Here is a 56,604-nt window from a genome sequence, read left to right on the forward strand (position 1 = left end):
ATTGCCGCCTGCGCTCATCGCGACGCCCGCGCGCACCTTGAGGTTTTCGCTGATGCGCGCGGTGCCGCCGAGCGCGACGGCGCGATGGCCCTTGTAGACCGCGCCGCCGACGCCGATCGACAGGGTCTTGTCGCGGTCGACATCGGGAATCATCGTCAGCGCGGTTGCCGCGGCGACGCCGGAATACGCGTCGCGCGCGGTGTCGGAGATGCTCTGCTGAAGGTCGCCGATGCGCTGGTTCGTGTAGGCGTTCGCATTCGACATCGCGAGGTTCAACTGACCGACATTCACGGCATCGGTGGCTTGCGTGCCGGCTGCGACGTGCACGATTTGTCGTTCGTCACCGTGACGACCGACGGATACCGTGTTGTTACGATCCGCTATGGAGCCAGCGCCGAGCGCGACAGCATTTTGACCGGACGCATTTGCTTCGGCGCCGATCGCGGTTGACCGGCTACCGCTCGCTTGAGCGAGCCATCCGCTCGCAGGCGAATCGCTGTCCTTAGCGCGTGCAGGGAGGTCAAGAGCAATAGAGTTCGTGCCCATTGCTGAGGCACCGGCCGAATTGAAGTTGATGGTGACGTTTGTTGCGGGTCCTGAAGTTGGTGTCGCGTTAGGAATCGACGGCAGTTGTGTCGGCTGCGTCGGCTGCGTCGGCTGCGTCGGCTGTGTCGGCTGTGTCGGCTGTGTCGGCTGCATCGGCTGCATCGGCTGCATCGGCGGTGTCGGCGGTGTCGGCGGTGTCGGCGGCGGCGGCGGCGGCGGCGGCGGCGGCGGCGGCGGCGGCGGCGGCGGCGGCGGGACTTTGTCTGGTAGCGTGCGGTTCCCAACTGGTTTCAATTTAATGCCACCTTTTTTTATCTGCTCGATCACCGCGTTAAACGCCGTACTTTCAGCCTGTTCGATAGCGAGCGCATCCGTGGAAAAGCCGAGGGCCAGCGGAGCGATGGACGAACATAGCAGATGCGCGAAGCGCTGAAATTGAACGGTCGATGCGGCTCGCCCGGTGTCTTGTTGAGCATGAGAGCGGGGAAGACGGTGATATTTCATACGGTGAGGATGTATAGAACCAATGAGGCGGATTGTCGGGTGGGGGAATCAACTGGCGATAGCAGGAATCGATCGAATCGTGTGCTTGATTTGCTCGACGCTCACGAGCCGCGCACATTCGAACTGCCGCAACGTCCCCGCATGACGCGGGCACGCCGACGCATCGGCATCGTCGAAGTTCGCGCTTGCGTCGTTCCAGCAGCTATTGCACGCATGGAAATTGATCACGCGATACGGCGTGTCGAATTCGCTGACGGGATGCGTGAATCCGCTGATGAGCACGACGGGCGCGCCGGCCGCCCATGCGAGCCACGCGAGATCGCCGGGCACGCCGATCAGGCACGCCGCATGCCGCAGCCACCGCGCGCGCTCGGTCCACGGCGTGTCGGGTGGAAGAACGTGCGCGGCCTGCGCGAGCGCGCTGCTTTCGTCGACGACGTCCGGCGAAGGCGAATCGACGCAGACGATCCGATAGCCGGCCGCCGTCAGAAACCGCTGCAAATCCCGCCAGCCGCCGGGCCGCTCCCAGCGCGCGCAGCGCAGCGCGCTTTGCGCGGCGATGCAGACATAGCGGCCCGCGAGCGGCCGGCTGTCGTCGGCTAGCTCGATGCGCGGCGGCGCCTCGCGCGGATCGACGCCGAGCATGTACGCGGCGCTGCGGTGCGCGCCGACGAGTTGCGGCGCGCTTGGCTGGTACGCGCGCGCTTCGTCGCCGGAAAAGCGCCCGAGCCGGTACGTCGCGTAGTAGCACTCGGGCTTGACGAGCTCGGGCGTCACGAAATCGATGTCCGGGTGGCCCGGTTTGAGCAGTGAGATCAGCGGCGCCGGCATCGAGCACGTCAGCCTGCAGCGATGTTGCCGCTGGAATTTCACGGCATAGCCGAACCAGCCGAGCGCCTCGCCAAGCCGCCCCGCTTCGAACTGAATCAGCACGGGCTTGCCGTGCGCGTCGAACTGATGCTTGAAGACGCGCTTGCCGCCCGCGTCGATCTCGATCAGGAACGGCACGAAGTGCTTCCGCGTGCTCGTCACGACGCCCGCGCCGATCTGCGTGTCGAACAGCGGCATGTCGGTGTGCGCGTCGCGCAGGCGGACCGTCCAGTCTCCGTCCGGCAGCAGCACGCGGCAGCCGTCGTTGAAGTCGAAGCGCACGCCTTCGGTGCCGGACCACGTCGGCATGTCGGCGGGCGGCGTGAAGCCGCGCGCGTGCGTTCCGTTCGGCGCGGCTATCGGCTGCGGTGCGCACGGATGCGATCCTGAGAACGTGACCTTCGGCACGTCGTACGCGCTTCGTCTGGCGTTCGCATCGGAATACGAAAGAGAGGAGTGCATGATGACAATCGTTGTTCGGTGGCGCGCCGCAATGCGGGCGAAAAAGGCGCGTGCGTCTTGGTGCGGAACCGCGCGCGCGGCGATGGCCGTTGCACGGCGACGCTTTTCCGCTTGCGACGCAACGCGCAGGGAGGTCGTTACGTTCGACTAAGCGAGCGGATTCGCATCGGCGAAGCCCAATGCCGGCGCCTGATCGTTTTTTTCAGGCGTGGAGGCTTTCTCGTCGCGCAACGGCTGCTCGTCGCGCGCGATGTACTTGTCCAGCAGCGCATCGAGTATCGCGACGGTTTCGACGTCGGGCACGCCGTCGTATCGTGCTGGGCGGAAATGCATCTGGAATGCCGCGATCGCGTCCGTCGTCCGCAAATCGAGCGCGCCGGTTTGCGGCGTGTCGTAGCCGTATGCGAGGAGTTTCGCCTGGAGTTCGGCGACCTCTCCGCGAAACGGCCGGCAGGCGCGGTAGTACGCGACGGCGATCGCGTCCGGCCACGCGCCGACGCCGTATTGCTCGTACAGCGTCCGCCACGGAAAGAGCGGGCCGGGATCGAGCTTGCGGCCGGGCGCGATGTCGGAATGCCCGACGACCTTCTGCGGCGGGATCGCGTGACGCGCGACGATGTCGGCCGCGAGTCGGCCGACGGCCGCCATCTGCTCGTCCGGGAACGGCGACCATCGGCGCTGCATCAGCGGCGCGTCTTCGTCCGCATCGGGAAAGCCGGCGTTGACGATCTCGATGCCGATCGAGCCCGCGTTGAGCAGGCGCTCGCCTTGCCAGTAGCTGACGCCCGCGTGCCACGCGCGCCTCGATTCCGGCACGAGCGCGAACACGCGAAAGCGCTTGCCTTCGTCGGCCGCATCGGGCACGAGATAGTGCGCGCTGACGGGCCGCGTCGGATCGGTCAGCAGTGCGACGGAGCGCGCGAGCGGTTGCGCGGTGTAGTGCAGCACGAGCGTGCGCACGCGCGAGTCCTGGTTCGGCGACGAGATCGACGGGGCGATCGCCAAGTCATGCGCACGGCGTGCGTCGCTTGCGCTGCGCGAGTTGCCGCCGGCGGCATGCGCGGCGTACGGCGATGCGAGCACGCCTGCGGTGCATAGCGAGGCGCGCGCAATGAATCGGCGGCGTTTCGCGTTCACGATGTCGTCGCGTCGCGTTTGACGTGGTTGGCTCATTCAGTGGTTCCTCTTGGGCGAGCGTCCGGCGCGATCCCGGTAGCGGGACGATCGCGATCCGCATCGCGATGCATGCGCCGACAGAACGGCTTCGGCAGCGGCAGCGCCGATCGTTCGGCCGATCATTCAGCAGCGCGATTATTTCAAGCAGCGGGCGTTCGGGCGTCGGGGAAACAACCGATATCGGGCGATTCGGTCACGTCGATTTTTGAAGCGCTCGAAGCGGCGCCGTTCCGGACGCCGCCGTCTTTTCATTGCGCGGCGAGCTGCTTGCGCATCGCGTCGACGAACGCGGGGTCCGTCTCGCCGAGCGTGTTCGTATGCGCAACGATGCGGCCGTCGGCATCGAGCAGCACGATCGTGCTCGAATGGTTGAATTCGCCGCTCGCGAGCTTGCGGTACTGAACGCCAAGCAGCGCGGCGACGGTCCGCGTGCTGGCGCGGTCGGTGCGCGCGAGCCGCCAGCGCGCGTCGAGGCCGTGCGCGTTCGCGGTCTTGCGCAGCACCGCAACCGAATCGCGATCGGGATCGATCGTCACCGCGACGACCTTGATACGCTTGCGTGCGGGCTCGCCGCCCGCGTCGAGCGTGAGGCCGATCGTCTCGAACAGCATCGGGCATACCATCTTGCACGACGTGTAGAACATGCTGACGAGCGTCGGCGTGCCGCGCAGATCGGCAAGGCAAAATGTTTTGCCATCCTGATCGGTCAGCGTTGCGTTCGCCTGATACAGCGAATCGCTTGCCGACGCGGCGGCCGCGGTGGTTGCGGCGGCGGCAAGGCCCGCGCCGTGAGCCGCCGTCGCGACGCACGCGGCGGCGATCAGCGCGAGCGCGCCGCGCGGCCCGAGAGAGTCGAGCTTCATGGTTGGTCTCCTGAAATCGAACGGGCGCAGCGAAAGCCGAGGCTTCCGGTCGAATCCGCGCCGGTGAGGGAAGACAGCAGCGCGACGCGCATCAGCACCGCGTAGCTGTCGCGGCGCACGATGCTGATCGCGCCTGCGCCGCAGAAGCGCTGCTGGTCCGGGTCGCCTTGCGTGCGGCTGTCGCCGCTGATGAAAAGGGCGTTGAAGTCGTCGACCCATTCCCAGATCAGCCCGTGCAGGTCGCGCACGCCATAGACGTTCGGCGCGCTGCCGACGCTCGGCGGCACGCGCGCCGCCGGCTGTTCGTACCACGACAGGATCTGCCGGCGCCACCGCGGATCGTTGCGCGCGTCGGTGCGCGTCGCGTCGGCGGCCGCCGCGTACTCCCATTCGAGCCACGTCGGCAGCCGCGCGCCTTCGCTCGCGCAATACGCGCGCGCGGCGAACCAGCTCACGCCCGTGACGGGCGCGTCGGGCGGCGTCGCGGAAGCCGGCTGCAGCGGTTCGGCCCAGTCGACGAGATACGCGGGGCCGGCGAACACGCGCGCGACGCGGTCGCGCCGCCATTCGGGATGCGTGCTGACGAACGCGGCGAACGCGCGAACCGTCACCGGCGTATCCTGCAGCTCGAACGCGTCGATGTGAACGGGCGTCGAGCGGCCCGGCACATCCTGCGGCAGCGCGCTCTCGAAATCGCCGCCCGGCAGCCGCACGAAGCGCGCGGCGTGCGCGGCGTGCGCGATCGTCACGCCGAACGCGAGCGTCAGCGCGACGATCGCGAGGCCGGCGAGCCGCGCGGCGCTCGCCGCACGGCCGGCATGGCGTGGTGTCGACGCGCGCATGGCGGTTCTCCGTGACGCCGGCGCTCAGTGCGCCGCCTCGGCGACGGCCGGCGCTTTCGCGCGGGCCTTCGCGACTTCGTCCGCGCTGATTCGGCCGCCCGGATTGTTCCAGTTGTTCAGCACGTAGGTCAGCACGTTCGCGACTTCGTCGTCGGTCAGTTGCGCCATCGGCGGCATCGCCGAATCGTAGTCGCGGCCGTTGACCGTCACCTTGCCGTTCAGGCCGTGCAGCAGGATGCCGACCGCGCGCTTCGGATTCGCGGCGAGGAAGTCGGAGCCGGCGAGCGGCGGGAACACGCCCGGCAAGCCGCTGCCGGCGCTTTGATGGCACACCGCGCAGGTGCTCGCGAACACCGCGCCGCCCGCTTTCACCTGCGCCGGCAGCGACCGCGGCGCGGCGCTCGCGGCGGCGCCCGTCTTCACGAGCGAGGCGCCGCCCTTTGCGTCGGCCTTCGCGTCGGCCTTCGCGCCGGCCGCGGCGACGGGCGATCCGGTCGGGCCCGATCCCGCCGCGGCGGTGACGCTGTCGCCGCTATACGGCGCGTCGAGCTCCTTGCCCGAATAGATCGCCTTGTCGTCCGGGCCGTCGACCTTCAGGATCGCGAGCGCGCCCTTGTTGAACGCGCGGAAGATCGAGTGATCGACGAACGTGTAGTTGCCCGGCACGCGCGTGTGGAATTCGATCGTCGCCGCGCCGCCCGCCGGAATCAGCGTCGTCTGCACGTCGTTCTGCGTGACGCTCGAGCCGTCCGCGCGCACCTTGTCGAACACCGCGCCGATCACGTGAAAGCTCGACACGAGATTCGGCCCGCCGTTGCCGACGAACAGGCGCACCGTCTCGTCGGTGCGCGCGCGCATCGCCTTGTCGCCCGTCAGCGCGCCTTCGGCGCCGTTGAAGACGACGTAGGTCGGGCGCTCGTCGATCGCCTTGTCCATGTCGAACGACTGCAGCCCCTTCTCGCGATACTTGCCGTTCGTGTAGAAATCGCCCTGCATCACGTAATACTCGTGGTCGACCTTCGCCAGTCCTTCGGGCGGCTCGACGAGAATCAGGCCGTACATCCCGTTCGCGACGTGCATGCCGACGGGCGCGGTCGCGCAGTGATAGACGAAGAGTCCTTCGTTGAGCGCCTTGAAGGTGAAGCGCGATTCGTGGCCAGGCGCGGTGAAGCTCGACGTCGCGCCGCCGCCCGGGCCCGTCACCGCGTGCAGGTCGATGTTGTGCGGCATTTTGCTGTCCGGACGATTCTTGAGATGGAACTCGACCGTGTCGCCTTGCCGCACCCGGATGAAGTTGCCGGGCACCGCGCCGCCGAAGGTCCAGAACGTGTAGTTCACGCCGTCGGCGATCGGCATCACTTTCTCGACCACTTCGAGATCGACGATGACCTTCGCCGGATAGCGGCGCGTGATGGGCGGCGGCACGTTCGGCGGGCTCACGAGCGTCGCGTGAATCGGCTCGCCCTGCGGCGGGCCGAAATCGCCGGGCACCTTGCCCGTGGTGGTGGCCGCCTGCGCGCTCGTCGCGACCATCGCGCCGAGCAGGACGGACAGGAGCGTGGCGCGCAGTTGGCCACGGATCGATTGCAGGTCTTTCATGATCAGCCCCTCGCTGGCTTCGTTTCCTCCAAGCTATCGATCGCGGGGTGGTCGAGTATTGATACGCAGCAAGTGCATCTTTAAGGGTGCGGCTAAGTCGGGAAATTACTTAATCCAGATGAATTCCGGGCGGCGGGGCTGCGCCCGCTTGCCGCAAGTCGTGCGGGGTGCGAACGGTTCGCGCGCTATGCGCGAACCGTTCGCCGTCTGCGTGGGGAGGCGCCGTCATGCGCGGCGCGATTGCGGATAAAAAGTGGCCGACCGGTCACGGTCGGCCAAAAAGGTTCCGGCTTTATCCGAGGGCCATTGCCAGAACCCGAGAAACGGCCGGCGGCGCGAACCGCCGGCAAGCCGCGCGCGATGCCCGCAACGGGCGCCGGCGCGGCGAAACATTGCGGCTGCGGCACGTCAGCGCGCCTGCAGCTTGTCCGCGAGCGAGCGAAAGCCCGCCGCGAACACGTGCTCGCTGATCGACGCGGCAACCGGCTGCAGCTCGACGCCTTCCGTCGTGAAGTTCGCCCACCACTGCGCGAACGTCTTGCCCGAATCGGTGACGGGGACGAGCTGCACGCCCGCGACATAGTTGCGCACCGGCATCGTCGATTCGACGATCGAGTATTCGAGCGCGTGATTCGGCTCGTCGAGCTTCAGCAGCTTCTCGCGCACGTAGCCGTCTGCAAGCGTGAGGTAGCGGATCGCGCCGACCGTGTAGGCGTCCGGGCCCGGCTCGAGGCGGCTCTCGACGATCGCCGGATGAAACGCGGCGAGGCCGTCGAAATCGCGCAAGAACGCCCAGACGCGCTCGATCGGCGCATCGATGACACTGCTGGCGAAGGAGGTGTAGCTCATGTCGTTCGGTTCCTCGTGGAGGCGCGCGCGTCGCGCGCGGGCGTCATGACGCGATGCGCCTGTCGATCTCCTTGAAGCGGCGCGTCATGTCGGTCAACGCGGTTTCGGCCGGCAGCCGCTCCATCGAGCTCGCGCCGTAGAAACCGTGGCACTGCGGACACGCGCGCAGGATGTATGCGGCGTCCTCGGGCGAAGCGATCGGCCCGCCGTGGCAGAGCACGATCACGTCGTCGCGCACCGATCTTGCCGCATCCGCCCAACTGCGCACGAGCGGCGCGCAATCGGCGAGCGTGCGCGCGGTGTTCGCGCCGATCGTGCCGCCCGTCGTGAGGCCCAGATGCGCGACGACGATGTCCGCGCCCGCCTCGGTCATCGCGATCGCGTCGGCCTCGCTGAACACGTACGGCGTCGTCAGCAGGCCCTTGCGGTGCGCGAGTCGGATCATGTCGACTTCGAGCGCGTAGCCCATGCCGGTTTCCTCGAGATTCGCGCGGAAATTGCCGTCGATGAGGCCGACGGTCGGGAAGTTCTGCACGCCTGAAAATCCGAGCCGCGCCAGCTCGTCGAGGAATGCGTCGAAGTTGCAGAACGGATCGGTGCCGTTCACGCCGGCGAGCACGGGCGTCGACTTGACGACGGGCAGCACCTCGCGCGCCATGTCGACGACGATCTCGTTCGCGTTGCCGTACGCGAGCAGCCCCGCGAGCGAGCCGCGCCCGGCCATCCGGTAGCGGCCCGAGTTGTAGATCACGATGAGGTCGATGCCGCCCGCTTCCTCGCATTTCGCGGACAGGCCCGTCCCCGCGCCGCCGCCGACGATCGGCTCGCCGCGCGCGATGGTCGCGCGCAGTTTTTCGAGGATGTCGGCGCGTGAAAGTCTCTTCATCTTCAATTCCGGTGTGCTGCGTAAAGCGACAAGAAGTGTTCGACGGCGATGTCGGCGAACTGCGGATCGTTGATGTGCGCGGGCACGCGCACGAGGCGGCGGTTCTCCGTCTGCACGACGGTGGCTTCGAGCGCGGCGTGGAGCGCCGCGTCGGCTTCCGGGTTCCAGAACGCCTGGCCTGGCGCGTCGAGCGCCGAGACGCCGCCCTCGGGAATCAGGAAATGCACGGGGCCGTCGCACGCGTTGAGCTTCGCGCCGATCCATTCGCCGATCCGGCGATTCTCGTCGGGCGTCGTGCGCATCAGCGTGACCTGCGGGTTGTGCTTGTAAAGCAGCCGCTGCGCGTAGCGGGGCGGCACCGTGTCGATGTGGCCGAAGTTCACCATGTCGAGCGCGCCGCACGAGCCGACGTACGGCACCTTGCTGCGCGCGATCGCGTCGAAACGATCTTCGCCGCACGCGAGCACGCCGCCCATCAGCAGGTCGCAGACTTCGGTGGTGGTGAGATCGAGCACGCCGTCGAGCAGGCCGCTGTCGGCGAGCTTTTCCATCGCGGGGCCGCCTTTGCCGGTCGCATGGAACACGATGCAGTCGAAGCGCGCGTCGAGCCGCGACGTGACCGCCTGGATGCACGGCGTCGTCACGCCGAACATCGTGAGGCCGAGCGCGGGCTTCAGGTCGGCGGGCAGCGGCCGCATGTCGCGCACCGCGCCCGCGATCATGTGCGCGCCGTTCGCGAGCACCTGGCGCGAGATCCGGTTCAGGCCGGCGATGTCCGCCACCGAATAGAGCATCGCGATGTCCGACGAGCCGATGTACGCGGACACGTCGCCCGACGCCATCGTCGAGATCATCAGCTTCGGCACGCCGATCGGCAGCGCCTGCATCGCCGGCGTGACGAGCGCCGTGCCGCCGGAGCCGCCGAGGCCGATCAGCGCGGCGACGTCGTCGCGGCTCCTGATGTAGTGTTCGAACGCAACCGCCATCGCGGCGATCGCGCGGCCGCGGTCGCCGCAGAACACGGCGGCCGCGCCGTCGGGGTGGTGCGCGGCGACGGCGTCCGCGCCGATGTCGGCCGCGAGCCCCGGCGCGCGGGTCGACAGGTCGACCACGACCGCCGAGAGCCCCGCGTCGGCGATCCGGTCCTTGACGAAATGCGCTTCCGCGCCCTTTGTATCAACGGTTGCCGCAACGTAGATCTGTTTACGGTGGGGTACCATTTGGTCTCCTTCGCCGATCGTTCGTTTGTCGCACGATGTACCGCGATTCGATTCCGCGATAACTTTAACACAGATGAGACGGCCGTCTCAGCGGTCGTCCTCACACAACACATGCCAACTCCCGTATCCGCACCGGAAACGCTGTCCGAAACGCGCGCGCAGACCCGCGAGCTGTTGCTGCAGACCGCGCTGTCGATGCTCGAACAAGGCTGGTTTCCGTCGATCACCGAGCTCGCGAACGCATCCGGCGTGTCGCGCGCCACCGCTTACCGCTATTTCCCGTCGCAGGCGGCGCTCGTCAGCACCGTCGTCGACGAGAGCCTCGGGCCGGTGCTGCAATGGCAGCCGACGTCGACGTCGGTCGAGGCGCGCGTGAACGAACTGCTCGACTTCGCGTATCCGCGCATGGAGCAGCATGAGGGCGCGTTGCGCGCCGCACTGCAGGTCGCGCTGCATCAGTGGGCGAACGAGCGTGCGCGGCGCGCGCAGGACGAGCCGAAGTACCGGCGCGGCAATCGCCGGCGGCTGCTCACGCTTGCCGTCGAGCCGATGGTGCAGGCGGGCGTCAATCCGGCGGCGGCCGCGCGGCTCGCGCAGGCACTGTCGTTGCTTTACGGCACCGAGGCGATGGTCGTGCTGAAGGATATCTGGGGGCTCGACTTCCGGCAGTTCATGAACGTTATCAAATGGATGAGCTCGGCGCTCGTGCGGGCGACGCTCGCGCAAGCGAGCGGTGCGGCGGCGGGAGCCGCGGGCGCGGTGGCGGATGCGGTGGCGAGCGGCGCCGGCGCGGCGGCAGGGGCGGGAAGCGCGGAGAGCGCGCAAGCCGCGCGCGATGCCGGCGCGACGGCAGACGCTTCGCCGCAAGGCGGCGGCCGCGCCTCTTCGGGCAGCACATCTTCGGGCAGCACATCTCCGGGGGGAGCCGCCACCGTGCAGGGCGGCACCGGCTCCGCGGGCGGCGCGGATCAGAACCGCGACGCCTCCGGCGCAAACATCGAGGGTCGCACGCTCACATCGCCCGCTTCCGACGATGACAAGCGCGATGCCTGAATAGTCGGCTCGGCCGGCGGCGCATGCGCCGCTGCGAGCTACGCCGCGGCGGTGCGGGGCGCGTGTCCGATCACGCTCCGGAGCGAAGCGACGGGACGGCGCCGAGCCGACGCCGATTCCGTAAGCGCTCACGCCGGGCGGTCCGGCCAGTCGAGCATCGTATAAGGCAGCGCGCGCTTGTGGCGCGTCGCGTCGTAGAACCGAAGCACCGTCTTGGCGACCGCGTCGTCGGCCGGCTTGCCTTCGAGAAAATCGTCGATCTGCTCGCACGTGAGCCCGCACGCGTGCTCGTCAGGTAGTTGCGGACGCAACGTTTCCAGATCGGCGGTCGGCGTCTTCATCACGAGCGGCTCGTCGGCGCCCAGCGTGCGCGCGAGTTCGCGCACGCGGCGCTTCGTCAGGCCCGTGAGCGGCAGCACGTCCGCGCCGCCGTCGCCGAATTTCGTGAAGAAGCCCATCACCGGTTCCGCCGCGTGATCGGTGCCGATCACGACGCCGCGCCGCGCGCCCGCAACCGCGTATTGCGCGATCATCCGCTCGCGCGCCTTGATGTTGCCGAGCACGAAGTCCTGATGTGCGTGGTCGAGATACGCGAGGCCGCCTGCCGCAAGCGTGGCGAGCATCGCGTCGGCGGCCGGTTCGGCCGTCGATCTGGCGGCCGGTCGCGGTTGCCGGTTGTGGGCGCGAGTCGCGGGCGTCAGTTGCGGCCGTCGACTGGGGGCGTCTCAGTTGCGGCGCGCGAGCGTGACGCCAGCGAGCGCGACCGCGAAGCCGGCGATCTGCAGCGGCACGAGCGTTTCGCCGAAGAGCGCGTAGCCCTGCAGCGCGGCGAGGGGCGGCGCGAGGAACAGCAGCGACGTCGCGCGCGCCGCTTCGCCCCGGCGCAGCATCGCCATCAGCAGCATCACCGCGACGCCGGACAGCATCCCGATGCCCCATGCGAGCGAGAGCCACAGCGCGGGCGCGCCGTGCCAGCGGGTTTCGCCGAGCGCGACGGCCGCCGCGCCGGCGACCATCGCCGCGCCGAGATTCTGCAGCGCGACCGCGGTGCGCAAGTCCGCTTGCGCGAGCGAGGTCTTCTGATAGAGCGAGCCGGCCGTGATCGATCCGACCGCGGCGAGCGCGATCGCGACGACGGCCCACGCGGGCGCGCCGCCTGCCGCCGCCGGCGCGGCGCCGAGCTTCGGCGCGAGCACGAGCGCGACGCCCGCGACGCCGAGCGCCATGCCGAGCCAGCCGCGTGCGGTGAGCCGCTCGCCGAAGAGCGGCGCGGCGAGCGCGGCGGTCGCGAGCGGCTGCAGCGCGCCGAGCAGCGCCATCACGCCGGCGTTGAGCCCTTGCGCGACGGCCCAGTAGCTCGCGCTCAGATAGACGCCTTGCAGTAGCGCGCCCGCGAACAGATGGCGGCCCCATTCGCGCCGCGCGGGCCACGGCGCGCGCGTGGCGAGCGCGATGCACGCATAGAGGAGCGCGGTGCCCGAGAAGCGCGCGAGCAGATACAGGCTCGGATCGGCATACGGCTTGATCGCGCGCGCGACGATGAAGCCCGTGGACCACAGCGCGACGAACGCGGCGGCGGTGGCGGCGGAAGCGAAAGCTGGCATGCGAAACGGGCCGGACGACGCCGGCATGACGACGAAGCGGCCGAGTATCGCGCGCCGGCGCGCCGCCGTCTTGTCGAAATCTGCACTGCGGGCGGCTTGGGCCGAACGCGGTTCAGTTCAGTCGAGCGAGAACGTGTCGAGCGGCTGGTTCGCGCTGGGTTCGGTCGCGAAGCGCGCGCTCAATTGCCGGTGCAGCCGGCGCGCCTCTTCGAGCGTGAGATCGATCCAGTACGGGTCTCCTGCCGCGTCGTTGAGCCGCTCCGGAGGAAACTGGATTTCGAGAACAGCGCCTTTGCGATACATCGGTTCACCTCTGTCGGTTGGTTGGGGCGAGCGGCGAGTTTAGCAATGCGCGGCGAAGCCGATTGCCGCACGGGGCGAAACACTGAATTGCTTGCAGGTTGCAGGTTGCAGGCGAAGGCCGGCCGGGCAGGGCAGCCGGCGCGAAGCGCCCGCGCCGTACTACAATAGCCCGCCATTCGCCATCCACGCTCCGACCCGCGGCCCGGCCGCGCCGCGCGCCATGCTTGCAGAACAACGTCATCGCTACATCCTGACCGAACTCGGCCGTGCGGGCGCGTTGTCGGTCGCGCAGCTCGTGAACGCGCTCAACGTGTCGCGCGAGACGATCCGCCGCGATCTGAACGCGCTCGCCGCGCGCGGCCTCGTGATCACGACGCATGGCGGCGCGCTCGCGGCCGACCGGCAGGAGCCGAGCGTGTCCGAGCGCGACGCGTCGCACGCGGAGGCGAAACGCGCGATCGGCCGGCGCGCGGCCGAGTTCGTGCCCGACGGCGCGTCGGTGCTGCTCGACTCGGGCAGCACGGTCCACGCGGTCGCGCTCGCGCTCGTCGACCGCCATCGGCTGACCGTCTACACGAACGACTGGCGGATCGCCGGCGTGCTCGGCCGCCGCAACGGCAACCGCATGACGCTGCTCGGCGGCGAGCTGTCCGACGACGAGGACGCGACGTTCGGCCTCGACACGATCCAGCAGCTCGCGCAATACCACGTCGATTTCGCGTTCGTCGGCGCGGGCGGGATCACGCCGGACGGCACGCTGACCGACTACTCGCGCGTCGTCGCCGAGGTGCGCGGGCGAATGCTCGCGGCGGCGGCCGCGCCGATCGTCGTCGCCGACCACTCGAAGTTCGGACGCGTGACGCCCGTGCGGATCAACGGCTCGGACGCAGCCCGCTTTCTCGTGACCGAGCGCGCGCCGGACAAGACGATGCGGCGGGCGCTGACGTCGCGGGGGCTCGAGCTCGTCGTCTGCGGATGAGCGCCGGTTCGCCGGCCGGGTGCGGCGAGCGTGCGATGCGCAAGATGTTCCGGCGTACCAGGCACTCTATTTTCCTGAAACCGGCAGGGTAGCGCGATGCGGCGCGGCGGGCGGCCGCGCCGAAGCCTGCGCGACACGGAAACTTCATCCGGATGTCACACGCGCGGCAAGCTCGCGTTGAACACTCGACGCTTTCACTTTGGAAGGCGATGAGCCGAGGAGGGCGGCGATGTCCGTCAGCGTGCGCAGCTATCTTTCCCCGACGTTGGTCCTGCTGGCCTTCGACTGGCCCGACGCGCAGCGGCGCGACGATTTTCTCGGCTTCGCGATCAAGCGCACGCCCGGCTTCTGGTCGGCGGACGGCAAGACCCGCGCCGCGACGAGCTGGCTGCCGAACCGGCTGACCTTCGACGGCCCCGCGGCCCACACGCAGGGCGATGCGCCGACCGACCAGGCGCCGATCCAGAAATTCATGTGGTGGGACGCACGGATCGATCCGCCCGATCGCGGTCAGACGTTTCGCTACGACGTCTATCCGGTCGTCGGCACGCCCGCGTCGCTGCAGGTGCTCGAAGCCGACGCGGGCGTGTGCGCGATCACGCTGCCCGCGCACGTCGAGGGCGGTGTCGGCACGTGGTTCAACCGCGCGGTGGTGAGCTCGCAGGCGTTCGCGAAGCAGGCCCGCGCGCTGCATCTGGCCGACGGCGCCGCACCGTCGCCCGACGCGGCGCTGCGCCTGCGCACGTGGCTCGCGAACGATCTGCAGGAGACCTTCGGGCTGATGCTCGGCGCCGACGCGCGGCGTGCGGCATCGGCCGTCTATCACCTGACCGATCCGCTGTGGGCGATTCCCGCATTCGACGCGTTCGGCCGCGCGCACGGCGCGGATGCGCTCGCGATCGTCTACGACGCGCACGAGACGAAGCGCGGCTCGGGCGAGCCGCCGCTGCCGTCGCCGAACCAGCCGGCCGTCGAGCAACTGACGGGCGTCGCGATGCTCGCGCCGCGCGACAAGACGCGGATCATGCACGACAAGTTCATCGTCGCGGGCGACGAGACCGGGCCCGCGCGCGTGCTGACCGGCTCGGCGAACTTCACGACCGAGGGCATCACCGAGCAGGCGAACGTGCTGCACACGTTCGAATCGGCGGCGCTCGCCGAGCTGTACAACGCCCGGGCGCGCGCGCTCGCGTCGAATCCGGGCATCGCCGAGACCGCGCGTCTCGCGCCCGGCTGGACGGAGCCGGTCGAGGTCGGCTCGGCGCGCGTGCGCGTGTCGTTTTCGCCGGAGCCGCGCGGCGTGCGCACGCAGATCGATACGATCGTCGACGCGGTTCGCGGCGCGCAGCATTCGGTCGCGTTTTGCCTGTTCATGCCGACCGACGCCGCGCTGCGCGACGCGTGCTTCGCGGCGGGCGACCGCGGGCTGATGATGTTCGGGCTCGTCAACGCGATCAGCGCGCGCGGCGCGCAGCAGGCGGATGCGGATCAGCGCGACGGCAAGACGCTCGACGCCGCGCGTCTCGCGAACCTGGAGCTGTATCACCGCAGCCGCTCGAATCGCGACGTGATCGACGCCGCCTACTTCTCGCCCGCGACGGTGCCCGACGGCTTCGAGCCGGAGCTGCGGCTCTTTCCGGGCGAGGCGCCGCCGCCGTATCCGCCCGTGGTCGTTCACCACAAGTTCATCGTGATCGATGCGGAAGGCGCGAACCCGATCGTCTACAGCGGCTCGGCGAACATGAGCGCGAACTCCGAGCACTACAACGACGAGAACCTGCTCGAGATTCGCGATGCGCGCGTCGCGGGGATCTATCTCGCGGAATTCCTGCGGCTTTACGAGCACTATCGTGCGCGCGCGCTGGCGATCGCTTCGCGTCGCGGCAACGGCTCGAGCGCCGGGGCGGCGGGTGCGCGCGGCGGCCTCGCGCTGCAGCCCGATTCGCGATGGGCGAAGAAGTATTTCGTCGACGGAAGCCCGGAAGAGAAGGCGCGGATCGCGCTTGCGGCGCCGGTGGCGGCGCGTTGACGGAATCGGGCGCCGGCGTCGGCATTTGCGTGCGCGTCGTGCCGCATCGTCGATGTGCGGCCTGCGGCCCGATTCGCGGTCGCGGTCCGGGAACGAACCGCATGACGATCGCCTCGCTCGGCGGCGCGCCGGCGCCGGCGGACGATCGGCCGGCGATCAGCGGGCAACGTAGCGCAACACGGTATCGGCGATCATCGCGCGATGCCGCGCACGCAGCCGCGGCGACGACGGATCGCGGCCGAACGCGGTGCCGAACGTATAGCGGTTCGCGACGCGATGAAAGCAGAACGAGCTGATGAGCAGATGCAGATCGAACGGGTCGACGTCGTCGCGGAACACGCCGCTTTCGACGCCGCGCGCGAGCAGTTCCTCGAGCGTCTTGATGATGCTGACGTTGCGGTTCTTGAACGACTTCAGTTGCTCGATGTATTTCGCGCCGTGAATGTTCTCGATCGTCACGAGGCGCACGAAATCGCGATGCTTGTCGTGATAGTCGAACGTGAATTCGACGAGCCGGCGCAGCCCTTCGCGCGGCTCCAGCTCGCCGACGTTCAGTTCGAGCTCGAGCGTGCGGATGTCGCCGTAGACCTTCTCCAGCACCGCTTCGTACAGCCCTTCCTTGCTGTCGAAGTAGTAATAGAGCATCCGCTTCGTCGTGTTCGTGCGTTCGGCGATCGCATCGACGCGCGCGCCCGACAGCCCCATCGCCGAGAACTCCTGCGTGGCGACGTCGAGGATGTTGCGCTTCGTCTGCTCGGGGTCGTATTTGCGGCGCGCCTCGTCTCGCCTCGCTTCGGCATCGGGCGCTGCGGCCTTGCTTCCTTGTTTCATTTTGGTGTGATCGGACGGCGGTGATCGGACGGCGGCATGGTCGGCGCATTCTAGCACGCACCCCAAGCGGCTTTCGCCCGACTCCTGGCTCTAAAAGACGGGTTTGCCGGAGCGTGCGCAGCGGCGCGCGGCGAGCGCGTCGCGGGCCTCGCACGCGCTGTACGTGAGCTGCGCAGCGGCGAGCCCCGCGAGGCCGAACGTGCGCACGAGGCCGAACCTCGCGAAGCCGTCGGGCACGGGGCGCCCTTCGGCGAGCGCCGCCGCGAGCACTTCGCCCGCGACTGTCGTCGGCGCCATGCCGTGGCCGCCGAAGCCGACCGCGTGCCAGACGCCGTCCGCGTCCCGGCCGATCTGCGGCATCTTGTGGCGTGCGTAGCTCATGAGCCCGCCCCACGCGAACTGCACGGCGACGTCGCACAATTGCGGATACACGCGCAGCAGATCGCGCCTGAGCAGCCGCGCGATGGCTTGCGGCCCGCGTTCGAGCACGGAGATGCGGCCGCCCCACAGAATCCGGGTGTCGGCGAGCGGCCGGTAGTAGTCGAACGCGAAGCGGGTGTCGTAGACGGCCGATTCGCATGCGATCGCATCGGCGAGCCGCGCGCCGAGCGGCTCGGTCGCGATCACGTAGGTCGCGATCGGCAGCACCGCGCGCTCGATGCGCGGATACACGCCGCGCGCGTAGCCGCCGCCCGCAAACACGACACGACGCGCGCGCACCGCGCCGCCGTCGGTCGCGACGACGAAGCCCGCGCCGTCGCGGCGGATCGCGCGCGCGGCCGAATGCTCGTGAATCCGCGCGCCGCCTCGCGCGGCCGCCGCCGCGATACCGAGCACGTACTTCAGCGGATGGAAGTGGAACGCGTTGCGTTCGAAGAGGCCGCCGTGATAGCGCTCGGTCTTCAGTCGCGTGCGCAGCTCGCGATCGTCGAGCGGTTCCCAGTCGACGCCGAACGCCTCCTTCATCAGCTCGCGCGGCGCGCAAAGACGCGCCGGATCGTCGAACCAGTTCGCGAGGATCACGCCGCCGTCCACTAGCTCGCAGTCGATGCCGTAGTGCGCGGCGCGCGCGCGGATCAGGCCGACCGCGTCGATCGTCAGGCGATAGAGCGCGCGGGCGGACGCGGGGCCGAGCGTGCGCAGCAAGTCCGCGTTGTCGAGGCTGTAGCCGCCGAACACGAAGCCGCCGTTGCGGCCCGATGCGCCGAAGCCGACCGTTTGCGCGTCGAGCACCGCGATGTCGCGCACGCCGCGCTCGACGAGCCCGAGGGCCGTCGACAGGCCCGCCAGGCCGCCGCCGACGATGCACACGTCGACGTCGATGCGTTCGGCGAGCGCGGGGTAGGGCGTGCGCGTCACCGTGGCTTCGTAGTAGTTCTGCATGCGGTTGTCGTTCGGGCCGTTCGTGGCCGGTTAAGAGCGAATGATCCCACTATCGTATCGGTTGTCTTGCGCGCGATGAAGCAGCGTCTGCACGGATGGACGCAGGCGCATCGGACGCCTTCCGCCGCCGAAGCGCGGATCGTCCCTGCGTCAATCGATGCCGGCGCGAGTCACGGCCGGCGGCGGATCGGAGCCGCGGGCATCGGCGGCGGCATCGCCCGTCGCGGGCGCCGCACGTTCGGCCGCGCCGTCGGCGCCGGGAGCGCCGCCATCGCGCATCGGCGCCGCACCGGGCCGCTTCGCCTGCTCGCGCTCGAGCCGGTGATAGTGATCGAGCCGTCTCGCGTCGATCAGCGCGACGTACGCCGCGCCGTTCTTCGTGATGATCTTCTCGCCGCCGCCCCGCGCGTCGTCCGCCAGCTCGGAAAAGCGGGCGCGCGCGATGGACAGCGGCACGATGTCGACGATGCGAATGGTCATGATCGGTCTCGCGTGGCCGGCCTGCCGCCGGCCGATGAACGAATGAGCAGGAGGGTCGCGTCAGCTTATCGGCCGCGCCGGCGCGACGGAACCCAGCCATTCGGCCAACGCGACGAACGGCTCGCTGCCGGCGGCGGCGTCCGGCGCGACGAGGTAGTAGCCGGCGTCGCTCGGCAGCCGCCAGTCGAGCGGCGCGCAAAGGCGCCCCGACGCGAGTTCGTCGGCGACGAGCAGCTCCGGCATCAGCGCGACGCCCATGCCCGCGTGCGCGGCCGCCGTCAGCATCGTGAACAGCTCGTAGCGCGGCCCGCGCACCGCGCGCAGATCGTTGTCGATGCCGTGCGCGCGAAACCAGTCGCGCCACGCGTCCGCACGCGTCGACAGGTGCAGCAGCGGCAAGTCGAGCAGCGCGTCGCGCGTGATCCGCCGCCCGTTCGCGTTCAGCAGCGCCGGACTGCAGACGGGCAGCATGTCGCCTTCGAGGAACAGCAGCCGCCCTTGCGTGCCGGGCCACAGCGCATGGCCGAAGTAGATCGCGGCGTCGAACGTCGAATCGCTGAACAGGAACGGCTCGGTGCGCACCGACAGGTTCACCGTGATGTCGGGCCGCAGCGCGCGGAATTGCGGCAGGCGCGGAATCAGCCATTGGCTCGCGAACGTCGGCACGACCGCGAGCTCGAGCGTCGCGCCGATTCCGCGCTGCGCCATCAGCTCGAGCGTGTCGCGCTCGATGCGCTCGAGGTTGCGCCGCACGAGCGCCGCGTAGTGGCGGCCGTGCGGCGTCAGCACCACCCGCTTCTTGATCCGCAGGAACAACGCAACGCCGAGCCGCGCCTCGAGCGACGTGATCTGGCGGCTGACCGCGCTTTGCGTGAGCGCCAGCTCGTCGGCCGCGCGGGTGAAGCTTTCGTGGCGGGCCGCCGCTTCGAAGACCTGCAGCGCCGCGAGGTTCGGAATGCCTTTTCGCATCGGCTGTCGAGCGACCGGAAAATCGCGAGTTGGTGAATTTCAGGAATGATCTGGTGAGTTTATATCAATTGCCGGGCGGATTTCGCGCACCGAAAATCGACCCCGGACATTTCAGGCGCGCCGCCTCGCCGCTCGATAAGTGCCGCGCCCGCCGCCGCAACGACGCAAACCCACGGAACAACCCGATGAACCCGAATCTCGCCGCCTTGCTCGCCACCGTTTCCGATCAGCCGACCCTCGACGAGTTGATGCGGTTCATGCATGTTCCGACGTGCTTCGAGCGCTGCGAGCCGGGTGTCGTCACGCGCGCCGAGCTCGCGCAGGCGCTGAACATGGCGCTGTTCGCGGATCTGCTCGAACGGGTGCCGACGGGCCGCGCCTATACGCGCGACGTCGCGCTCGGCGGCGGCTGCGTGACCTTCGATCACGGCGCGCTGCGCACCGTGCGCTGGCCGTCGTGCGGCGCGCTGCCGCCCGGCGAGGCGGCGTTCACGCGAATCCTGCGCCCGCTCGGCTATCGGCTGAACGGCACGTATCCGCTCGAGCGCCTCAGGATGACGGGCCGCTCTTACGCGCATCTCGACGCGCCGCACCAGATCGCGCAATTCTTCGTGAGCGAGGTCCATCCTGAGCGCTTCAGCGCTGCGTTCCAGGCGGCCGCGACGAACGTGCTCGGCACCTCGGCCGATCCGCTGACGCCGCAGGCCGCCGCGACGCTCGCCGAGCTCGAGCGCGACGCATCGCTGCCGCTCGCCGACGCATGCGCGCTCCTGCCCGTGCTCGTGCGCTGCTTCGGCCGTCAGCATGCGAGCCCGGCGCTCGCCGACTACGAAACGCTGCTCGCCGAATCGGCGGAGATGGCGTGGATCGCGACCGAAGGCAACGCGTTCAACCACGTGACCGACCGGGTGCCCGACGTCGATGCGCTCGCCGCCGCGCAACGCGCGCTCGGGCGGCCGATCAAGCCGGCCGTCGAGGTGTCGCGCTCGGGCCGCGTGCGGCAGACCGCGTTCCGCGCGGACCCGGTCGTGCGCGCGTTCGTCGACGCGTCGGGCGCGCTCGTCGAGCGCGAGGTGCCGGGCTCGTTCTACGAATTCATCACGCGCGACACGGTCGCCGATGCGGAGACGGGCCGCCGCGCGCTCGATCTGAGCTTCGACGCGGGCAACGCAACCGGCATCTTCAAGATGACGGCCGCCGCCTGATCCGCCCGGCGTCCGATCCGCCTTTCGCCTGACTTCTCCCGCACCGGAGCCGCCATGACGCTCGCCGCCGCCGCTGTCGACTATCCGTTCGCCGCGCCGTTCGCCGATCCGCAGGGCTCGCCGATCCGCGAGCTGTTCAAGCACGTCGGCAAGCCGGGGATGATCTCGTTCGCGGGCGGCTATCCGTCCGCCGAGCTGTTCGACCGCGAAGGCATCGCGGCGGCGTTCGCCGACGCGACCCGCGACGATCCGGTGGCCTGCCTGCAATACGGCGACACCGCGGGCCAGCCCGGCCTGCGCGCCGCGCTCGCCGACTGGATGACGCGCGCGCGCGGCGTGGCGTGCGACGCCGCGCAGGTGCTCGTCACGACGGGCTCGCAGCAGGGCTTCGATTTGCTCGTGCGCGCGCTGATCGAGCCGGGCGACGTCGCGCTCGTCGAGGCGCCCGCGTATCCGGCCGCGCTGCAGGCGCTGCGGCTCGCGGGCGCGAGGCTCGTGCCGGTGCGCACCGATGCCGACGGCGTCGATCCGGACGCGCTCGCCGCGCAGCTCGCCGCGTGGCCCGCGGCCGAGCGCCGCCCGAAGCTGCTGTACACGGTGCCGACGTTCGCGAACCCGACGGGCGCGACGCTGCCGCCGGCGCGCCGCGCGCGGCTCGCGGCGCTCGCGGCCGACGCGCGGTTCGTGCTCGTCGAGGACGATCCTTACGCGGACCTGCGTTTTTCCGGCGAGCCGGTGAAGCCCGTGCTCGCGCACGACGGCGCATCGGACTGGACGGTCTATCTCGGCAGCCTGTCGAAGATCGTCGCGCCGGGCCTGCGGATCGGCTGGGCGGTCGCGCCCGCCGCGATCCTGCGGCGGATGACCGTGGCGAAGCAGACGAGCGATTTGTGCACCGCACCGATCGCGCAGGAGGCGATCCGCCGCTATCTGGAAAGTGGCCGGCTCGCCGCGCATTTGCGCACGATCGCGCAGACTTACGGCAGCCGCTGCCGCGCGCTCGTCGGCGCGCTCGCGCAATTCGTGCCGGACGAGGTCGAATGGCGCGAGCCGTCGGGCGGCATGTTCGTGTGGGCGCGCTTGAGCGGCGGCCGCGACGCGGCCGAGGTGCTCAGGCGCGCGCTCGAGCACAATGTGATGTACGTGCCCGGCGCGGCGTTCTACGCGCGCGACGCGGATGCGGGCAGCCTGCGGCTGTCGTTCGCCGCGCCGGGCGAAGCGGAGATCTTTGAGGGCGTGCGCCGGTTGCGCGCGGCGCTCGCGGCGCGCCGTTAGGACCAGGCCGAATGGCCAGTGCGCTTGCATGCGGCGCGCGAACGCGGTCCAATCGATTCATTCGCGGCGGCGACGCCGCACCGATCAACCCGATTCTGTTCTGAAGAGGAAGCGATGCAATTCAACGACATTCTCGCCGCGCTCGACGTCGATCTGTCCCGCTGGCAAGGCAGTGCGCTGACCGCCCGGTCGCCCGTCGACGGCGCGACGCTCGCGACGCTCGCCGCCGACAGCCCGGCGGACGCCGGGCGCAAGATCGACGCCGCGCATCAAGCGTTCCTCAAGTGGCGCACGGTGCCCGCGCCCGTGCGCGGCGAGCTCGTGCGCGTGTTCGGCAACGTGCTGCGCGAGCACAAGGCGGCGCTCGGCCGGCTCGTCACGCTCGAGGCGGGCAAGATCGCATCCGAGGGCCTGGGCGAAGTGCAGGAGATGATCGACATCTGCGATTTCGCGGTCGGTCTGTCGCGGCAGCTTTATGGCCTGACGATCGCCTCCGAGCGCCCCGGCCACCGGATGATGGAGACCTGGCATCCGCTCGGCGTGTGCGGCGTGATCTCCGCGTTCAACTTCCCGGTTGCCGTATGGTCATGGAATGCGGCGCTCGCGTTCGTGTGCGGCGATCCGGTCGTCTGGAAGCCGTCCGAGAAGACGCCGCTCACCGCGATCGCGTGCCACGCGCTGTTCGCGAAGGCGGTGCGCGAATTCGACAGGACCCATCCGGGCGTCGTGCCGGAGGGGCTGCACCAGCTCGTGCTCGGCGGCCGCGACGTCGGCGAGGCGCTTTGCGCTTCGCCGAAGGTGCCGCTCGTGTCAGCGACGGGCAGCGTGCGGATGGGCATCGAGGTCGCGCAGGTGCTGAGCCGCCGGCTCGCGCGCAGCATTCTCGAGCTCGGCGGCAACAACGGGATGATCGTCGCGCCGAGCGCGGATCTCGATCTCGTCGTGCGCGCGGTCACGTTCGCCGCGGTCGGCACGGCGGGCCAGCGCTGCACGACGCTGCGCCGGCTGATCGTGCATCGCGGCGTCGCCGATCAATTGCTGCCGCGCCTCGAGAAGGCGTTCGCATCGGTGAAGGTCGGCGATCCGCTCGAAGCGGGCACGCTCGTCGGCCCGCTGATCGATCGCGCGTCGTTCGACGCGATGCAAAAGGCGCTCGCCGATGCGCGCGAGCAGGGCGGCGAAGTCAAGGGCGGCGAGCGCGTCGAGGTTGGTCATGCGCACGCGTACTATGTGCGCCCCGCGCTCGTACGGATGCCGAAGCAGACGGCCGTCGTCACGCGCGAGACGTTCGCGCCGATTCTGTACGTGCTCGTCTACGACGATTTCGAAGACGCGCTCGCGATCCACAACGGCGTGCCGCAAGGGCTGTCGTCGGCGATCTTCACGAACGACGTGCGCGAGGCCGAGCAGTTCATGTCGGCGGCGGGCAGCGATTGCGGGATCGTGAACGTGAACATTGGCACGAGCGGCGCGGAGATCGGCGGCGCGTTCGGCGGCGAGAAGGAGACGGGCGGCGGCCGCGAGTCGGGCTCCGACGCGTGGAAGAGCTACATGCGCCGCGCGACGAACACGATCAACTACAGCCGCGAATTGCCGCTTGCGCAGGGCGTGAAGTTCGACGTGTAAGCGGCGCGCCGGCGCGCGGGTCCATCGTGTGCGAGAGGCGCTCGCCGTCGAAGTCGGCCCAATGCCGGTAATCGCCGGACGTTGCGACAGCCGCGTCGACGAGATCGATCGCGCCCATCGCGCCGCGCCGGTCGTAGTCGGGCGCTTCGAGCGCGATCGCCCACGGCGAGCCGTCCGGCTTGCGCCCGCGCGCGCAGCTCGCTGTCGATGCCGACGAGCCACGCGTCGATCGCGCGGCATGGCGACGGCAAAGCGTCGCGGATGTCCGATGCGCGGCGGGCGTCGATCATGTCCGGCGTGTCCGGCATGTTCTCGGCGGGGCCGGGCTCGAGCGTTTGACGAAGCCGTTCGAACGCGGCGCGACGACGGCGAAGGGCAGCGGCCTCGGGCGTGCGATCGTCGACGCGATCGCGAAGGGCGCGGGCGCGTCGTTCGCGCTGCGCTCGCCGGCGCCGTGCGAGGCGGACGGGGTTCAGGCGGTGGTCGAGGGGCTCGCGCTCGGCGACGATCGTGCGACGCGCCCGTGAGCGTGCAACCCGCCTGGCGAGGCGCGCTTCCCGGTTGCCGTTCGCGCTGGGCGCGAAGTTCGGCGGGCAAGCGGCGGGCGCGGCCGGCCGGAAGAGCGCACAGGCGGTTCGCTTGCGCACCGCCCGAAAAAAGCTCGGGAACCATTCCGAGCCCTTTTTCCTGTCGCGATTCCGGCGCCGCGCCCGATCGGATCGTCGGCGTTCGCGGCTGCCCGCGTCAGCTCGCCATGTGCGTTCGGCGAGCGCTTGCCGGGATCGGGGCCCGATGCGGGGCCCGATTCGCGGCGCGATAACGGGCGCCGACGGCGTGCCGCATTTCGTCGAGGCCGGCGCGCGGCGTCAGAACCAGCCGGATATCCATCCCGCGATGCCTTTGAACGTACTCTTGATGCTGTCCCACGCATTGCTGAGCCACGCGACGACATCCTTTACGACGCCCACGATGAAGCTCGTAATCTTGTCGAAAAGTTCGCTGAAGAAATTGCCGATCTTGTCCATCAGGGCGACGATCGGGTGCTGAAGTTCCGGGTGTTCCAGTCCGATTTTGATCGCCGTGTCGAAAATCTTGTCGATTCTCGCGTTGGAATCCTCCTTTGCCTTTTTCCTCTGTTCTTCCATCTTCTTCTTGAATTCTTCGACGGAAGCGGGAGACGCTCCTGAACTCTTCAGCGCCTCGGTTGCGCCGACGATGCCGGTCTCGATTCCGCTCGCTTCCTCCTGTCCGGACGATTGCGCGTCGATTTGCAGCCCTTTCAGCAAGTCGTTGTCCTGCGCTGAAAGCTTCGCGGAAGACGCCTGCGCGGCGGTGAAATAAGAGGCGAGCTGCTGCGAGGCGGCATAGCGGCGGGGCGATGCCTGATCAAGAGACGACTTGTAATGCGTGCGCATTTCCTCCAGAACGTCGGTAAATTGGCTCATTTTGTGGCTCCTCGGAAAAGCACGGATTGAATTTGAAAGCGAGAGCCGTGCCGATTATCTCTCGACTAAAGAGTAGGATTTATTCGTCGGTGAATACCTACCATTTTTGTTAGTTTGAAATTTTCAGGGGCGGGTATTTTGTGAGGCCGGCTGCTTACGCGCCGTTCCGCGCGGCCGTCGACCCCCGCACGATCAACTCCCCCGGCAGCACCAGCGTGCGCGCGGACATCGCCGGATCGGCGAGCCGCTGCGTAAGCAGTTGCATCGCGTTCTTGCCGATCTCGTAGACGGGCTGCGCGATCACCGTCACGCCAGGCGTGACGAGCTCCGTCCATGCGTCGTTGTCGAAGCCCGCGAGCGCGACGTCGTCCGGCACGCGCGCACCGCGCTCGCGCAGCGCACGATACGCGCCGAGCAGCAGCAGGCCGTTGCTCGCGACGATCGCGTCGGGCCGCGCGGCCGCGTCGCCCGACAGCCACGCATGCACGCGCGCGTGCGCCGCCTGCGGATGCGGATCGACGAATTCCGCGTCGACGGGCAGCGCGTGGCGGCGCAGCGCGTCGACGAACGCCGCGTGCCGTTCGCGGCCCGTCGTGCTCGCGTTGCCGAACAGCCCCGCGACGCGCCGGTAGCCGCGCCCGACCAGATGCTCGGCAAGCCGCGCCGCCGCGTCGCGGTTGTCGAGCGTGACCGCGTCGGCCGCGCCCGCCGGCCCCGCGCGGTCGATCATCACGACCGGGAACGCGTGCGCGCGCGCGTCGAATTGCCGCGCGGCGTCGTACGTCGGCGAATAGATGACGCCAGTCACGCGCTCGCTTTCCATCAGCCGCAGGTACATCGCTTCCTTTTCCGGGTTCTCGTCGGTGTTGCAGAGGATCACGCGCATGCCTTGCGCGTATGCGGCGTCCTCGACCGCGCGACTTACCTCGGTGAAGAACGGGTTGCGCACGTCGGACACGATGAGGCCGATCGTCGCGGTTTCGCCCGAGCGCAGCCGGCGCGCGGCCGCGTTCGGCCGGTAGTCGAGCCGCTCGATCACTTCGAGCACGCGGCGGCGCACGGTGTCGCGCACCGGGCCGTTGTTCGACAGCACGCGCGAAACCGTCGTGACCGACACACCCGCCGCTTCCGCGACATCCTTGATTCGTAGCGCCATGACGACTGAAATCGATTTCTTTCCGGGATCGGTATTTACCCTGAATCTGGGCGACGGAAGCAACCCCCGGCGCAAGCGCCGGGGCCGCCCGCAGACAGGCCGTTTGCCTATTCTATCGGCGCTTGCCGCACATTTCACGCGGTTTCCCAAAATCGGGGAACGCTTGACGGTCAAAGTGGTATCGATTCCAATACGCACATTCCAACGACTCATCCCAGGAGACGCGATGCCGCCGTTGCTCACCGCGGAACTCGTCCGGCTCGGCGCGAAGGCCGACTCGAAACACGATGCGATCGGCCAGGCCGGCGCGCTGCTCGTCGCGGCGGGCGTCATCGAGCCCGGCTATGTCGACAGCCTGCACGGCCGCGAGCAGGTGTCGAACACGTACCTCGGCAGCGGCGTCGCGATCCCGCACGGGCTGCAGGAGGATCGCCACCTGATCCGCCGCACGGGCGTCGCGGTGCTGCAACTGCCGGACGGCGTCGAGTGGCAGGGCGGCGAGCGCGCGCGGCTCGTCGTCGCGATCGCCGCGCAGTCCGGCGAGCACATCGCGCTGCTGCAGCGCCTGACCCGGCTGATCGGCGATCCGGCGCAGCTCGAGCGGCTGCTCGCCGCGCGCGATCCGCAGGCAATTGTCGACGCGCTGAACGGCGCGCAGCCGGCGCGCGCGGCAAGCGGTGCAAGCGTAACGGGCGCGGCCGGTGGCGCGTCGGCCGCCGTCGCCGCAGCGACGCCCGCCGACTACGCGCACCAGCGCGAACTGATCCTCGACTATCCGCACGGCCTGCACGCGCGGCCCGCGAGCGCGTGGGTCGCGACCGCGAAGCGCTATCAGGCGGCGCTGCGCGTGCGTTGCGGCGAGTTCGCCGCCGATCCGAAGAACCTCGTCAGCCTGTTGCAGCTCGGCGCGACCGCGCAGGCGCGGCTCGTCGTGTCCGCGCAGGGCGTCGACGCGGCCGACGCGCTCGCCGCGCTCGCGCGCACGATCGAAGCGCTCGCCGCCGAGGAGCATGCGCGCGCGGCGGCCGCGCAGGCGCGCCGGCAGAGCGCGCAGCCGGCGCTGTGGACGCCCGAGGACCCGGCGACCGCGTTCGAGGGCATCGGCGCGGGGCCGGGCCTCGTGACGGGGCCGGTGCGCGTGCTGCGCGCGACGCGCGTCGACGTCGAGGACCGGCCGGGCGACACGCTCGACGCGTCGCATCGGCTCGAGCGCGCGCTCGCCAATACGGCGGCCGAGCTCGACGCGCTCGCGCGCGAGACGGCGTCGCGGCTCGGCGCGGCCGAGGGCGAGATCTTCGTCGCGCAGCGCGAGCTGCTGAACGACGCCGGGCTGCTCGACGAGGTCGTGCGGCTGATCGTCGACGGGCACGGGCTCGCGTGGGCGTGGCATCGCGCGACCGAAGCGCAGGCCGGGCGGCTCGCCGCGCTCTCCGATCCGCTCCTCGCCGCGCGCGCGACCGATTTGCGCGACGTCGCGCGGCGCGTGCTGCGGCATCTCGGCGAGACGGGCGACGGCGCGGCGGCGGGCGGCGCGGGCGCGCCGTCGATCCTGATCGCCGAAGATCTGACGCCGTCCGACACCGCGCAGCTCGACCCGGCCGTGACGCTCGGCTTCTGCACGGTCGCGGGCGGCCCGACGTCGCACACGGCGATCCTCGCGCGCACGCTCGGCGTGCCGGCGGCGGTTGCGTGCGGCGCGACGCTGATGGGCGTCGCCGACGGCGCGTGCGCGGTGCTCGACGGCAACGCGGGGCGGCTTTACGTCGGCGTGTCGGCGCGCGATGCCGAGCGCGCGCGGCAGGTCGAGCAGCGCCTGGCCGACGAGCGGCGGCGCGCGAGCGCGAACCGCGCGCTGCCCGCGGCGACGCTCGACGGCCACGTGATCGAGATCGGCGCGAACATCACGCGGCCCGCGCAGGTTGCCGACGCGCTCGCGCAGGGCGCGGACGGCGTCGGCCTGATGCGCACCGAGTTCCTGTTTCTCGAGCGCCGCGACGCGCCCGACGAGGACGAGCAATACGCGTGCTACAAGCAGATGGTCGACGCGAGCGGCGGCCGGCGGCTCATCATCCGCACGCTCGACATCGGCGGCGACAAGCAGGTGCCGTATCTGAACCTGCCGCACGAAGCGAATCCGTTCCTCGGCGTGCGCGGGCTGCGCTTGTGCCTGCGGCGGCCGGATCTCTTCGTGCCGCAACTGCGCGCGCTGTATCGCGCGGCGAAGGCGGGGCCGCTCTGGATCATGTTCCCGATGGTGTCGACGCTCGACGAGGCGCGCGACGCGCTCGCGCTCGCCGAGACCGTGCGCGCCGAGCTCGACGCGCCGAAGGTGCCGCTCGGCATCATGGTCGAGACGCCGTCGGCCGCCGCGCTCGCCGATCATTTCGCGCAGGTCGTCGACTTCTTCTCGATCGGCACGAACGACTTGACGCAATATGTGCTCGCGATCGACCGCGAGCATCCGGAGCTCGCGCGGCTCGCCGAAAGCCTGCATCCGGCCGTGCTGCGGATGATCAGGCAGACGGTCGACGGCGCGCGCCGTCATCGCAAGTGGGTCGGCGTGTGCGGCGGGCTCGCGGGCGATCCGCTCGGCGCGTCGATTCTCGCGGGCCTCGGCGTCGACGAATTGTCGATGAGCGCGCGCGACGTCGCCGCGGTGAAGACGCGGCTGCGCGGCGCGCGGCTCGACGCGCTCGCGGCGCTCGCCGCGCGCGCGCTCGACTGCGCGGACGTCGACGCGGTGCGCGCGCTCGATTCGGCCGAGATCCGGGCGGCCGCATGACGACCGTCGTGACCGTGACGCCGAATCCGGCGCTCGACCAGACCGTGCGCGTGCGCAACCTCGCGCTCGGCGACGTGAACCGCGCGGAATCGCTCGAATTCAACGCGGGCGGCAAGGGCGTGAACGTCGCCGGGTGCCTCGCCGACTACGGGATCGCGACGATCGCGACCGGGCTGCTCGGCGCGGACGACGGCGCGGCGTTCGACGCGATGTTCGCCGACAAGCAGATCGCGGACCGCTTCGTGCGGATCGCGGGGCGCACGCGGATCAACGTGAAGCTCGTCGACGATGCGCGCGGCGAGACGACCGACATCAATCTCGCGACGTCGCGGCCGACGGCGGCCGATGTCGCCGCGCTCGAGCGCCGGATCGTGGAACTCGCGGCGCCCGGCTGCTGGGTCGTGCTCGCGGGCAGCCTGCCGCCGGGCGTCGATGCGTCGTTCTACCGGCGCGCGACGCGCGCGCTGCACGACGCGGGCGCGCGCGTCGCGCTCGACACGAGCGGCGCGCCGCTCGCCGACGCGCTCGCGGCGGGCGACCCGCGCGAGCTGCCGGACCTCGTGAAGCCGAATCTCGCGGAGCTCGAGGCGGCGCTCGGCCGCGCGCTCGCCAGCGACGACGCGATCGTGCGCGCCGCGTGCGAGCTGGCCGCGCGGGGGATCGCGCACGTCGTCGTGTCGCTCGGCGCGCAGGGCGCGCTCGGCGTGGCGGCGGAATTCGGCGCGGATGTCGATGCGAACGTCGCCGCGCCGCGGCCGACCGCCTACCGGATCTTCCGCGCGACGCCGCCGCGCGTGCCTGTCGCGAGCACGGTCGGCGCGGGCGATGCGTTCGTCGCCGGGCTCGTCGCGAGCCTGACGGAAGCGCGCGCCTGGGGCGACGCGGGCCGCCGCGCGACCGCGTTCGCGGCCGCGAAGCTCGCGCGCGTCGGCCCGCACCTGCCCGGGCGCGCGGCGCTCGACGCGCTCGCCGCGCAGGTCGAAGTCGACACCTTCACGCTGGCCGCCGAAGCGGGCGGCGCCGTTCATTCATAAACCGGGCAGGCCGGAGACAGTCATGGAAAAATTGATCGGACTCGTGGCGGCGCCGGCGCGGACCGCCGCGCCGACCTTCGCCGCGCACACGCTCGGCCGCGCCGCGCAAGCGCGCGGCGTTGCGCTCGCGCTCGAGACGCGCAGCGCGCTCGGCGTGCAGACGCCGTTGTCCGCGGAGCAGATCGGCGAGGCGAGCGCCGTGCTGATCGCGGCGGACGATCCGGCGTCGATCGACGAAGCGCCGTTCGCCGGCAAGACGATTCACCGCGTGTCGGTCGACGATGCGATTCGCGACGCGCACGCCGTGCTCGCGCGCGCGTCGGGGCAGGCCGCCGTCGCTTCGGCCGCGCAGGCTGCCGCTGCCGCGTCGAGCGGCTCGCGCCCGCTGAAGATCGTCGCGATCACGTCGTGCCCGACCGGCATCGCGCACACGTTCATGGCGGCCGAAGGGCTCGCGCAGGGCGCGCAGGCGCTCGGCCATGCGATTCACGTCGAGACGCAGGGCTCGGTCGGCGCGCAGAACCGGCTGACCGACGCGCAGATCGCCGAAGCGGACCTCGTCGTGATCGCCGCCGACACGCAAGTCGACAAAAGCCGCTTCGGCGGCAAGCGGCTCTACGAGACAGGCACGAAGAGCGCGATCGGCAGGGGCGCGGCGCTGATCGAAAGGGCGATCGCCGACGCGCGCGTCGAAGGCGGCGCGGCGGCAGGCGCGGCGGCGCTTGCCGATCAGGTCGCCGCCGCGAAGCAGGCGCGCGCCGCGAAGGCGGGCGGCCCGTACCGGCACCTGATGACGGGCGTGTCGTACATGCTGCCGTTCGTCGTCGCGGGCGGCCTGCTGATCGCGCTGTCGTTCGCGCTCGGCGGCATCTACGCGTTCGACGACGCGCACAAGGGCACGCTCGCGTGGTCGCTGTTCCAGATCGGCGCGAAATCGGCGTTCGCGCTGATCGTGCCGGTGCTGTCCGGCTACATCGCGTACTCGATCGCGGACCGGCCGGGCGTCACGCCCGGCATGGTCGGCGGGATGCTCGCCGCGAGCCTGAACGCGGGCTTTCTCGGCGGCATCGTGTCGGGCTTCCTCGCGGGCTACGCGGCGCTCCTCATCAACCGCCATCTGAAGCTGCACCGCAATCTCGAAGGGCTGAAGCCGGTGCTGATCATTCCGCTCGTGTCGACGCTCGTCGTCGGCCTGTTGATGCTCTACGTCGTCGGCTCGCCCGTCGCGGCCGCGCTGCACGCGCTCGAAGGCTGGCTGCGCTCGATGCAGGCGGGCAGCGCGGTCGTGCTCGGGCTGATCCTCGGCGGGATGATGGCGGTCGACATGGGCGGCCCGGTGAACAAGGCGGCTTACGCGTTCAGCGCGGGGCTGATCGCGAGCCACGTCTATACGCCGATGGCGGCGACGATGGCGGCCGGGATGACGCCGCCCCTCGGCATCGCGCTCGCGACGTGGCTATTCCGGCAGCGCTTCGGGACCGAGGAGCGCGAGGCGGGCAAGGCGGCGGCCGTGCTCGGGATCGCGTTCATCACCGAAGGCGCGATTCCGTTCGCCGCGCGCGATCCGATGCGCGTGATTCCAGCGTGCATCGCCGGCTCGGCGGTGACGGGCGCGATCTCGATGGCGGCGGGCGCCGAGCTGAAAGTGCCGCACGGCGGGATCTTCGTGCTGCCGATTCCGAACGCGGTCACGCATCTGGGCGTGTATGCGCTCGCGATCGTCGCCGGCACGCTCGTGACCGCGCTCGCGGTCGGCATGCTGAAGCGGGCGGCGCAGCCGGCGGCGGCCTGAAGCCGGGGCGGCGCGCGGCCGCGGATGCGGCCGTCGCCCGCTGCACACTTGTGCGCTTGCGCGCGTCGCCATCGGCGACGTGCGATGTTCCGCACCGACGCCATGCGCGCCGCGCCGCGATGCTTCGGAGTCCGGCATCGGGGCGCGGCATTCCGGCAAATGGAACGGCCCGTTGATTGTCCGCACGTCCGCTTCCGTCGTGGACGCACGGACGATACATTGCGTGAACGATCCGCGCGATCCACCGACCGCCGCCCCCGTTCGCGCTCCCCGAAGCGGCGCATCCCGCCGACGTCTCTTACAATCGGATGCGCCGCCGCGATGCCGGGCGGGTCGATCCGGGATCGTCGCGCGGGCTTCGTCGCCGACCGGCGCTCCGTTCATCGTTTCGGGAATCCTTTTCGTGAGTGACAACGCCTATACCAACGAATTCGGCCAGCCGACCGGCACGCCGGTGCCCGGCTGGCAGCCGCGTTCCGCGCCGCCGCGCACGCCGGCGCAGGGCCGGTTCTGCCGCATCGAGCCCGTCGATCCGGGCCGGCACGCGAACGATCTGTATGCGGCGTACGCAACGGCCGCCGACGGCCGCGACTGGACGTACATGGGCGGCGGCCCGTTCGCCGACGCCGCGAGCTATCGCGCGTACCTGGAGAAGGCGGCCGCAAGCGACGATCCGCTGCATCACGCGATCGTCGATCTGGCGACGGGCAAGGCGGTCGGCACTTTCGCGCTGATGCGCGCCGATCGCGCGAACGGCGTGATCGAAGTCGGGTTCGTCGCGTATTCGCCGCTGCTGCAGAAGACCTGCGCGGGCACTGAGGCGCTGTTCCTGCTGATGCGGCGCGTGTTCGACGAGCTCGGCTATCGCCGCCTCGAATGGAAATGCGACAGCCTCAATGCGCCGTCGCGCGTGGCGGCGCTTCGCTATGGCTTCACGTATGAGGGGCTATTCCGGCAGGCCGTCGTCTACAAGGGGCGCTCGCGCGACACCGCATGGTATTCGATCGTCGACGGCGAATGGCCCGTGCTGCGCCCGGCGTTCGAGCAGTGGCTCGCCGCCGGGAATTTCGACGAGCAGGGGCGTCAGCGGCAGTCGCTGTCCACGCTGATCGCGGCGGCGCGCGGCGGCGGCGCGTGACGCACGGGCGGCGAGCGCGAGCGTCGATTCCGCCGTCGAATTCGGGAGACTGCATGGGCGAACTGACGATATGGGGGCGGCGCGATTCGTTCAACGTGCAGAAGGTGCTGTGGCTGCTCGACGAACGCGCGCTGCGCTACGACTGGCGGCCCGCCGGCGGCGGGTATGGCGGCCTCGACGATCCCGAATTCCTGCGGATGAATCCGCACGGCCGCATTCCGGTGCTGCGCGACGGCGCGCACGCGATCTGGGAATCGCACGCGATCGTTCGCTATCTCGCCGCCGCCTACGGCGACGACGCGCTCTGGCCGCCGGACCCGCTCGCGCGCTCGCAGGCCGACCGCTGGATCGACTGGATGCTCGCGACGCTGCAGCCGGATTTCCTGACGGGCGTGTTCTGGGGCTACTACCGCACGCCGGAGCCGCGGCGGCGGTGGGATGCGATCCGCCGCGACGTCGCGCGCTGCGCGCGGCATTTCGGCGTGCTCGACCGGCAGCTCGCGGATCGCCCGTTCCTCGGCGGCGAGCGCCTCGGGCTCGCGGACGTGTGCATCGGCGTATCGCTGTACCGCTACTACGGGCTCGACATCGAGCGCCCGTCGCTGCCGAACGTCGAGCGCTGGTATGCGCGGCTGCAGGCGCGGCCCGCGTATCGGCGCAACGTGATGCTGCCTTTCGGCCATCTGAAGGGGCGTCTGGACTTCTGATCCGCGTGGCGCCTCCGGACTTCCGGCATCGATTGGCCTCGATTTCGACGCCGAGGCGGGCGGCCGGTAAAATGCCCGAACCCCGGCGGCGGCCCGCGGCCGCCGTCAGACGACAACGACATTCGGAGACACTCCCGTCATGGCTTCAACGGAAAGCGCGTCGCGCGCATCGGTGTCGGCATCGGCATCGGCGATCGACGCCGGCGTCATCTCGGCGCGCCTCGACCGCCTGCCGCCCACCCGCAGCGTCTGGAAACTCGTCGCGCTGCTGAGTCTCGGCTTTTTCTTCGAGCTCTACGATCTGCTGTACAGCGGCTACGTCGCGCCCGGCCTCGTGAAGAGCGGCATCCTGAGCGCGACGACGCACGGGCTGTTCGGCACGACGGGCGTCGCGAGCTTCATCGCCGCGCTGTTCGCGGGGCTCTTCATCGGCACGATCGCGTGCGGCTTCCTCGCCGACCGCTTCGGCCGCCGCGCGGTGTTCACGTGGTCGCTCCTGTGGTACACGGCCGCGAACGTCGTGATGGCGTTCCAGGACACCGCCGCGGGCCTCAATTTCTGGCGCTTCGTCGTCGGGCTGGGGCTCGGCGTCGAAATGGTGACGATCGGCACGTACATCTCGGAGCTCGTGCCGAAGCAGATCCGCGGCCGCGCGTTCGCGTGCGAGCAGGCGGTCGGCTTCGCCGCGGTGCCCGTCGTCGCGCTGCTCGCGTACCTGCTCGTGCCGCGCGCGCCGTTCGGCCTCGACGGCTGGCGCTGGGTCGTGCTGATCGGCGCGCACAGCGCGCTCTTCGTCTGGTGGATTCGCCGCCAGTTGCCGGAAAGCCCGCGCTGGCTCGCGCAGCAAGGCCGGCTCGACGAAGCCGAGCGCGTGCTCGCCGCGCTCGAGGCGAAGGTCGAGGCGGAGTACGGCCGGCCGCTGCCGCCGCCCGCGCCCGCCGAGCCCGTCCCGCCGCGCGGCCGGTTCGGCGACATGTGGGCGCCGCCGTACCGCAAGCGCACGGTGATGATGACGATCTTCAACGTGTTCCAGACGGTCGGCTTCTACGGCTTCGCGAACTGGGTGCCGACGCTGCTCATCAAACAGGGGATCACCGTCACGACGAGCCTCATGTATTCGAGCGTGATCGCGCTCGCGGCGCCGATCGGGCCGCTGATCGGCCTCGCGATCGCCGATCGCTTCGAACGCAAGACGGTGATCGTCGCGATGGCGGGCGCGGCGATGATCTCGGGGCTGCTGTTCAGCCAGGCGTCGGCCGCGTGGCTGCTCGTCGCGCTCGGCGTGTGCCTCACGCTCGCGAACAACATCATGTCGTACAGCTTCCATGCGTATCAGGCCGAGCTGTTCCCGACGGCGATCCGCGCGCGCGCGGTCGGCTTCGTCTATTCGTGGAGCCGCTTCTCGGCGATCTTCACGTCGTTCGCGATCGCGGCCGTGCTCAAGGGATTCGGCACGCCCGGCGTGTTCGTGTTCATCGCGGGCGCGATGGCGATCGTGATGGCGTCGATCGGGATGATGGGGCCGCGCACGAAAGGCATCGCGCTCGAAGCGATATCGCATTGACGGCGCGCCGGGCGGACGGCGCGCGCGTTCGATGCGTGCGCCAGCGCCTGGCGACGAAGGGCTGGCCGGCGGCGGGCATGCGGGCGGCGTGCCGCGATGCCGTATTCAGGCGAGCCGCATCAGCGGTCCGCTCCGCGCACGTGGCTTTGCGATGGGCGTGCTCGAACGGCGCGACCCGATGCGCGCGACAGGCATCGGGCGATGCAACGACGTCGGACGCAGCCGACGCGACGCCGCTTCCGTCGGTCGGCTCACGCCTCCAGCGCGAGCACCGCAAACGACGCGAGCCAGTGCTCGCCCATGTAGTCGCCCGCGACGTGCTCGAGCGCGCTCGCGAGATGCGCGTCGGCCGCGCCGGCGAGCGCCGCCCGGCGCGGATCGCCGTCCGGCAGCGCCCGTGCGAGCGAGCGCTGGCACCACGCGCGGCTCAGGTTCAGGCCGTCGAGGTGCGCGATCTTGCCGTCGGTGCGGTCGGTGACGGTGGCGGGCGTGAAGAGCGTCGCCGGCTCGCGCGCGGCGAGCGACGGCAGGAACGCGTCGAACCACGCGAGAAACTCGGCCGCCGGCAGCACGCGCCGCATCAGCTCCGCCTCCATCAGCGCGGGCGACAGGAACTCGTCGCCGCTCGGCTCCCACGCCTGACAGTTCGCGTCGCGCAGATGCCAGCGCCGCGCGGTGTCGACGATCAGCGCCTCGAGCGCCGCGCGCCCCGTCTGCCGTGCGAAATCGAGCGCGAGCGACAGCGCGAACGCGGTGTTGAAGTGCGTGCCGACGCGCAGCGGATAGGTCGCCTTCGGCAGGAATTCGGTGAAGCGCTCGACGAAGATGTCGGTCAGCGGCGCGAGCGTCGCCGACCAGCGGCGGCCCGCGTCCGACGTCATCGACGCGAGCTGCGCGGACAGCGCGAGCAGCCATCCCCAGCCGTATGGCCGCTCGAAGCCATGATTGTGCGGCAGGTTCAGGTACGCCGCTTCGCCCGCGACGTTCTCGGCGGTGAAGTGCGCGTCGACGGTCTCGACGATGCGCCGCGCCTGCGGCAGATCGGCAAAGCGATCGAGCAGCCGCGTGACGAGCCAGTAGCCGTGCACGCACGAATGCCAGTCGTAGCTGCCGTAGAAGATCGGATGCAGCGCACGGGGGCCGCGCACGTCTTGCGGGCCGGCGAGTGAATGCGTGAGCTTGTTCGGATATTCGCGCGTCAGGTGGCCGAGCGCGAGGTTCGCGAATTGCGAGGCGAGGGCGGGCGTCAGTTGTCGGGCGGTCATGGCGAGGGCGTCGAAAGAAGAGCGGCGCGCATCGCGCGCGCCGCGGTCGACGACATGTTACTCGCCGGCGTCTACGGACGGCAGTGCAACTGCTGGTAGCGCGTTTCGAGCTCGATCTGCTGCTCGCTGCGCTCGCGCTGTTCCTTCGCTTCCCGCTCGGTGGCCGGATACGGCTGGTGCGCCGACGAACGGCTCCCGTAGCCGGCCGACAGCGCCGCGAAGTTCGACGGCGCATGGCCGTTCGCGGACGGCAACGGCCGCGACGGCGGCGGTTCGTAGACGGGCGGCGCGGGGACTTTCCACGGCGTCGGGCTGTTGATCGCGCTCGGCGTGAGCAGCGCGGGCGGCGCCGAGCGTGCGGCGGCTTGCGTGTGGCGCGCCAGATTGTCGATCTTCGACGCGAGCTCGTCGCACGCTGCCTGCCGGCCCTGATCCTGCGCGAACGCGAAGTTGCGCTGCAGCGGGGCCGCGTATTGCGGCTTCGCGTCGGATGGCGCGGGCTTCGGCAGCGTTTGGGGGGCGAGGCTGCCGGACGGCAGCGAATGGGCGCGGGCGGTGGCGGGCGGCGTCTTCTGGCGTGGTTGCGGCGGCACCGCGCGGGACGCCGCCGCCGCGCTCGCCGGCGAGCCGGCAAGCGGCTGCGCTTGCGCGCTCGTGCACGCCGCGAGCAGGATCGCGGCCAGCGCCGCGCGCGACATCGGGACATTCATGCGGCGAAGTAGCGACAAAAATCTAACGAGCCGCGGATCGTCTCATGGCGAGCCGTGTCATGTCGATTGGATTCGTGTGGAGATTTGTCTCGGTGAGCGCGATGGCTCGGGATTCTCGTCTGCGCCCCGCCGACGGCGTAGGTTCGGATCGACAGCGCGCATCCGCAAGCCGCATGCCGAACGACACGCGCGTCACTTGACCCAAAGCGGATGATCCGCATAACGGCAGAATCGCGCGATCACGCGCGGCTTCAGAAAATATCTCGCGTTGGCGGCATTGATGAAATTCTCCGACAGCGCGAGGCTCGGCTCCTCGTTTCTGACCGCGTGCCACCAGGTGGCCGGCATGTACACGATCTCGCCGGGCTGCTGCACATGCATGTGCGCCCGTGCGTTCGCGAATAGCGGAAAGCGATCGAGGTCGGGGCGAAACGCGTCGACTGCCCCTCGATACATGCATTGCGCCTGATCCGGCGAATAGACGAGCCACCGCTTGCTGCCGACGAACAGCGCGTTCCACGCGCTCGTCAGCAGGAAATCGACGTGCAGATGCGACGCCGACGAGGCCGGGCCGATGTACAGCCAGCGCCATTTCGGTTGCCACTTGCCCGGAAGGCGCGTCGCCCAGTTCGCGAAGTGGCGCGGAACCCGATACTGCGCGCGCAAGTCCGGAATGTCGTCTTCGAATACCCAGTCTTTCAGATAGAAATGCGCGTCCGGATCGCCGAGGCTGTCGATGTAATCGGCGAGCGGCAGCGTGACGGTGCGGTCGTAGTCGTCGGAACGCCGGGCGACGATCGTCACGTTGCCGTGGCGACGCTTGAAGTAATCGAGATTCCAGAGGCGCGCGGCCTCCCAATCCCGCATGAGGCCCGTGAGCACGACCGGTTTTCCCGGCATCGCATACCGTTCGACGAACTCCTCGCACGACAGCGCGTCGCGTCTGTCGATCGGCAGGAAACCGGTTCGCGCGACGCCGTTCATGTCAGGCCACGTTCGCGGCGGCCGCGATCGGCGATGCGCCGCGCGCGCGCTCCGTGCCCACGCGAAGCACGTCGACGGGTTCGAGCGGCCGTCTGACCGAATCGGGATTCAGGCCCGCGCGCATCGAGGCGATGACGCCCGCGGCTTCCCAGTAGTTGTCGACGATGCGCAATTGTCCCGGCGCCCACGGCAGGCTGCGAAGATCGTTGCGCATGACGTTGCGATTCTCGCGCACGGCGATGACGGGTATGCGTTGCGCCAGTGCGGCGAATACCGGCAATCCGACGCAGCCTTCGGGAATCACGATGCACGACACGTCGGACACGGATACCGTCCCGGCGGCGTCGCTCGCGCGCGCGAGCTCGACGATGCGGGGCGAGCGCTTCAAGCCCTTGAGGATGCACTGCAGGAACGTGAGGGAAACGACTTCCGGCGCGATGCGCGGATCGACTACGCCGTAATCGCGCACGGCGAATCGCGCGTCTTCGTACATCGGCGAGTGTGCCGACGGCACCGAGAACAGTGTCGATATGGTGTGCGTGAGCATGGCTTCGACGCCGCCCCACGGATTGACCATGCCGAGCGTGCCTTCGTAGTAGCCGGTGCGGCATTCGTCCGGGACGTGGATGTGCGAGGCGATCGCGACTGCGTCGAACGTGTCGCGATGCTCGGCGAGCAGCGCCACGAGCGCGTCCAGGTTCTCGACGACGCCGGCCGCGCGGCCGCTCGACGCATAGGTGCTCGTCAGGCGGATGCCGGGGTCCAGGTGCAATACGCGAGGGCAATCGAGGCCGTATGCGGCGCGCGCGGCATTGACCGAGTTGATCGCCGCGTTGACGAAGGTCGGGCATTCGTTCGAGCCGACGACCGCGAGCACGCGGTTTGCCCGCACCGGTTGAAGGCCGATCTGGCCGAGCAGGAGCCGGCAGATGACGCTGCCTTCGACATAGAGGCCGTTCGCCGGCAGCTCGTTGATGTCCGCGGCGTTGACGACGTTCGGATGCGTGATCAGGCGATCGCAGATCGACGACAGCAGCATCGCGACGGGGCCGGCGTCGCCGTCGTGGCCGCCGATTTCCGCGCCGACGCCGGTCGGCACGATCAGCGCGACGTTGAATTCGCCGCCGCCGATGCGCGTTCGCCGCTCGCATTTGAACAATCCGCCTGCCTGGATGGCATCGGGAATCTCGCCGTTCGACAGCACGCCGATTTCGCAATCGAATCCGCGTTCGTCGCTGCGCGTGACGACGAAGCGCACCGGCGTCTCGTCGGGTTCGAGCTGTTGCCGCGTGAGCTCGCGAAGACGATCGAGCGACACGCTCGCCAGCGGGCGGGAAACGGAAAACGCTTTTTCATGGATATGCATGGTCGAGTCCCCCGTTCTGGCGAAGAAAGTCTTCGTAGGAAAACCGCTGGACCACCGCGAGCCTGCCGGTTTCGTCCCTGCGATAGATGGTTGGCATGTTGATGCCGTTGAAGCGATGCGCTTTCACGAGCGTATAGGCGCCGGCGTTCACGAACGCCACGCGGGAGCCCACCTTCAGCGGCGCGTCGAAGCGACAGGTGCCGAACAGGTCCCCTGCGAGGCACGACGCGCCCGCCAGCAGGTACGCATGCTCGTGCGCGGGATGATGGCCGGCGACGTCCGGCCGAAACTGATATTCGAATACCTCGGGGTAGTGATTGACGGTCGTATCGAGCACGGCGACGGACGTGCCGCCGCTGTCGAACAGATCGACGACGGACGCGACGATCGTCCCGGCCGCACGCGCGATCGCCGCGCCCGGCTCGACGAACAGCGTGATGCCGAAGCGCTCGCGCAGGCGTTTTGCGCACGCGTGGAACCGGTCGACGTTTCGCGCGTTGTCCGCGATGTAGCCGCCGCCCAGATTGACCCAGGCGAGACCGTCGAGCGCGCGCGAGAGCCGCTTTTCGATGTGATCGATCGTTTCGGCAAGCTGACCAAAATCGGGGGAGTCGCAGTTCGTGTGGAAATGAATGCCTTGCAGGCCCTGCAGCGCGCGCGGATCGTCGGCGACGGCGCGTTCCATCGCGTCGAGCGGCACGCCGAGCTTCGAATGAGGCCGGCACGGATCGTAGCGCGCGTCGGCCACGACCGAATATTGCGGATTGATCCGCAAGCCGCACGACAGGCGGCCCGCGAACGCGGCATGCAGGCGACCCCATTGCGACAGCGAGTTCAGCGCGACGTAATCGCAGTTGTCGACGATCGCGCCGAGGTCGCGGTCGCTCAACGCCGGCGTCGTGAGATGGATCGAGCCCGCCCGGCCGAGGAGCGCGCGCGAAAACGCGGCCTCGAACGGCGAAGATGCGGCGAAGCCGTCGACATGCGGCGCGATGCATTCGAGCGCTCCCGCGTGCGAGAACGGCTTCAGCGGATACAGCAGGCGGCAGCCGCTGTCGCCGAGCAGCGCGTGCATCGCAGACAATGCATCGCGCAGCGCGCGTTCGTCATAGACGAATGCGGGCGTGTCGAGCGCATCGAGCGCATCGAGGGTTTCGGCTTCGCGTCGCCGGGCGGACGGTGGCGTCGCGGCGGAGGTCGCGGAGGCCGCGCAGGCGCGGCGGGCCGCATCCGCGCCATCGCTCCGAGGCGCGCCGTTTTCGTCGCGCTCGCGCAGCCTGAGCGCTTGATTCACGCGCGCGATCGCGCCGTCGCGCGGACGTCGAACGCAGCGCGTGACGGGCAGGGCGCGCCGCAGCAATTGCTGGAAATCCGCGACGCTCACTTCCATGTCGTTGAATACGCCGCGCCGATCATAACTGCGCGTCGATGCCGCAACCTGGCTTCGATAATTGAGTTGAATGTCTTCCTCGACGAGCTCGATCTGCAATTGCTCGACATTGCATTGCCGGGCGACGTTCAGCGCGCCGTCCGCCGCGTGGCCGTAGCTGCGGATCTTCACGCTGCACGCTCGCGGGCCGACCGGAATGAACGACATCGCCTGGATGTGATCGGGAAAGACCGTGATGCCGAGCATCGTCGCCGTTTGCGCCGTTTCGGGAATCGAGCCGAACACTGTCAGTTGAAGCGGGCGCGAAAGGGCGGCGTTGCCGTCGGCCATCGCGCGTTGCCGCGCTTCCTCGTCGGCGCCGTGTGTCGCGCCGCACTTCAATGCATCGCGATAGCGCGCCTCGACGGGCGACAGTCGCGCCGATTCCGGTTCGCGCAGCGTCAGCAGGTCGGATTGGCTCGACAGCTCGAACAAGCGGATCATCGCCCGGTGCGCCGCCGGGAAGTGATACATCTCGAGAAAGTTTTCCCACAGAATCTTCGCGTCCGCTTCGACGGCGAAGTCGTACCAGCCCTTGCCGATGAGCGGCGCCATCCGCTCGATCCGGTATGGGGCGAGCATTCGCGCATGCTCCCAGATAGCAGCGACGCCGCCTCGGCCAGCCGCGAACCGCACGAATATCAGCCCTTGCCAGAGGTCGACGTCGATCGGCGCGAGCGCGCCGCACGCGCGCAGCCGTGCCGGATCGTCGGTTCGGCGATCGATGTCGATGAGGCGCTCGGCGCGTATCGCGCCGTCCCGGCCGCGAGAAACGTATGCGCGCTCGCCCGATACGTCGAGCGTCAATGCGCGTTCGCCGTCGCCCAGCTCCGCCGCGTGGCCGACGAAATGCCAGGCGGGCAGGACGAGCGCGTCCCTTTCGAGCGCGTGCAGCTCCGCGTCGCCGTATACCCAGGTGGCCATCGTCTCGCGCAGCGGTCCGCTCGCGAGCCGAGGCCCGATGTCGGCGATGTCGGCGCTATCGATCGTCGGCTCGCCGCTTCGTTTCGCGAGCGACGCGTAGTGCGCCGGGATGTCCGGATACGTCAGCAGGTGCTGACGAAGCTCGGCGCGAAGCACCGACAGGATAGACGGATCACGCGCACGGCGAATCTCCGCCGCGAGGAAGCCGATGCGCAGCAGCACGCGGAACCGGTCCGGCACGAACGGCCGCTTGACATCGGGAAACGCGAAATACACGCGCTCGTACAGCGCCGCCATTCGGCGGCTGACGCGCGAGACCGCTTTGCGCACGAGGATGCCGCCGCCGTCGTCGACGACTGCCGGAACGCACGACAGAGAAAAGGCTTGCTGGCGAAAATCCGTGCCGAACTCGCCGTGTCGCGCCCCCGGCGCGTTTGCGCAGCGTCCGTCGACGTCGAAGGTCCAGCCGTGATACGGGCATCGAATGTGGCGATGCGGATCGAATGAGCCGGCAGCCTGAAAGATCTGCGTCTGCCGATGAGGGCAAACATTCAGGAACACGCGCGCCTCGCGCTCGCCCGAGCGGACCGCCGTCATGCTTTCCTGAAACGCATAGCCCGTCACGTAATCGCCGACGTTCGGCATCTCGTCCAATCGACAAAAGAGATGCCAGTCGTCGGTGTCGGCATGGTGTTCGACCGCCCGCAGCATCGTTGCCGCGTAGAATGCGCGCGCATTCTCGAGCGAGACAGGCTCGCCCGTTTGCGCCGCGTATCGAGCGGCTGCGCGATCGAAATGCGAGGCCGTTTCGCCTGCGCCGTCGAGCAGGGCTTCGACTCGCGCGTCCCAGTCGGGCAGCGACGATGCGGCCGCTTGGCGCGCGCGGACGACCCATTCGTATTGTTCAAGACCACAAGCAATCAGTTGTCTTTCGTATTCTCGATCGGCCCCGGGGTGGTCCATTCACGCGTTCCCTCGCAAAAAAACGCGACGACGAAGTTCGGTTCGGATAATGGATGCGTCGTTGTTTTCATCATAGGTAATGAAAATTAAATAGGGTAGCTTGAGATTGCGTTGGCGCGTCGCGATCGGTGCGACGGGCGAAACAATCGGCGGGAATGTCGACGAGAGATTGAATGTGGCTCGGCCGAAGCTGATTTGCATGGGCGAGCCGACGATGGGGCTGTCGCCGCTCTATGTCGACAGGATGTTCGAGCTGATCGACGCGATCAACAGGCAGGGCTTGACGGTGTTCATGGTCGAGCAGTACGCGAGCCTCGCGCTTCGGAGCGCGCACTACGGGTATGCATTGCAGATGGGGGGTGTCGTGCTCGATGGGGCGGCTGAGTTGTCGCTGGCGTGCAGAGAGCGCCCGGCGCACGCGTTGCCGTTACGCCGGCTTCCCCGCCTTGCGGCTCGCCGCCGGCTCGCGCGGCGCACGCGCGCACGCCTCGTCGAGCCGCCGCATCGCGTCCGCGACGTCGCTCCGAAAGCGCACGAGCGCCGCGTTTTCCGGCGCGGGCGGCTGCAGCCCCGTCCACAACAGATCGATCAACTGCTCGGCCGTCGTCTCGGTGTCGAGCTTCCGATGGCCGAGGATCGCGTCCCACAGCACATGCTCGATCGGCCCGAACACCATCGAGCGCAGCAGGCTGAGCGGCATGTCAGCGCGCACCTGTCCCGTCGCCTGTCCGCGCGCGAGCACGTCCATCAGCGGCGCCGTGTAGCGGCGCTGCAAGGCCGCCAGCTCGTCGGCGAGCGCGTGCTGCTTCGCGCGCCCCTCGGAGAGCACGAGCGCGCAGAGGCCCGTGCCGTTCACGAGCATCAGCCGCAGATGCGTGCGGACGATGAACGCGAATTGCTGCCGCACCGATCCGTCGCGCGACATCCCCGTCTCGAACGCATCGATGATTTCGTCGTACCAATCGGCGATCACGCGCGCGCACAGCTCCCGCTTGCCGCGAAAGTAGCTGAACACCGTTGCCTCCGACACGCCGACGCGCTGCGCGATCTCCGCCGCGGTCGCGTGCTCGTAACCTTTTTCCGCGAAGACTTCGCGTCCCGCGCGCAAGATGTCCTGCACGCGCTGCTGCGACTTGCGGCCGGCGGGCGCGCGCGGCGCGTCCGCGCGGTCGGTTTTCTGAGTGGCGGTCATATGGGTTGTCCCGCGGGGGTGTCCTGCGGCTGTCGGCGTCGTTGCGGTGTGCTCGATCATAACTGAGTGGCGCTCAAAAAACTATTGACGCTCGTGCGGATCAAGCGCGAAACTAGCGAAAATTTCCGCAACGTATGGCAATGAACCGGCGGACGTGTCGATTTGAGCAAGACTCAATAATCGATGCGTTCGAGGACTTCCTGGAGACGGAGGAGACATGAGCAACCTGCCCGGCGTGAACTTCATGCTCGGTGAAGACATCGAGATGCTGCGCGATTCGATCGCGCATTTCGCCGCGAAGGAAATCGCGCCGCGCGCGGCCGAGGTCGATCGCACCGACCAGTTCCCGATGGACCTGTGGCGCAAGTTCGGCGAGCTGGGCGTGCTCGGGATGACGGTCGCCGAGGAGTACGGCGGCGCGAGTCTCGGCTACACCGCGCACATGGTCGCGATGGAGGAGATCTCGCGCGCGTCGGCGTCGGTCGGGCTGTCGTATGGCGCGCATTCGAATCTGTGCGTGAACCAGATCCACCGCAACGGCACCGAGGCGCAGAAGCGCAAGTATCTGCCGAAGCTGATCTCCGGCGAGCACATCGGCGCGCTCGCGATGAGCGAGCCGAACGCGGGCTCCGACGTCGTCAGCATGAAGCTGCGCGCGGACCGGCGCGGCGACCGCTACGTGCTGAACGGCACGAAGATGTGGATTACGAACGGTCCGGACTGCGACACGCTCGTCGTCTATGCGAAGACCGAACCGGAGGCCGGTGCGCGCGGCATCACCGCGTTCATCGTCGAGAAGGGGATGAAGGGCTTCTCGGTCGCGCAGAAGCTCGACAAGCTCGGCATGCGCGGCTCGCATACGGGCGAGCTCGTGTTCGAGGACGTCGAGGTGCCCGAAGAGAACATCCTCGGCGAGCTGAACGGCGGCGTGAAGGTGCTGATGAGCGGTCTCGACTACGAGCGCGCGGTGCTCGCGGGCGGCCCGACGGGCATCATGGCCGCGTGTCTCGACGCGGTCGTCCCGTACGTTCACGACCGCAAGCAGTTCGGCCAGCCGATCGGCGAATTCCAACTGATCCAGGGCAAGATCGCCGACATGTACACGACGTTCCAGGCATGCCGCGCGTATCTGTACGCGGTCGGCCGGCATCTCGATGCGGGCGGCAGCGCCCACGTGCGCCAGGTGCGCAAGGATTGCGCGGGCGTGATTCTCTACACCGCGGAAAAAGCGACGTGGATGGCGGGCGAGGCGATCCAGATCCTCGGCGGCAACGGCTACATCAACGAATATCCGGTCGGCCGCCTGTGGCGCGACGCGAAGCTCTACGAGATCGGCGCCGGCACGAGCGAGATCCGCCGGATGCTGATCGGCCGCGAGCTGTTCGCGGAAACGGCCTGACCCTGCGCGCGGAGCCCACGCGATGCCGATCATCGAATCCAAGCTGAACCCGCGTTCCGACGAATTCCGCGCGAACGCCGCGGCCCTCGAGGCGCTCGTCGCCGACCTGCGCGAGAAGATCGACCGGCTCGCGCTCGGCGGCGGGCAGGCCGCGCGCGACAAGCATCTGTCGCGCGGCAAGCTGCTGCCGCGCGAGCGGATCGCGCAACTGCTCGATCCGGGCACGCCGTTCCTCGAGCTGTCGCAACTCGCCGCATACGGGATGTACAACGACGACGCGCCGGGCGCGGGCATCGTCACCGGCATCGGCAGGATCGCCGGCCGCGAGTGCGTGATCGTCTGCAACGACGCGACGGTCAAGGGCGGCACCTACTACCCGGTCACCGTGAAGAAGCACGTGCGCGCGCAGGAGATCGCGGCCGAGAACCGGCTGCCGTGCGTGTACCTCGTCGATTCGGGCGGCGCGAACCTGCCGAATCAGGACGACGTGTTTCCCGACCGCGACCACTTCGGCCGGATCTTCTTCAATCAGGCGAACCTGTCGGCGGCGGGCATCGCGCAGATCGCGGTGGTGATGGGCTCGTGCACCGCGGGCGGCGCGTACGTGCCCGCGATGAGCGACGAGTCGATCATCGTCAGGAACCAGGGCACGATCTTTCTCGGCGGGCCGCCGCTCGTGAAGGCCGCGACGGGCGAGGAAGTGAGCGCCGAGGATCTCGGCGGCGGCGACGTGCACACGCGCCTGTCCGGCGTCGCCGATCATCTCGCGCAGAACGACGCGCACGCGCTCGCGATCGCGCGCACGATCGTCGGCAACCTGGGCGCGCGCCACGGCGCGTCGCTTGCGATGCGCGAGCCGCTGCCGCCGCGCTACGACGCGAAGAGCCTGTACGGCGTGATTCCCGTCGATACGAGGAAGCCGTTCGACGTGCGCGAGGTGATCGCGCGGATCGTCGACGATTCGGCGTTCGACGAATTCAAGGCGCGCTACGGCACGACGCTCGTCACGGGCTTCGCGCACATCTGGGGGCACCCGGTCGGGATCGTCGCGAACAACGGCATTCTGTTCTCCGAATCGGCGACGAAGGGCGCGCACTTCATCGAGCTGTGCTGCCAGCGCAAGACTCCGCTCGTGTTCCTGCAGAACATCACGGGCTTCATGGTCGGCCGCAAGTACGAGAACGAGGGCATCGCGCGCCACGGCGCGAAGATGGTGACGGCCGTGTCGACCGCGAAGGTGCCGAAGTTCACGGTGATCATCGGCGGCTCGTTCGGCGCGGGCAACTACGGGATGTGCGGCCGCGCGTTCGGCCCGCGCTTTTTATGGATGTGGCCGAACGCGCGGATTTCGGTGATGGGCGGCGAGCAGGCGGCGTCGGTGCTCGCGACCGTGCGCCGCGACGGGATCGAGGCGAAGGGCGGCGAATGGTCGGCGCAGGACGAGGAGGCGTTCAAGCAGCCGATTCGCGACCAGTACGAGCGCCAGGGCCATCCGTACTACGCGAGCGCGCGCCTGTGGGACGACGGCGTGATCGACCCCGCGCAGACGCGCGACGTGCTGGGCCTCGGCCTTGCCGCCGCCATGAACGCGCCGATCGAGGACACGCGCTTCGGCGTGTTCCGGATGTGACGCATGCAAAGGAGCCGATGATGCGCTACGAAACGATCGAAGTGACCGACGACGGCCGTGTCGCGACCGTCACGCTCGCGCGCCCCGACGTGCGCAATGCGTTCAACGAGACGATGATCGCCGAGCTGACCACCGCGTTCGACCGGATCGACGCGCATGCGTCGCTGCGCGCGGTCGTGCTCGCCGCGCGCGGCCCCGCGTTCTGCGCGGGCGCGGACCTGAACTGGATGAAGAAGATGGCGGGCTTCTCCGACGACGAGAACCGCGCCGACGCGCGCCGGCTCGCGCGGATGCTCGATGCGGTCTACCGCTGCGCGAAGCCCGTGATCGCGCGCGTGCACGGCGACGCTTACGCGGGCGGCGTCGGGCTCGTCGCCGCGTGCGACATCGCGATCGCCGCCGAGGACGTGAAGTTCTGCCTGTCCGAGGCGCGTCTCGGGCTGATCCCGGCGACGATCGCGCCTTACGTCGTGCGCGCGATGGGCGAGCGCGCCGCGCGCCGCTATTTCGCGACGGCCGAGGCGTTCGACTGCGCGAAGGCCGCGCAGCTCGGCTTCGTGCACGAGCGCGTGCCGGCCGGCGCGCTCGATGCGAGTGTCGCGAAGCTCGCCGAAGCGCTGTGCGCGAACGGCCCGCAGGCGGTGCGTGCGTGCAAGACGCTCGTGCGTGACGTCGCGGGCCGCGCGCTCGACGCCGCGCTGATCGAGCAGACCGCCGGCTGGATCGCGAAGACGCGCGCGGGCGCGGAGGCGCGCGAAGGCGTCGCGTCGTTCCTCGAGAAGCGCACGCCGTCGTGGCGCGCGTGATCCCGGCGTCGGCCGTCGGCCGCCGCGCGTCGCCACGGCGTGCGGCGATGGCCGTGACGCAGCGCGCCGCGCGACCCGCGCGCCGAACCGAATCCGTTACCGATTTCCCGTTTCCCGACTCATCATGTTCGACAAGATCCTGATCGCCAATCGCGGCGAAATCGCCTGCCGGGTCGCCGCGACCTGCCGGCGCCTCGGCATCGCGAGCGTCGCGGTCTATTCGGATGCCGACGCGCACGCGAAGCACGTCGCCGCATGCGACGAGGCCGTGCACATCGGCGGCGCGGCGGCCGCCGACAGCTACCTGCGGATCGAGCGCATCATCGACGCCGCGCGCGCGACGGGTGCGCAGGCGATTCACCCCGGCTACGGCTTCCTGTCCGAGAACGAAGATTTCGCGCGCGCGTGCGAGGACGCGGGGATCGTGTTCGTCGGCCCGCCTGTCGAGGCGATTGCAGCGATGGGCTCGAAGGCGGCCGCGAAGGCGCTGATGCACGCGGCCGCGGTGCCGCTCGTGCCCGGCTATCACGGCGACGATCAGGCTCCCGCGCTGCTGCAACGCGAAGCGGACCGCATCGGTTATCCGGTGCTGCTGAAGGCGAGCGCGGGCGGCGGCGGCAAGGGGATGCGCGTCGTCGAGCGCGCGGCCGATTTCGCGGCGGCGCTCGCGTCGTGCCAGCGCGAGGCCGCGGCGAGCTTCGGCAACGATCGCGTGCTGATCGAGAAATACCTGCAGCGGCCGCGCCACGTCGAAGTGCAGGTGTTCGGCGACGCGCACGGCAACGCGGTCTATCTGTTCGACCGCGACTGCTCGGTGCAGCGCCGCCACCAGAAGGTGCTCGAGGAAGCGCCCGCGCCGGGCCTCGCGCACGAGCTCAGGCAGGCGATGGGCGAGGCGGCCGTCGCGGCCGCGCGCGCGGTCGGCTATGTCGGCGCGGGCACCGTCGAATTCATCATGACGGACGACGCGTTCTACTTCATGGAGATGAACACGCGCCTGCAGGTCGAGCATCCGGTCACGGAGATGGTGACGGGGCTCGATCTCGTCGAATGGCAACTGCGCGTCGCGGCGGGCGAGCCGCTGCCGCTGCGGCAGCCGGAACTGCACGTGCGCGGGCACGCGATCGAGGCGCGCCTGTATGCGGAGAACCCGGCGCGCGGCTTCCTGCCGTCGACGGGGCGCCTGAAGCATCTGCGCTTCCCGGCGGGCGTCGAGTTCGATGTCGGCGCGGCCGTGCGAATCGACAGCGGCGTGCGCGAAGGCGACGCGATCACGCCGTTCTACGACCCGATGATCGCGAAGCTGATCGTCCACGGCGACACGCGCGCGCAGGCGCTCGCGATGCTCGGTCGCGCGCTGCGCGAATGCGAAGTGGTCGGCTTGCACACGAATGCGGAGTTCCTGCAGCGGATCGTCGCGAGCCGGCCGTTCGCCGACGCGGATCTCGACACCGGGCTGATCGAGCGCCACCGCGACGCGCTGTTCGCGCCGCAGCCGGCGCCCGCGGCGGCGCTCGGCCTCGCGTGCGCGGCGCTGCTCGCGCGCGAGCGGGCGGCGGCGGGCGCGGGCGGCGCGGCGTCGCCGTGGGCCGCGCTGCCGAACTGGCGGCTGAACGCCGGCTACCGGCGCACGATCGGATGGCGCGCGCTCGACGACGACGCGATGCTCGAGGTCCGCTACCTGGAGCGCGGCGGCGTGCAGTCGCTTGAAGTCGGCGGCATCGCGAAGCCGTTCGCGTGGTCGCGCGGCGCGGGGCCGCTCGACTTCGACGTGACGTTGGGCGGCGTGCGCGCGAGCGGGCGCGTGCATGTGGACGGCGATACGTTCCACGTGTTCTGCCAGGGCGTCGCGCGCGCGTTCGAGTGGCGCAACCTGCTCGCGCACGCGGCCGATTCGACGGAAGGCGAGGGCCGGCTCACCGCGCCGATGCCGGGCAAGGTGATCGCGGTGCTCGTCGAGCCGGGGCAGAAGGTGGAGCAGGGCGATCCGCTCATCGTGATGGAGGCGATGAAGATGGAGCACACGATCGGCGCGCCGGCGGCGGGCGTCGTCGCCGAGGTGCTGTACGCGGTCGGCGATCAGGTGGCGGACGGCGCGCAATTGCTCGTGATGGGACAGGCTTGAGCGGCGCGGCGCACGTTAACGATATCTGACAGTCCGGTCACGGGATGTCCGCTAGACTCGAATCCTGGTGCGGGCGGCGGCGCCGCGCGTGCGCTACACTGCGTAATTCCCTTCCCTCCGGCATGCAATGACATCCCCTGTCGATTTGAACGGCCTGCGCATCGGTATCACGATCGGTCTGCGCGAGCCGAACGAGAGCCTTTGGATCAACGGCATCAAGCAGAACGCGCTGTTTCTCGCGAAGCTGCTGATGAAATCGTCGCGCGGCTATCGGGTGACGATCGTCAACACGACCGGCGTGCCGATCACCGACGCGCTGCCGTGGGACCGCCGGATCTTCGACACCCGCTCGTTCACCGACATGAAGGATTCGCTCGACGTGCTGATCGAGCTCGGCGGCCAGATCGACGGCGAGCAGACCGCTTACCTGAAGGCGCGCGGCGTGAAGCTCGTCAGCTACTGCTGCGGCTTCGAGTACATCCACGCGACGCAGTCGATCCTGTTCGGCCGCCGGATGTGGGAAACGCTCTTCATCAACCGCGGCTACGACGAGATCTGGGCAATTCCGCAGATCGCGCCGTCGTCGCTGCCGTTCCTGCAATCGCTGCGGCGCGCCCCAGGGCGCGTCGTGCCGTTCGTCTGGGACCCGATGTTCCTCGCCGAGCGCACGCGCCTCATGCACGAGCGCGGTGAGTACCGGCCGAGCGGCAAGCGCGCGAAGCGGCTCACGGTGATGGAGCCGAACCACGACGTCGTCAAGTTCTGCGTGTATCCGATGCTGATCATCGACGAAGCGTATCGGCGCGACCCGGACGCGATCGCGTTCACGCACGTGACGAACGCCGACCGGCTCGCGCGCGACAGCCCGGAATTCGTGATGCTGATGAATTATCTGGAGGTCGTCCGCGCGAGCAAGGCGAGCTTCGTCGGCCGCTTCGATACGCCGACCTTCCTCGCCGAGCATACGGACGTCGTCGTGTCGCACCAGTGGGAGAACCCGCTCAACTACTTCTATTTCGACGTCTGCTGGCAGGGCTATCCGCTCGTCCACAACGCGCATCTCGTGCCGGACATCGGCTACTACTATCCGGACAACGACGTGCAGACGGGCACGGAAGCGCTGATGCGCGTGCTGCGCGAGCACGACGACGACTGGGAAGGCTACGCGGCGCGGCAGCGCAGCCTGCTGCGCCGCTATACGTCGAAGAATCCGACGCTCGTCGCCGAATACGACACGCTGCTCGCGAATCTCGTCAACAACGGGCGCTGACGCGCCTCGCGCCGCCTATTCCACCTATTGCCCCGCGAGGGCCGGCGCCACGCCTTGCTGCTGCCGCGGCGCATACGAGACGAGGCGCCACTGGCCGTCGCTTTCCCGCCGCAAGCTCAGCTTCTCGAACACGACCTTGCCGCCTTGCAGCGTCGTCGTGAAATCGACGTTCGCGTACAGCCCGTCCGGCACGTCCTTCGTGTTCGCGAACTGAATCAGCATGATGTCCGACCAGCCTCGCCGCGCGACCGCGCCGAGCGGCGCGCGCAGCCGGCGCGTGTCGTCGGCGAAGCGCTGCGCGGTGGACTTGCTCCTGACGAAAGCGGCGCAATCTTTCCACATGTCGTCGAAGCGGCCTTCGTCGATCTGCTTCAGCACGTTCTCGGCGCTTTGCAGCACCCCATCGGGGGACGGGCTCGTTTGCGCGTGAGCGAGCGCGCCCGCGGCCAGCAGCGCGCCTGCGGCCGCGCATCGAGCGACGATTTTCTTCAAGGTGACCTCCTGGTTGAAACCGGGCAATGCGGCGGGCGCGGCCGGGCTTACCGGTACAGCGCGGCGATCGCCTCCGTATAGGCGGCGACGTTCTCCGGGCGGTAGATGCTGACCGAATCCAGAACCTGCCGCGACTGCTCGCGATACGCGTCGAGGTTCGCGTCGTGCTCGCGGAACGCCTTCAGCAACTGGCGGCCGCCTTCCTGGCAGTCGAAATCCGGATAGAAATAGCCGGCGCGGCCGAGGTACGGCGAGTTGTGAACGAGCGGATAGCCGCCGTACAGCAGCTCGTAGTACAGGTAGTTCTGCGCGTTTTCCCACGTGTGCGACACGACCGCGTCGCCATAGGCCGCCATGAACTCGTAGACCGCGAAGCGTCCCTCGAACGTCGTGAGCCCGTGGTCGACGATGTCGAGGCTGCGCGCGAAGTGGACGAACGTCGTGTGCTCCTTCATGTGCAGCGTGTTGCACACGCGCACGAATTCGACGAAGCTCGGCTGCGCCCGATACGCTTCTTCGGCGACGAGCATCGGCACGATGCTCGTCTTCACCATGCAGATGTTCGGCTCGAACATCGCCACGCGCCAGCGCGGCTTGCCCGGCTTGTAGCCGAATTCGAGGCCCGGGCCGAGCGTTGCGCGCGCCTTGTCGAACAGGAGCGGATGCCAGATGTGCGGGACGATCGTCACCGGGCTGCGCAGCCCCGATTCGAGATAGTGCCCGCACGAGTGCTCGAACTCGGGAATCGTCCACACGCCATCGTAGCGCGCGCCGGAGAACAGGAAGCCGGACGGCTTGTCGAAGATCGCGCGCTCGATGTCGATCACGTAGTCGTTGCCGACGCGCATCGTCACGACCTTGCCGCCGCGCCGCCGATACTCGGCGATCCAGCCGGCGTTGAACTGCGCGCTCATTTCGATCAGCACGTCGCAGCGCGTCATCGCCTCGTCCATCGAGATGAGCGGCACGTTCCATTCGCCGAGCATCAGTTGCGGATCGGCGTCGCTCGTGCCGCCGTTGACCATCACCGCTTCGGCGACGAGCGGCGACTGGCGCAGCAGCAGCACGAGCAGCAGGCAGTTCTGGAAGATGCCGTTCTCCCACAGCGACTGGCCGGCGCCGCGCACGAACAGCGACACGCCGACGACGACGCGCTTGCCGCCGTTCGGCACGTCATGGGCGGTGGTTTCGGACATGCGTTTTTCTCCGGGAAAGGCTCAGGCGAACAGACGCGCGACGTAAGCGTCGAGGTTGCTGCGATTGTCGATCGACACGCTGTGCAGCAGCGCGTCGGCGTGGCGGCGATAGTCGTCGAGATGCGCGTCGTGATGACGCCACGCGTGCAGCAGCGCGCGGCCGCCCGCGGCGGAATCGAATTCCGGGTAGTAGTAGCCGGCGTCGCCGAGCAGCGGCGAGTTGTGCACGAGCGGGTAGCCGCCGTACAGCACGTCGTAGTACAGATAGTTCTGCGGGTTTTCCCACTGGTGCGAGATCACCGCGTCGCCGTGCTGCGCGAGGAACGACGGCAGATCGATGCGCGGCTCGAAGGTCGCCTTGTGCTCGCGCACGAGATCGAGACTGTTCGCGAAGTGGACGAAGGTCGCGTGCTCCTTCATGTGCAGCGAGTTCACGACGAACAGGTGCTCGACCGCGTCGGGCTGCGCGCGGTGGAACTCGTCGGCGGCGAGCATCGGGTAGTGGCTCGTCTTCACGACCGAGATGTTCGGCTCGAGGATCGACAGCCGCCATTTCGCGCGGCCCGGCGCATAGCCGAAGCGCAGGCCCTCGGCTTCGAGCTGGCGCGCGCGGCGCCCGATGAAGTACGGCGACCAGATGTGCGGCACGACGTGCACCGGCGCGCGCGTGAGCGTGCGCAGCAGCGGCGCGTCGATCTTCTCCGATTTCGGCAGGATCCACACTTCGTCGAACGGCCCGCCGTTGAAGATGTGGCCCGACGGCCGGTTGAACATCGGCGTCTCGCAGAGCCCGCTGTACGTGTGGCCGACGAAGCAGACGACGAGCTTCTTGCCGAGCGCCTTCATGTACTTGAGCCAGTCGACGGGCAGTTGCGCGCCCATCTCGATCACGACGTCGAGCGCGTGCGACACGTCGCGCGGCTGCACGAGCGGCACGTCGAGGCCGCCGAGATCGAGGCCGGCGGGCAACGCCTTCGCGTCGCCGCCGTTCAGGAAGTAGACCGGGCCGATCCGGTCCGACTGCTTGAGCATCATCGCGAGGAACGCAATGTTCTGATGAATGCCGTTTTCCCAGATTGCCTGGCCGTCGCGGGCGAAGAGCGAGATGCCGACGGCGAGGCGCTTGCCGGGCGCGTCGCGCGGCCCGGCTGACGAAGAGTGGATGGAATCGATCACCAGCTATATCCGTATCCTGCACCGAAGGTCTTGTTCTGCCCCGACACGCCGATGCCCAGTTTGAGAATGCCGCAGTTCGTCACGTGCGCGCTCGCGCCGCGCGCGATCCCCGACTGACCCGCGAAGCGGGCGGCGGCGACGTTGATCGTCTTGCCCGGCTCGACCTGCGGCAGCATCGTCGGCGCGGCGGCGGCCGCGATGCCCTGACGCGCCATCGAATCGGTCTGCCGCGGCGCTTGCTGAATTCCGCTCGGCTGCGCGCGCGGAACGTCGATCCGGGGCGGCCGGCCCGGCAGCGATTGTGACATAGAAGCCGGCCGCGCATTCAACTCGTTCGCGTCGAGCGCGCCGTCGGTTTCGCTGCGGGCCGCGACGCCCGTCGAGCGCGGCGCGATGCGCGCGCCCGCCATCGACAAGTCTGCGGCCAGCGGCCCGATCGCGCGATTGAACGTCGACATGCTGCGTAGCCGCCGTTATCCGCGCGCGGCCGCGAGCGCGGCCAACTCGCCGCGCACGCTGTCGAGCACCGGCGTCCAGTCGCGATACCGGGCCTGCCGGCGGAGCCGGATCGAGTCGTACCACAGGCTGTCTTCGCGATCGATCATCCAGACCCAGTGCGGATTGACGTCGAGCAGCAGCCGCGTCGGCCGGCCGAGCGCGCCCGCGAGGTGCGCGACCGACGTGCAGACGGTGACGACGAGGTCGAGGCTCGACAGATACGCGGCCGTGTCGTCGAAGCTTTGCAGCTCGGCCGTGTGGTCGATCACGTCGAGGCCCGCCGCGCGCATCGTCGCGACGTCGCTTGCGCCGTCGATCTGCAGGCTGTGGAACGCGACGCCCGCCACGTCACGCCATGCGCGCGCGCAGGCCGCCGGGTCGATCGCGCGCAGCGGGTTGCGCTGGTGCGTGCGGCTGCCGCTCCAGACGAGACCGACGCGCAGCCGGCCGTTGGCGGGCTGCCGCGCCGCCCATTGCGCGGCGCGCGCCGGGTCCGCGCGCAGATAGCCGCCCGCGGACGGGATCGTGTCCGGCCGCACGCCGAGCATCAGCGGCGCGCTGCCGACGGGCAGGTGATGGTCGAACGTGGGCAGTTGCGGCGCGTCGTGCCGCACGATCCGCATCGGCGTGCCGGCGAAGCTGCGCGCGAAGAGCGGCTCGAGGCCCGCGAAGCACGCGAAGACGACTTGCGCGCCGGCGCGCGTCGCCTGGTCGGCGACGATCGGCGCGAAGCGCGCGAACTGCAGCGCGTCGCCGAAGCCCTGTTCGCCCCACAGCATCAATGTCTTGCCGGCGAGCGGCTCGCCGCGCCACTGCCGCTGCGGCGATGGGCGCGGGCGATCGCCCAGCTCGCGCGAGCCGTTCCACCGCGCTTCGTGGTTCGCCCAACCGTTCTCGTAGTCGCCGTGCAGCAATTGCAGCATCGCGAGCGACCATTGCATGACCGGATCGTCCGGCGCGCTGCGATGCGCGTGTGCCGCAGCGGCGAGCGCGTCCGGCCAGCGCTGCAGCTCTTTCAGCGCGTTCGCGCGCGCGAGTTGCGCGATCGCGTAGCTCTGCCCGAGCGCGCATGCGCGCTCGGCCGCGATCAGCGCGCGCGCCGGCTCGCGCAGCGCGAGCCAGGCATTCGAGCCGTTGCACCACGCCATCTGGCTGTCCGGCTCCGCGCGGATCGCCGCTTCGGCTTGCGTGAGCGCCTCCCGATGCATCCCCGTCTGATAGTGAAGGGCGGCGAGATTGTTGCGCAACATCGGGTACGCGGGATCGAGCGCGCCCGCGCGCCGGTACGCGTCGGCCGCCGCCGCGTATTCGCCCGCGTAGTGGTGCGTGAGGCCGAGCAGGAACCACGACTGCGCGTCGTTCGGCGCGCGCTCGCACAGCGCTTGCGCAACCGGACGGGCGAGCGCGTGGCGATGGGTCTGGTGCAGCAGCTCGATCCATTCGGCGAGCCAGCCCGTCGCGGCCGGATCGGCGCGATGCGCGGCGTCGAATGCGGCATGCGCGCGCTCGGCCTGCCCGGCGAGCCGATCGAGACGCGCGCGCTCGACCCATGCGCTCGCGCACGGCGGCGTCGCGGCGAGCGCCGGCCCGAGCGCGGCGGCCGCTTCGTCGAGGCGGCCGAGCAGGCGCAGCCAGTGCGCGCGACAGGCGAGCGCGCCGGCGGACGCGGGCTCGGCCGTGCACCATGCGTCGATCGCATCGGCGGCGGCGATCAGTTCGCCTCGCTTCAGTTGCGTCTGGATGTCGGCGAAACGATCGGGATTGGCTGGCATGTCGTGCGTTCGGAAGATCGGTGAGGAGCCGCCGGCCGTCGACTCGGGAGACGGTCGAGGCCGGGCGTTTCGAGATTCGAACGATATCGCAGTTTTGTGCCAGATCGAAGCGCAAGCGGAGTCGGATCGAAGCGGCCGGGGCAAAGTCGGTAGGAAGCAGGGGGAGCCGGATCGACAGTGGACCGAGGGCGAACCGAGGCGGAGCCGGGCGATTCGCGCTCGGACGCGCGCCGGC

General features: G+C 69.4%; 46 protein-coding genes and 4 pseudogenes (1 of these 50 running past the window's edge). 19 read left to right on the plus strand and 31 right to left on the minus strand.

Annotated features, from left to right (window positions below):
* The 9 genes from bimA to AQ610_RS23410 all read right to left on the minus strand — a co-directional run.
* Positions 1 to 1,050: the 5' portion of a trimeric autotransporter actin-nucleating factor BimA gene (gene bimA / locus AQ610_RS34645; RefSeq protein WP_080595215.1), read on the minus strand. 33 nt of this gene lie to the left of the window's left edge; 1,050 of the gene's 1,083 nt are visible here — the first part of the coding sequence; the start codon lies at positions 1,048 to 1,050; its stop codon lies beyond the left edge, outside the window.
* 48 nt (positions 1,051 to 1,098) lie between these two features.
* Positions 1,099 to 2,382, minus strand: a complete 1,284-nt coding sequence (locus tag AQ610_RS23375; RefSeq protein WP_006028860.1) for an autotransporter strand-loop-strand O-heptosyltransferase — start codon at positions 2,380 to 2,382, stop codon at positions 1,099 to 1,101.
* A 147-nt stretch (positions 2,383 to 2,529) separates the two neighbouring features.
* Positions 2,530 to 3,555 carry an N-acetylmuramoyl-L-alanine amidase gene (locus AQ610_RS23380; protein WP_009915369.1) on the minus strand — a complete coding sequence of 342 codons (1,026 nt, stop codon included), beginning with the start codon at positions 3,553 to 3,555 and terminating at the stop codon, positions 2,530 to 2,532.
* A gap of 251 nt (positions 3,556 to 3,806) precedes the next feature.
* Positions 3,807 to 4,421, minus strand: coding sequence for an SCO family protein (locus AQ610_RS23385; protein WP_006028858.1), 615 nt, complete (start codon positions 4,419 to 4,421; stop codon positions 3,807 to 3,809).
* Positions 4,418 to 5,263 (minus strand): formylglycine-generating enzyme family protein, encoded by an 846-nt coding sequence (locus AQ610_RS23390; protein WP_006028857.1) that lies wholly within the window; start codon positions 5,261 to 5,263, stop codon positions 4,418 to 4,420. Before AQ610_RS23390 ends, AQ610_RS23385 begins: the two co-directional genes overlap by 4 nt.
* A 24-nt stretch (positions 5,264 to 5,287) precedes the next feature.
* The gene (gene nirK / locus AQ610_RS23395; protein ID WP_006028856.1) at positions 5,288 to 6,862 is read right to left on the minus strand and encodes a copper-containing nitrite reductase; all 1,575 of its coding nucleotides are present in this window, start codon (positions 6,860 to 6,862) and stop codon (positions 5,288 to 5,290) included.
* Positions 6,863 to 7,270: 408 nt separating this feature from the next.
* Entirely contained in the window at positions 7,271 to 7,711 is a 441-nt protein-coding gene (locus AQ610_RS23400; RefSeq protein ID WP_006028855.1) for an SRPBCC family protein, read from the minus strand.
* Positions 7,712 to 7,754: 43 nt separating this feature from the next.
* The gene (locus AQ610_RS23405) at positions 7,755 to 8,597 is read right to left on the minus strand and encodes a phosphoenolpyruvate hydrolase family protein (RefSeq protein ID WP_015603318.1); all 843 of its coding nucleotides are present in this window, start codon (positions 8,595 to 8,597) and stop codon (positions 7,755 to 7,757) included.
* A 2-nt stretch (positions 8,598 to 8,599) separates the two neighbouring features.
* Positions 8,600 to 9,817 carry a Tm-1-like ATP-binding domain-containing protein gene (locus AQ610_RS23410; protein ID WP_006028853.1) on the minus strand — a complete coding sequence of 406 codons (1,218 nt, stop codon included), beginning with the start codon at positions 9,815 to 9,817 and terminating at the stop codon, positions 8,600 to 8,602.
* A gap of 111 nt (positions 9,818 to 9,928) precedes the next feature.
* Between AQ610_RS23410 and AQ610_RS23415 the strand changes: the two genes are divergently transcribed.
* On the plus strand, positions 9,929 to 10,870 hold the full coding sequence (locus tag AQ610_RS23415; RefSeq protein ID WP_006028852.1) for a TetR/AcrR family transcriptional regulator: 942 nt from the start codon (positions 9,929 to 9,931) through the stop codon (positions 10,868 to 10,870).
* 128 nt (positions 10,871 to 10,998) lie between these two features.
* Here AQ610_RS23415 and nadE read toward each other — a convergent pair.
* From nadE to AQ610_RS23430, 3 genes and pseudogenes are all read right to left on the minus strand, one after another.
* Positions 10,999 to 11,511: pseudogene (nadE, locus tag AQ610_RS23420) on the minus strand (NAD(+) synthase); the annotation flags it as partial.
* A gap of 84 nt (positions 11,512 to 11,595) precedes the next feature.
* Positions 11,596 to 12,501, minus strand: a complete 906-nt coding sequence (locus AQ610_RS23425) for a DMT family transporter (protein WP_006028850.1) — start codon at positions 12,499 to 12,501, stop codon at positions 11,596 to 11,598.
* A gap of 90 nt (positions 12,502 to 12,591) precedes the next feature.
* The gene (locus AQ610_RS23430) at positions 12,592 to 12,777 is read right to left on the minus strand and encodes a hypothetical protein (RefSeq protein WP_006028849.1); all 186 of its coding nucleotides are present in this window, start codon (positions 12,775 to 12,777) and stop codon (positions 12,592 to 12,594) included.
* Between the two features lie 220 nt (positions 12,778 to 12,997).
* Here AQ610_RS23430 and AQ610_RS23435 point away from each other — a divergent pair, with 220 nt between their 5' ends.
* A complete protein-coding gene (locus AQ610_RS23435; RefSeq protein ID WP_006028848.1) occupies positions 12,998 to 13,756 on the plus strand; it encodes a DeoR/GlpR family DNA-binding transcription regulator in 759 nt (252 codons plus the stop codon).
* A gap of 229 nt (positions 13,757 to 13,985) precedes the next feature.
* Positions 13,986 to 15,785, plus strand: coding sequence for a phospholipase D-like domain-containing protein (locus tag AQ610_RS23440; RefSeq protein WP_009915356.1), 1,800 nt, complete (start codon positions 13,986 to 13,988; stop codon positions 15,783 to 15,785).
* 156 nt (positions 15,786 to 15,941) lie between these two features.
* Here the strand turns inward: AQ610_RS23440 and AQ610_RS23445 are convergent, their stop codons facing one another.
* From AQ610_RS23445 to AQ610_RS23460, 4 genes are all read right to left on the minus strand, one after another.
* Positions 15,942 to 16,616, minus strand: coding sequence for a TetR/AcrR family transcriptional regulator (locus AQ610_RS23445; RefSeq protein WP_006028846.1), 675 nt, complete (start codon positions 16,614 to 16,616; stop codon positions 15,942 to 15,944).
* Positions 16,617 to 16,706: 90 nt separating this feature from the next.
* The gene (locus tag AQ610_RS23450) at positions 16,707 to 17,999 is read right to left on the minus strand and encodes an NAD(P)/FAD-dependent oxidoreductase (protein WP_006028845.1); all 1,293 of its coding nucleotides are present in this window, start codon (positions 17,997 to 17,999) and stop codon (positions 16,707 to 16,709) included.
* Between the two features lie 150 nt (positions 18,000 to 18,149).
* Positions 18,150 to 18,479: a type II toxin-antitoxin system Phd/YefM family antitoxin gene (locus AQ610_RS23455; RefSeq protein ID WP_006028844.1), complete on the minus strand. Its 330-nt coding sequence runs from the start codon at positions 18,477 to 18,479 to the stop codon at positions 18,150 to 18,152.
* Positions 18,480 to 18,539: 60 nt separating this feature from the next.
* On the minus strand, positions 18,540 to 19,448 hold the full coding sequence (locus AQ610_RS23460) for a LysR substrate-binding domain-containing protein (protein ID WP_006028843.1): 909 nt from the start codon (positions 19,446 to 19,448) through the stop codon (positions 18,540 to 18,542).
* Between the two features lie 185 nt (positions 19,449 to 19,633).
* Here AQ610_RS23460 and AQ610_RS23465 point away from each other — a divergent pair, with 185 nt between their 5' ends.
* The 3 genes from AQ610_RS23465 (at position 19,634) to amaB (ending at position 23,554) form a co-directional block, all read left to right on the plus strand.
* On the plus strand, positions 19,634 to 20,653 hold the full coding sequence (locus tag AQ610_RS23465; RefSeq protein WP_009915355.1) for a DUF1338 domain-containing protein: 1,020 nt from the start codon (positions 19,634 to 19,636) through the stop codon (positions 20,651 to 20,653).
* 54 nt (positions 20,654 to 20,707) lie between these two features.
* Positions 20,708 to 21,928, plus strand: coding sequence for an aminotransferase-like domain-containing protein (locus AQ610_RS23470; protein WP_006028841.1), 1,221 nt, complete (start codon positions 20,708 to 20,710; stop codon positions 21,926 to 21,928).
* Between the two features lie 114 nt (positions 21,929 to 22,042).
* A complete protein-coding gene (gene amaB / locus AQ610_RS23475; RefSeq protein WP_009915351.1) occupies positions 22,043 to 23,554 on the plus strand; it encodes an L-piperidine-6-carboxylate dehydrogenase in 1,512 nt (503 codons plus the stop codon).
* Here the strand turns inward: amaB and AQ610_RS34660 are convergent.
* Positions 23,553 to 23,778 (minus strand): annotated as a pseudogene (locus AQ610_RS34660) (FAD:protein FMN transferase); the annotation flags it as partial. The gene amaB and the pseudogene AQ610_RS34660 sit on opposite strands and share 2 nt — an antisense overlap.
* A gap of 48 nt (positions 23,779 to 23,826) precedes the next feature.
* Here AQ610_RS34660 and AQ610_RS23480 point away from each other — a divergent pair.
* Positions 23,827 to 24,081 (plus strand): annotated as a pseudogene (locus AQ610_RS23480) (two-component sensor histidine kinase); the annotation flags it as partial.
* Positions 24,082 to 24,420: 339 nt separating this feature from the next.
* On the opposite strand, the gene AQ610_RS23485 reads toward AQ610_RS23480, so the two are convergent.
* On the minus strand, positions 24,421 to 24,999 hold the full coding sequence (locus tag AQ610_RS23485) for a hypothetical protein (protein ID WP_009915346.1): 579 nt from the start codon (positions 24,997 to 24,999) through the stop codon (positions 24,421 to 24,423).
* A gap of 154 nt (positions 25,000 to 25,153) precedes the next feature.
* Positions 25,154 to 26,155, minus strand: coding sequence for a LacI family DNA-binding transcriptional regulator (locus AQ610_RS23490; protein WP_006028837.1), 1,002 nt, complete (start codon positions 26,153 to 26,155; stop codon positions 25,154 to 25,156).
* Between the two features lie 226 nt (positions 26,156 to 26,381).
* On the opposite strand from AQ610_RS23490, the gene ptsP reads away from it, so the two are divergent.
* The 6 genes from ptsP to AQ610_RS23520 all read left to right on the plus strand — a co-directional run bounded on the left by ptsP (position 26,382) and on the right by AQ610_RS23520 (position 35,172).
* Positions 26,382 to 28,937 carry a phosphoenolpyruvate--protein phosphotransferase gene (gene ptsP, locus AQ610_RS23495; protein ID WP_043283157.1) on the plus strand — a complete coding sequence of 852 codons (2,556 nt, stop codon included), beginning with the start codon at positions 26,382 to 26,384 and terminating at the stop codon, positions 28,935 to 28,937.
* A complete protein-coding gene (locus AQ610_RS23500; RefSeq protein ID WP_006028835.1) occupies positions 28,934 to 29,971 on the plus strand; it encodes a 1-phosphofructokinase family hexose kinase in 1,038 nt (345 codons plus the stop codon). The genes ptsP and AQ610_RS23500 overlap by 4 nt, the downstream gene beginning before the upstream one ends.
* A gap of 22 nt (positions 29,972 to 29,993) precedes the next feature.
* On the plus strand, positions 29,994 to 31,763 hold the full coding sequence (locus AQ610_RS23505) for a PTS fructose-like transporter subunit IIB (protein ID WP_006028834.1): 1,770 nt from the start codon (positions 29,994 to 29,996) through the stop codon (positions 31,761 to 31,763).
* A 403-nt stretch (positions 31,764 to 32,166) separates the two neighbouring features.
* Positions 32,167 to 32,901: a GNAT family N-acetyltransferase gene (locus tag AQ610_RS23510; RefSeq protein WP_009915343.1), complete on the plus strand. Its 735-nt coding sequence runs from the start codon at positions 32,167 to 32,169 to the stop codon at positions 32,899 to 32,901.
* Between the two features lie 53 nt (positions 32,902 to 32,954).
* Complete coding sequence (locus AQ610_RS23515; RefSeq protein ID WP_006028832.1) at positions 32,955 to 33,608, plus strand: glutathione S-transferase family protein; 654 nt, start codon at positions 32,955 to 32,957, stop codon at positions 33,606 to 33,608.
* Between the two features lie 139 nt (positions 33,609 to 33,747).
* The gene (locus AQ610_RS23520; RefSeq protein WP_006028831.1) at positions 33,748 to 35,172 is read left to right on the plus strand and encodes an MFS transporter; all 1,425 of its coding nucleotides are present in this window, start codon (positions 33,748 to 33,750) and stop codon (positions 35,170 to 35,172) included.
* Between the two features lie 251 nt (positions 35,173 to 35,423).
* On the opposite strand, the gene AQ610_RS23525 is transcribed toward AQ610_RS23520, so the two are convergent.
* The 6 genes from AQ610_RS23525 to AQ610_RS36955 form a co-directional block, all read right to left on the minus strand.
* Positions 35,424 to 36,437, minus strand: coding sequence for a DUF2891 domain-containing protein (locus tag AQ610_RS23525; RefSeq protein ID WP_006028830.1), 1,014 nt, complete (start codon positions 36,435 to 36,437; stop codon positions 35,424 to 35,426).
* Positions 36,438 to 36,508: 71 nt separating this feature from the next.
* On the minus strand, positions 36,509 to 37,147 hold the full coding sequence (locus AQ610_RS23530; protein ID WP_043283156.1) for a hypothetical protein: 639 nt from the start codon (positions 37,145 to 37,147) through the stop codon (positions 36,509 to 36,511).
* A 192-nt stretch (positions 37,148 to 37,339) separates the two neighbouring features.
* Positions 37,340 to 38,131: a cupin-like domain-containing protein gene (locus tag AQ610_RS23535; RefSeq protein WP_006028828.1), complete on the minus strand. Its 792-nt coding sequence runs from the start codon at positions 38,129 to 38,131 to the stop codon at positions 37,340 to 37,342.
* Between the two features lies 1 nt (position 38,132).
* On the minus strand, positions 38,133 to 39,497 hold the full coding sequence (locus AQ610_RS23540) for a DUF3326 domain-containing protein (protein WP_006028827.1): 1,365 nt from the start codon (positions 39,495 to 39,497) through the stop codon (positions 38,133 to 38,135).
* Complete coding sequence (locus AQ610_RS23545; RefSeq protein ID WP_006028826.1) at positions 39,484 to 42,813, minus strand: Rieske 2Fe-2S domain-containing protein; 3,330 nt, start codon at positions 42,811 to 42,813, stop codon at positions 39,484 to 39,486. The genes AQ610_RS23540 and AQ610_RS23545 overlap by 14 nt, the downstream gene beginning before the upstream one ends.
* Positions 42,814 to 43,014 (minus strand): hypothetical protein, encoded by a 201-nt coding sequence (locus AQ610_RS36955; protein ID WP_162486729.1) that lies wholly within the window; start codon positions 43,012 to 43,014, stop codon positions 42,814 to 42,816.
* Here AQ610_RS36955 and AQ610_RS37595 point away from each other — a divergent pair.
* Positions 42,917 to 43,207 (plus strand): annotated as a pseudogene (locus tag AQ610_RS37595) (ABC transporter ATP-binding protein); the annotation flags it as partial. The gene AQ610_RS36955 and the pseudogene AQ610_RS37595 sit on opposite strands and share 98 nt — an antisense overlap.
* A gap of 33 nt (positions 43,208 to 43,240) precedes the next feature.
* Here AQ610_RS37595 and AQ610_RS23550 read toward each other — a convergent pair.
* A complete protein-coding gene (locus tag AQ610_RS23550) occupies positions 43,241 to 44,005 on the minus strand; it encodes a TetR/AcrR family transcriptional regulator (RefSeq protein ID WP_006028825.1) in 765 nt (254 codons plus the stop codon).
* Between the two features lie 217 nt (positions 44,006 to 44,222).
* Here AQ610_RS23550 and AQ610_RS23555 point away from each other — a divergent pair, with 217 nt between their 5' ends.
* The 5 genes from AQ610_RS23555 (at position 44,223) to AQ610_RS23575 (ending at position 51,235) form a co-directional block, all read left to right on the plus strand.
* Complete coding sequence (locus tag AQ610_RS23555) at positions 44,223 to 45,404, plus strand: isovaleryl-CoA dehydrogenase (RefSeq protein WP_006028824.1); 1,182 nt, start codon at positions 44,223 to 44,225, stop codon at positions 45,402 to 45,404.
* A 22-nt stretch (positions 45,405 to 45,426) separates the two neighbouring features.
* A complete protein-coding gene (locus AQ610_RS23560; protein ID WP_006028823.1) occupies positions 45,427 to 47,034 on the plus strand; it encodes a carboxyl transferase domain-containing protein in 1,608 nt (535 codons plus the stop codon).
* Positions 47,035 to 47,054: 20 nt separating this feature from the next.
* Positions 47,055 to 47,840 carry an enoyl-CoA hydratase/isomerase family protein gene (locus AQ610_RS23565; RefSeq protein WP_015602552.1) on the plus strand — a complete coding sequence of 262 codons (786 nt, stop codon included), beginning with the start codon at positions 47,055 to 47,057 and terminating at the stop codon, positions 47,838 to 47,840.
* A 124-nt stretch (positions 47,841 to 47,964) separates the two neighbouring features.
* Positions 47,965 to 49,965, plus strand: a complete 2,001-nt coding sequence (locus AQ610_RS23570; RefSeq protein ID WP_006028821.1) for an acetyl-CoA carboxylase biotin carboxylase subunit — start codon at positions 47,965 to 47,967, stop codon at positions 49,963 to 49,965.
* Between the two features lie 127 nt (positions 49,966 to 50,092).
* Positions 50,093 to 51,235: a DUF2827 domain-containing protein gene (locus tag AQ610_RS23575; RefSeq protein ID WP_009915317.1), complete on the plus strand. Its 1,143-nt coding sequence runs from the start codon at positions 50,093 to 50,095 to the stop codon at positions 51,233 to 51,235.
* 24 nt (positions 51,236 to 51,259) lie between these two features.
* Here AQ610_RS23575 and AQ610_RS23580 read toward each other — a convergent pair whose 3' ends face one another.
* From AQ610_RS23580 to AQ610_RS23600, 5 genes are read right to left on the minus strand one after another with little or no spacing between them, the layout of a single operon-like run.
* Positions 51,260 to 51,727, minus strand: a complete 468-nt coding sequence (locus tag AQ610_RS23580) for a DUF4019 domain-containing protein (RefSeq protein ID WP_009915315.1) — start codon at positions 51,725 to 51,727, stop codon at positions 51,260 to 51,262.
* 47 nt (positions 51,728 to 51,774) lie between these two features.
* Positions 51,775 to 52,923 (minus strand): DUF2827 domain-containing protein, encoded by a 1,149-nt coding sequence (locus AQ610_RS23585; RefSeq protein ID WP_006028818.1) that lies wholly within the window; start codon positions 52,921 to 52,923, stop codon positions 51,775 to 51,777.
* A gap of 21 nt (positions 52,924 to 52,944) precedes the next feature.
* Entirely contained in the window at positions 52,945 to 54,099 is a 1,155-nt protein-coding gene (locus tag AQ610_RS23590; protein ID WP_006028817.1) for a DUF2827 domain-containing protein, read from the minus strand.
* Positions 54,096 to 54,557 (minus strand): YadA C-terminal domain-containing protein, encoded by a 462-nt coding sequence (locus AQ610_RS23595; RefSeq protein WP_006028816.1) that lies wholly within the window; start codon positions 54,555 to 54,557, stop codon positions 54,096 to 54,098. Before AQ610_RS23595 ends, AQ610_RS23590 begins: the two co-directional genes overlap by 4 nt.
* 15 nt (positions 54,558 to 54,572) lie before the next feature.
* Positions 54,573 to 56,369, minus strand: a complete 1,797-nt coding sequence (locus tag AQ610_RS23600; protein WP_006028815.1) for a tetratricopeptide repeat protein — start codon at positions 56,367 to 56,369, stop codon at positions 54,573 to 54,575.
* Positions 56,370 to 56,604: the final 235 nt, after the last annotated feature.

The organism is Burkholderia humptydooensis (genome assembly GCF_001513745.1).
GTDB classification, from domain to species: Bacteria; Pseudomonadota; Gammaproteobacteria; order Burkholderiales; family Burkholderiaceae; genus Burkholderia; species Burkholderia humptydooensis.

Excerpts from the sequence above, each read along its gene's own strand:
- AQ610_RS23375 (WP_006028860.1), bottom strand. The coding sequence starts at position 2,382 with ATGCACTCCTCTCTTTCGTATTCCGATGCGAACGCCAGACGAAGCGCG.
- AQ610_RS23380 (WP_009915369.1), bottom strand. The coding sequence starts at position 3,555 with ATGAGCCAACCACGTCAAACGCGACGCGACGACATCGTGAACGCGAAA.
- AQ610_RS23385 (WP_006028858.1), bottom strand. The coding sequence starts at position 4,421 with ATGAAGCTCGACTCTCTCGGGCCGCGCGGCGCGCTCGCGCTGATCGCC.
- AQ610_RS23390 (WP_006028857.1), bottom strand. The coding sequence starts at position 5,263 with ATGCGCGCGTCGACACCACGCCATGCCGGCCGTGCGGCGAGCGCCGCG.
- nirK (WP_006028856.1), bottom strand. The coding sequence starts at position 6,862 with ATGAAAGACCTGCAATCGATCCGTGGCCAACTGCGCGCCACGCTCCTG.
- AQ610_RS23400 (WP_006028855.1), bottom strand. The coding sequence starts at position 7,711 with ATGAGCTACACCTCCTTCGCCAGCAGTGTCATCGATGCGCCGATCGAG.
- AQ610_RS23405 (WP_015603318.1), bottom strand. The coding sequence starts at position 8,597 with ATGAAGAGACTTTCACGCGCCGACATCCTCGAAAAACTGCGCGCGACC.
- AQ610_RS23410 (WP_006028853.1), bottom strand. The coding sequence starts at position 9,817 with ATGGTACCCCACCGTAAACAGATCTACGTTGCGGCAACCGTTGATACA.
- AQ610_RS23415 (WP_006028852.1), top strand. The coding sequence starts at position 9,929 with ATGCCAACTCCCGTATCCGCACCGGAAACGCTGTCCGAAACGCGCGCG.
- AQ610_RS23425 (WP_006028850.1), bottom strand. The coding sequence starts at position 12,501 with ATGCCGGCGTCGTCCGGCCCGTTTCGCATGCCAGCTTTCGCTTCCGCC.
- AQ610_RS23430 (WP_006028849.1), bottom strand. The coding sequence starts at position 12,777 with ATGTATCGCAAAGGCGCTGTTCTCGAAATCCAGTTTCCTCCGGAGCGG.
- AQ610_RS23435 (WP_006028848.1), top strand. The coding sequence starts at position 12,998 with ATGCTTGCAGAACAACGTCATCGCTACATCCTGACCGAACTCGGCCGT.
- AQ610_RS23440 (WP_009915356.1), top strand. The coding sequence starts at position 13,986 with ATGTCCGTCAGCGTGCGCAGCTATCTTTCCCCGACGTTGGTCCTGCTG.
- AQ610_RS23445 (WP_006028846.1), bottom strand. The coding sequence starts at position 16,616 with ATGAAACAAGGAAGCAAGGCCGCAGCGCCCGATGCCGAAGCGAGGCGA.
- AQ610_RS23450 (WP_006028845.1), bottom strand. The coding sequence starts at position 17,999 with ATGCAGAACTACTACGAAGCCACGGTGACGCGCACGCCCTACCCCGCG.
- AQ610_RS23455 (WP_006028844.1), bottom strand. The coding sequence starts at position 18,479 with ATGACCATTCGCATCGTCGACATCGTGCCGCTGTCCATCGCGCGCGCC.
- AQ610_RS23460 (WP_006028843.1), bottom strand. The coding sequence starts at position 19,448 with ATGCGAAAAGGCATTCCGAACCTCGCGGCGCTGCAGGTCTTCGAAGCG.
- AQ610_RS23465 (WP_009915355.1), top strand. The coding sequence starts at position 19,634 with ATGAACCCGAATCTCGCCGCCTTGCTCGCCACCGTTTCCGATCAGCCG.
- AQ610_RS23470 (WP_006028841.1), top strand. The coding sequence starts at position 20,708 with ATGACGCTCGCCGCCGCCGCTGTCGACTATCCGTTCGCCGCGCCGTTC.
- amaB (WP_009915351.1), top strand. The coding sequence starts at position 22,043 with ATGCAATTCAACGACATTCTCGCCGCGCTCGACGTCGATCTGTCCCGC.
- AQ610_RS23485 (WP_009915346.1), bottom strand. The coding sequence starts at position 24,999 with ATGAGCCAATTTACCGACGTTCTGGAGGAAATGCGCACGCATTACAAG.
- AQ610_RS23490 (WP_006028837.1), bottom strand. The coding sequence starts at position 26,155 with ATGGCGCTACGAATCAAGGATGTCGCGGAAGCGGCGGGTGTGTCGGTC.
- ptsP (WP_043283157.1), top strand. The coding sequence starts at position 26,382 with ATGCCGCCGTTGCTCACCGCGGAACTCGTCCGGCTCGGCGCGAAGGCC.
- AQ610_RS23500 (WP_006028835.1), top strand. The coding sequence starts at position 28,934 with ATGACGACCGTCGTGACCGTGACGCCGAATCCGGCGCTCGACCAGACC.
- AQ610_RS23505 (WP_006028834.1), top strand. The coding sequence starts at position 29,994 with ATGGAAAAATTGATCGGACTCGTGGCGGCGCCGGCGCGGACCGCCGCG.
- AQ610_RS23515 (WP_006028832.1), top strand. The coding sequence starts at position 32,955 with ATGGGCGAACTGACGATATGGGGGCGGCGCGATTCGTTCAACGTGCAG.
- AQ610_RS23520 (WP_006028831.1), top strand. The coding sequence starts at position 33,748 with ATGGCTTCAACGGAAAGCGCGTCGCGCGCATCGGTGTCGGCATCGGCA.
- AQ610_RS23525 (WP_006028830.1), bottom strand. The coding sequence starts at position 36,437 with ATGACCGCCCGACAACTGACGCCCGCCCTCGCCTCGCAATTCGCGAAC.
- AQ610_RS23530 (WP_043283156.1), bottom strand. The coding sequence starts at position 37,147 with ATGAATGTCCCGATGTCGCGCGCGGCGCTGGCCGCGATCCTGCTCGCG.
- AQ610_RS23535 (WP_006028828.1), bottom strand. The coding sequence starts at position 38,131 with ATGAACGGCGTCGCGCGAACCGGTTTCCTGCCGATCGACAGACGCGAC.
- AQ610_RS23540 (WP_006028827.1), bottom strand. The coding sequence starts at position 39,497 with ATGCATATCCATGAAAAAGCGTTTTCCGTTTCCCGCCCGCTGGCGAGC.
- AQ610_RS23545 (WP_006028826.1), bottom strand. The coding sequence starts at position 42,813 with ATGGACCACCCCGGGGCCGATCGAGAATACGAAAGACAACTGATTGCT.
- AQ610_RS36955 (WP_162486729.1), bottom strand. The coding sequence starts at position 43,014 with ATGCAAATCAGCTTCGGCCGAGCCACATTCAATCTCTCGTCGACATTC.
- AQ610_RS23550 (WP_006028825.1), bottom strand. The coding sequence starts at position 44,005 with ATGACCGCCACTCAGAAAACCGACCGCGCGGACGCGCCGCGCGCGCCC.
- AQ610_RS23555 (WP_006028824.1), top strand. The coding sequence starts at position 44,223 with ATGAGCAACCTGCCCGGCGTGAACTTCATGCTCGGTGAAGACATCGAG.
- AQ610_RS23560 (WP_006028823.1), top strand. The coding sequence starts at position 45,427 with ATGCCGATCATCGAATCCAAGCTGAACCCGCGTTCCGACGAATTCCGC.
- AQ610_RS23565 (WP_015602552.1), top strand. The coding sequence starts at position 47,055 with ATGCGCTACGAAACGATCGAAGTGACCGACGACGGCCGTGTCGCGACC.
- AQ610_RS23570 (WP_006028821.1), top strand. The coding sequence starts at position 47,965 with ATGTTCGACAAGATCCTGATCGCCAATCGCGGCGAAATCGCCTGCCGG.
- AQ610_RS23575 (WP_009915317.1), top strand. The coding sequence starts at position 50,093 with ATGACATCCCCTGTCGATTTGAACGGCCTGCGCATCGGTATCACGATC.
- AQ610_RS23585 (WP_006028818.1), bottom strand. The coding sequence starts at position 52,923 with ATGTCCGAAACCACCGCCCATGACGTGCCGAACGGCGGCAAGCGCGTC.
- AQ610_RS23595 (WP_006028816.1), bottom strand. The coding sequence starts at position 54,557 with ATGTCGACGTTCAATCGCGCGATCGGGCCGCTGGCCGCAGACTTGTCG.
- AQ610_RS23600 (WP_006028815.1), bottom strand. The coding sequence starts at position 56,369 with ATGCCAGCCAATCCCGATCGTTTCGCCGACATCCAGACGCAACTGAAG.